The organism is Plantactinospora sp. BB1 (assembly GCF_003030385.1).
GTDB lineage: Bacteria > Actinomycetota > Actinomycetes > Mycobacteriales > Micromonosporaceae > Plantactinospora.
Genome location: NZ_CP028159.1, coordinates 6,651,985 through 6,708,611, shown reverse-complemented (window position 1 = coordinate 6,708,611; position 56,627 = coordinate 6,651,985). Strand labels below are relative to the sequence as shown.

The following is a 56,627-nucleotide window of genomic DNA, read 5'->3' as shown; positions in this document are numbered from 1 at the left end:
GGTGGGACGTCCACGGACCTTCCGCTGCGGGTACTGGCCAGGAAACACGGCCTGGGCATCGGTACCGCGATCGACATGAACGCGCTGGCCACCGACGCGCCGTACCGGGAGCGGGCGGCCCGGGAGTTCTCCGCCGTCACCGCCGAGAACGTCATGAAGTGGGCCGAGCTGGAGCCGACCCGGGGCCAGTACAACTGGGGCCCGGCCGACGAGCTGATCGAGTTCGCCCGGCGCAACGGACAGAAGGTGCACGGCCACACGCTGCTCTGGCACAGTCAGGCCCCCGCCTGGCTGACCGACGGCGTCGCCGACGGCTCGATCGACTCGGCCGAGCTGCGTGAGATCGTGCGCAACCACATCACCACCGTGGTGAAGCACTTCCGGGGCAAGGTCCGGGCCTGGGACGTGGTCAACGAGGCGTTCACCGACGGCGACGCCCCGGTGCTCCGGGACACCATCTTCCGCCAGCACCTCGGCCCGAACTACATCGCCGACGCGCTGCGCTGGGCGCACGCCGCCGACCCGAGGGCCAAGCTCTTCCTCAACGACTACGCGATCGACAACATCAACCCGAAGAGCACCGCCTACTACGAGCTGGCCAAGCAGCTCCGCAAGCAGCGGGTGCCGCTGCACGGCATGGGCTTCCAGGGCCACCTCGACCTCCAGTACCCGCTGCCGATCGACGCCCCGCAGAACCTGGCCCGCTTCGACAGGCTCGGCCTGGAGACCGCGTTCACCGAGGTCGACGTGCGGTTCTTCCTGCCGGTCGACACCTACAAGGAGGCCGGCCAGGTGGGTAGCTTCAACACCCTGCTCCAGGCCTGCCTGCTCACCCCGCGCTGCGTGATGTTCACGGTGTGGGGCTTCACCGACAAGTACTCCTGGGTTCCCGGCTTCTTCGAGGGCCAGGGCTCGGCCACCCCGCTGGACGAGAACCTCCAGCCCAAGGCCGCCTACCGGGGTCTCCAGCAGGTACTCGCCGTCGCCTCGGACCCGAACAGCAGGCGCGGCTTCTAGGAGGTCGGTCGGGAACGGGTCCGGCCCGTACCCGTTCCCGGCCACCTCACCCTCGACCATCCCACCACCACCCGGGCTCCGGCCGGTCCGGCCCCATCGCCGGGCCGGCCGGAGCCGAGCAGGGCCGCCGAGACGAGCTGACGGAGCGCGATGACGATCGCGGCACCGGCGAGATCGGTCCAGCTCTCCAGGGTGGCCAGCCGGATCAGGCCGGCCGCCACCAGCAGGTCGAGCAGCACCCGCAGCGCCGTACGCCAGGACCGGGTGGTCAGCAGGGTCACCACGGCCGCCAGCAGGGCGAGCGCGGTGAGCAGGGTGCCGAGATTTCTCACCGCCGTCCGTCTCCCTCGCCGGCCGGGTCGGCGGACGGGGCGCCGGCGGCCGGTCCGCTCCGGTCGGCCGGCGGGCCGTCCGAGGTGCCGAGCTGCCGCTGTTCCTGCCGGATCTCCCGGCCGAGGAAATAGTTCAGCGCCGTCCGGATGGTGGCGATCGCGGCCAGCCGGCCGAGCTGTCCGAAGGTCGGCGAGACGGCGGTACGCAGGATGTCGGCGGCGAGCTGGAACTCCAGCCCCAGGGTGAGGAACCGGCCCAGCGACAGCCGGATCGGGGTGAAGACCGCGGCCGACCGGTGACGGATCCCGGCCACCACGAACCGGCCGGCGGTCCAGACGGCGCCGACGAAGATCACTGCCGCCCCCACCGCCTCGACGATGGTGACCAGCACCTGGACGACGCGGGCCAGCAGCTCCTCGGGCAATCCGGTGGCCCTACCGCGACCAGCGGGTGTTCGGCCGGGGCACCGCCTCGCCGTTGACGAAGATGTCGGCCTTCTCGTTGAAGAACGCCACCATCCCGGCGATCGGCTGCATCAGGTGGCTGGGGAAGTCGTACGCCCAGGCCACGTCGTTGTGCGTGGTGTCGCCGATCCGGACCGACCAGTAGTTGCTGGTCCGGCCCTTGTAGGGGCAGGCGGTCACGGTCTCGGTGGGGATCAGCCGGCCGAGGTCCACCTCGGCCCGGTTCAGGTAGTAGCGGGTGGGCACGCCCGTCTCGAAGACCAGCACCGGCGAACCCGACTCGGCCAGCACCTCGCCGTCGATCTCGACCCGTACCCGCCGGGTCGACCGCAGCGCGTCCACCCGGGTGTACGGGTCGCGCGGGTGCAGGAAGATCTCCTCGTCCTCCTCGAACCAGGTGTCCAGGGCGTCCCACTGAAAGCGCACCATGTCGGCGAGCCCGTCGACGGACCTGTCGGTGTGCACCCGTATGCAGCCCGGGTGGTAGCGCTCGCCCACCCGGAGGCCGTACTGCCGGGCGGTACCCGCGGGGTACTGCTGGACGTCCTGCTCGTCGACCAGCAGCTCCTGGCGTACGTCGGCGAGCGGGATGTAGTAGTGCGGATAGTGCGGCTCCTCCCAGACGTACCGGGCGTTGCTCGTGTCGAACACCCACTCGCCGTTGAGCAGGGCGCGGATCCGCCGGCCACAGGGTTCGACGTGGTCGATCGGGACGATCGTGTGTGGATAGCGGGACACGGCTTCTCCTCCCGGCTTCGCTGTCTGGTCAGGCCCCCTGACCCTGGTTCTGCATCAGGCCGCCGTCCATGAAGTACGTCGACCCGGTGACGTAGTCGGCGTCGGAGCTGGCCAGGAAGACCGCGAGCCGACCGATCTCGACCGGCTCCGCGGCCCGCTTGAACGGGATGCTCTGCACCTGCTCCTCCAGGTACTTCGGGTCGTCGATCGCCCGCTGGTTGAACGGGGTGAGCACCATGCCCGGTCCGATGTTGTTGACGTTGATCCCCATCGGCGCGAGTTCCAGCGCCATACTCTTGGCGAGGTTGAGCAGCGCACCCTTGCTGGTGTCGTAGTCCGAGCCGCCGGCCCGGGCCACCTCCTGGTGGATCGAGGTGATGTTGATGATCTTGCCCTTGCCGCCCCGGTCCCGGCGGTGCCGGGCGAACCGTCGCGAGCAGAAGAACGCCCCGTAGACGTTGACCCGGATCGCCCGGTCCCAGGTCTCGGTGTCCAGGTCGATCACGGGGATGCCCGAGGCGTCCACCCCGGCGTCGTTGATCAGCACGTTCAGCTCGTCGAACTCGGCCAGCGCGGTGTCGAACATCGCCTCCACCTGGTCCTCCTCGCTGATGTCGCCGCGCACCACGACCGCCCGCCGGCCGGCCTGTTCCACCTGCTCCCGGGTGTGTTGCGCGCCGTCGTGGTCGTGCAGGTAGTGCACCACCACGTCGGCGCCCTCCCTGGCGAACTCGATCGCGGTGGCCTGACCGATCCCGGAATCCGACCCCGTGATCAGCGCAGTGGTTCCTTCGAGCCGTCCAGTCATCAGCTTCCTCCCCCTGCCGACATCGCCTCGGCTGAGGCGGTGGTGAGTTCCCAGGCCGCACCGATCAGCCCGATGTGCGAGAACGCCTGTGGAAAGTTCCCGAGCTGCTCGCCGGTGTGCGGGTCGACCTGCTCGGCCAGCAGCCCGAGGTCGTTGGCGACGCCCGCCACGTTCTCGAAGATCGCCGCCGCCCGGTCCCGCTCGCCGGCCAGCACCAGACACTGCACCAGCCAGAAGGAGCAGATCGTGAACGCCGCCGGGTCGCCGGCCCAGCGCCGGACCAGGCCCCCTCGGGAGAGCCGCTCCTCGACCAGCCGGATGGTGGCCCGCATCCGCGCGTCGGTGGCGGGCAGGAAGCCGGCGACCGGCATCAGCAGCACGCTGGCGTCGAGCTGGTCCGAGCCGAAGGCGCCGGTGTAGGCGCCGACCTCGGCGTTCCAGGCCTCCCGGAGTACCGTCTCCCGGATCTCGTCCCGGGCCGCCGCCCAGCGGGTCAGGTCGTCGGAGTCGCCCAGCCGGGCGCCGAACCGTACCGCCCGGTCCAGCGCCACCCAGCAGCCCACCTTGGACGACACGTAGTGCCGGGCGGCGTCCCGGGCCTCCCACATCCCGGCGTCCGGCTCCCGCCACCTCCGCACCGTCTGGTCGGCGAGGCTGCGCAGCAGGTCGCGTACCTCCGCACCCATCGGGTCGAGGTAGTCCCGCAGCCGCCAGGCCGCGTCCAGCAGTTCGCCCGGTACGTCGAGCTGACGCTGCCGCCACGCCTCGTTGCCGACCCAGACCGGCCTGCTGTCGGCGTACCCGCGCAGCGTCTCGATCCGGCGCTCGGTCAGGTCCCGCTCCCCCTCGACGCCGAACATGATCGGTACCGGCTGGCCGTCGATCCGGCCGACCGCCGAGGCGACCCAGCCGAAGAGCCGGTTCGCCTCCGTCGGGCAGGCCGCGACCCAGAGCGCCCGCAGGGTCAGGCTGAAGTCGCGCAGCCAGGCGTACCGGTAGTCGTAGTTGCGGTCGCCGCCGAGCTTCTCCGGCAGCGAGGTGGTCGCGGCGGCCACCACCGCACCGCTCGGCCCGTAGGTGAGGCCCTGCAACACCAGGGCGTTGCGCCGGACCAGCTCGGGATAGCGGCCCTGGTAGTCGTGGTGTGCGGCCCAGGACCGCCAGCCCTGCACCGTGTCGCCGAAGGCGTCCGCGTCGTCGACCGGGTGCGACGGCATCTCGTGGAAGGTGGGCCGGTAGGCGAGGACGTAGCTGTCCCGCTGGCCGGCACCGACGGTGAACCTGGCCGTCGCCTCGGACTCGTTCACGGTCAGCGGGATCGGGGCGGTCAGCGTCAGCGTCGTCGGCCCGGAGGTGGCGACGAGTTGGCCGTCCTGCCAGACCAGGTACGCGGTCCGCCGGCCGTACTCGAACCGGGGTGAGTAGGAGAGCACCATCGGTACCGTCCCGGAGAGCCCCTCCACCACCCGGACCAGGACTCCGGGCGACCGCCGCCCGATGTCGTGTCCCCGGGCGCCGTTCTCCAGCAGCAGCCCGTCGGTCAGCGACACCTCGCCCTGCTCGGTCCGGAACACGGTGCGCAGCACCAGGGTGTCGGGCAGATAGCTGCGGCGCACCTCGAAGCGCCCGGCCGGCCGGATCCACCAGTGCCCGCCGGCCACGTCGAGCAGCCGGCAGAAGACCGAGGGTGCGTCGAAGCGCTCCGGACACCACCAGTTGACCGAGCCGGAGCGGTCGACCAGCGCGGCGCTGCGCCCGTCGGCCAGCAGCCCGTGCTCCGAGATACCTCCGGCCCCCACGGCACGGGCTACCCCCGGCCGGCGGCTCTAATCCCGCCGGATCCCGTCGTGGCAGCGGCGTATCGGGGCCGCGCCGTGCCGTCCGTTCGGGCCGGTGCCGGGTCAACCGGCAGGTCAGCGGCGTCGACGTGGACCCCCCACGACTTGACAACTCCAAGTTAGGTCAGGCTAACCTCATGCCGGCGAACAGAGATCGCCCCCGGACCGAAGAGTTCCGCTGTGCGCAGCGGTCAGCCAAGGAGCACCACGCCATGCCGCACCCCCGTCAGTTCACCCGCCGCAACCTGCTCGGCGCGGCCGGCGCGCTCGGCCTCACCGCCCTGCTCGGCGCCTGCGGCCAGGACGACGATCCCGGCACGGAGAGCAGCGGATCCGACGGCGCGTGGAGCTTCACCGACGACCGGGGGCAGACCGCCACCGCGGCGAGCCGGCCCGACCGGGTCGTCGCGTTCGTCGGCACCGCCGCCGCGCTGTACGACTTCGGCGTCACCGACCAGCTCGTCGGCGTCTTCGGCCCGACGAAGCGCGCCGACGGCAGCGCCGACGTGCAGGCCGGCGAGATGCCGGTGGCCGGACTGACCGTCATCGGCAACACCTGGGGCGAGTTCAACATCGAGACGTACGCCTCGGTCAAGCCCGAACTGCTGGTCACGCACGAGTACGAGAAGAACTCGCTCTGGTACGTGCCGGACGAGAGCAAGGCCCAGATCGTCCCGCTGGCCCCGACCGTGGCGCTGGTCGCCTCCCGCGCCCCGCTGGACAAGGTGATCGGCCGGCACGCCGAACTCGCCGCCGCGCTCGGCGCCGACCTGAACGCGTCGAAGGTCACCGAGGCGAAGGCCCGGTTCGAGGCCGCCGCCGCGAGCATCAGGGAGGCGGTGGCGGCGAACCCCGGAATCCGGGTGCTCGCCTGCTCCGCCGCACAGGACCTCTTCTACGCCTCCAACCCGGGCGTCAACTCCGACATCCTCTACTACAAGTCCCTGGGCGTGGACGTCGTCGTGCCGGGCAAGCTCGACGACGGCGGCTACTTCGAGAGCCTGAGCTGGGAGAACGCCGACAAGTACCCGGCCGATCTGCTGCTGATGGACAACCGCAGCTCCACGCTCCAGCCGAAGGACCTGACCGGCAAGCCCACCTGGCAGCAGCTCCCGGCGGTCAAGGCCAACCAGATCGTCGGCTGGAACAGCGAGCCCCGGTTCTCGTACGCCGGCAGCGCCGCCGCCCTGGAGACGCTGGCCACCGCGCTGCGCTCCGCCCGCAAGGTGGCCTGACCGCCAGCCGGAACTCGCCGGGCTAGCCGCCGAACGCGGAGAGCCCGGTGAGCCGCTGCCCGATCACCAACTGGTGGATCTCGGACGTCCCCTCGTAGGTCAGCACGCTCTCCAGGTTGTTGGCGTGCCGGAGCACCGGATACTCCCCGCTGATGCCGTTCGCGCCGAGGATGGTCCGGCACTGCCGGGCGATCGCGATCGCCTCCCGGACGTTGTTCAGCTTGCCGACGCTGACCTGCTCCGGCCGCAGCCGGCCGGCGTCGGCGAGCCGGCCCAGGTGCAGCGCCAGCAGATAGCCCTTCTGCAACTCGACCGCCATGTCGGCCAGTTTGGCCTGGGTGAGCTGGAAGCCGGCGATCGGCCGGCCGAACTGCTCCCGGCTGGTCGCGTAGTCGAGCGCGGCGTGCAGGCAGTCCCGGGCGGCGCCGAGCGCACCCCAGACGATGCCGTACCGCGCCTCGGTCAGGCAGCTCAGCGGGGCCCGCAGCCCGGTCGCGGCCGGCAGCAGGGCGTCCGCCGGCAACCGGACCTCGTCGAGCACGATCTCCCCGGTCGAGGAGGCGCGCAGCGACATCTTGTGTCGGATCTCCCGCGCCGTCACCCCGGGCGTCGCCATGGGTACGACGAAACCGCGCACCCCCTCGTCGGTACGCGCCCAGACGACGGCGAGGTCGGCGACCGGCGCGTTGGTGATCCACATCTTGCCGCCGGTCAACACCCAGTCGGAGCCGTCCCGGCGGGCCCGGGTCGTCATCGAGGCGGGATCGGAGCCGTGGTCCGGCTCGGTCAACCCGAAGCAGCCGATCAGCTCGCCGGTCGCCATCCGGGGCAGCCAGTGCTGCTTCTGTTCCTCGGAGCCGTACCGCCAGATGGCGTACATGGCCAGCGATCCCTGCACCGAGACCAGCGAACGGACCCCCGAGTCGCCGGCCTCCAGCTCCAGGCAGGCCAACCCGTACGCGACGGCCGAGGCACCGGCGCAGCCGTACCCGGTCAGGTGCATGCCGAGCAGGCCGAGCCTGCCGAACTCCACGGCCAGGTCGCGCACCGGGGCCTGGCCGGTCTCGTACCAGCCGGCGACGTGCGGGCGTACCCGGGTCGTCACGAGCTGGCCCACGACGGACCGGATCTGGCGGTCCTCCTCGGTCAGCGAACCGTCCAGGTCGAGCAGGTCGAGCGGGGGTGTCCCGGCCGTTGCCTCGGTCATGACCGCCACCCTAGCCAGCGCGGCCCCGGCCGGCTCAGGAGGCCGGCAGCACCAGCACCCGGGCGTGGATCTGGTTGCGCTGCTGGAGCGCGGCGCGCAGCGCCCGGTGCAGCCCGTCCTCCAGATAGAGACCACCGCTCCACTGCACGACGTGCGGGAAGAGGTCGCCGTAGAAGGTGGAGTCCTCGGCGAGCAGCTTGTCCAGCGCGAGTTCCCGCTTGGTCGTGATGAGCTGGTCGAGGCGCAGCGGGCGTGGCGGGATCTCTGCCCACTGCTTCAACGTGAGCCCGTGGTCCGGGTAGGGACGCCCGTCCCGAACCGCTTTGAAGATCACGACGGCACGCTCCCCTCCCCATGGCCGTGCTGGCCCGACCCCTTGCCGCTACTCCGGCGGCCCGCCACCTGCCCGAGCCGCACCGTACCAATGACGTCCGTCAGCCTAGCGACCTCCGACGAGCTCTTGGTTTGTCCACGGATGTCAGTTTCGTTACTACCTTCCGTGACCTCGGCACCACCCGCGTCGCAGCGGATGTCAGCCCCACCGCCCCCGGTGCACCACCTGCGCCACCGGCCGGCGACCGCGGCGCAGCGACGGCGACCGGTGGTCCGGTGCCGGGTAACCGATGCTCAGCGCGCCGATCGGGGTGAACTCCTCCGGCACCCCGAACGCCTCCCGGAACGACCCGGTGCGCTCCGCCGGAATGCCGAAGAAGCACGCGCCGAGCCCTTCGTCCACCGCGGTCAACAGCATCAGCAGCGCGGCGAACCCGGTGTCGACGTACCAGTACGGCACCGGCCAGCGGGTCTCGTCGCGGTCCGTCCACCCCTTGTCCGGCTCGGCGTACCGGTCGAGATAGGCGGAGCGGTCCGCCAGCGGTACGACGATCAGCGGCGCCCGCCGCATCCCGGTCAGCCACCGGCTCTGCCCCTCGGCCGCCGGGTCGCGCCGGGCAGTGGCCGGGGTGGTCGCCGCCCAGAACAGCTCGCGGTCCGCCGGCTCGGTCAGCACCAGGAACGCCCAGCCCTGGGAGAACCCGGCCGACGGGGCCCGAACGGCGTGCTCCAGCAACCGGTCCACCAGCTCCGGCGGTACCGGCCGGTCCGGGTCGTAGTTGCGCACCATCCGCCGCCGCCGGACGACCGTCGAGAACTCCATCGCGTGCCCCTCCAGGCTCCCGCCGAGGCGTCAGGCCCCGGGCCGGATGCCCCAGCTCCCCTGCCAGGTCTGTCCCGGTTCGAGGACGATCACGTCCCGGCCGGAACGGAACGCGTCCGGCGGGCAGGTCATCGGCTCGACCGCCACCGACCGCCGGTAGCGGTCACCGGTCAGGGTGTCCCCGGTGAAGACCTGCCACCAGCCGAACGACGGGTCGGCCCAGATGCTCACCGCCGAGTCCGGGCCGGAGAGCGTGACGCTGGAGCCCCACTCGTGCACCAGCGCCGGGTCGAGGTCGCCGAAGGCCAGATCGAGTAAGGCCGGCCCGATCCGGCGCGGCTCGGTGAAGTCGTACTCCCCGCCGGTCACCTTCGCCGCCCCGATCGGCAGCAGCCGGCCGTCCAGCAGCAGCCGGCTGCGCCCCGGCACCCGCAGCCGCAGGTCGTCCACGGCGACTCCGGGCAGCCGCAGGTACGGGTGGACCGAGAAGCCGAACGGGCAGGGCGTCCTGCCGACGTTGGTCGCCTCGTGGCGTACCCGCAGCCCGTCCGCGTCGATCCGCCACTCGGCCCGCAGCGACAGCGGCCACGGGTAGCCGATCTGGGCCGGCATCTCGCAGCCCACCACCACCGCGTCCGGCCGCTGCTCGATCAGACGCCACGGCAGCCAGTTGACCAGACCGTGGATCGCGGTGTGCCGGGCCGGCTCGGTCAGCGGAAGCTGCAACTCCTGGCCGGCGAAGGTGTACTGGCCGTCGCGGATCCGGTTCGGCCACGGTGCGAGCACCTGACCCGCGCTGCCGGCCGGCAACTCGTCCTCCGCGTACCCGTCGAGGTAGTCGACGCCGTTCGCCCGGTACGCCCGCAGCCCTCCACCGACCTCGACCACCACGGCCTCCTGGCCGGCGGCAGAGATCGTCCACTGTGCACCGGAGAGCGGCCGGGTCGCCGTTGTGACGTTGTCCATGCCGGGACGATAGCCGTTACCCGGCGGCGGCGCCCGGCTGGCCGGCCGCCGCGCCCGGCCGCGGATCCCCGGCACCGGCCCCGGCGTCCTCGTCGTCGGGCTGCGGCGCCCGGTAGCGCGCCAGCGCCGGGAAGAGGAGCCCCAGCAGCAGCGCGAGTACGGCCGCGGCGATCCCGCCGCCCACCCAGGCGACGCCGACCCCGAAGGCGGCGGCGGTGCTCCCGGCGCGCAGGTCACCCAGACGGGGGCCACCGGCCACCACCGTGATGTTCACGCCCTGCAACCGGCCGCGCAGCCGGTCCGGGGCGTAGACCTGCAACATCGACTGCCGGAAGACCGCGCTGACCAAGTCGGCCGCCCCGGCCACCGCGAGCAGCAGGACCGCCAGCCAGAGCTGCCGGGCCAGCCCGGCGGCGGCGATCGCCAGCCCCCAGCCGACCACGGCGCAGACCAGGGCCAGGCCCTGCCGGCGGACCCGGCTGATCCAGCCCGAGGTGAGCCCGCCGAGTACCGAGCCGATCGCGATCGCGCTGAACAGCCAGCCGACCGCCGAACCGCCGCCGAAGCGCTCCTGCGCCACCTCGGGGAAGAGTGCCCGGGGCATCGCCAGCACCATCGCGATGATGTCGACGGCGAAGGAGAGCAGCAGCACCGGGGTGGTGGCCAGATAGCGGAACCCGTCGACCACGCTGGCCAGGCCGGCCCGCCGGGGCGAGCCGCCGTCGTCCAGCGGCGGCATCGACGGCAGCCGGTAGGTGGCCCAGAGCGAGACGGTGAAGAGCAGCGCGTCCACCCCGTACGCCACCGGGAGCACCACCTCGACCGGCCCGGCCGAGAAGACCAGGCCGGCGGCGAGCGGACCGAGTACGCCACCGGCGGTGGAGGTGGTGTAGCCGAGCGTGTTCGCCGACGGCACCAGCGCGGTGGGTACCAGCCGGGCGATGATCGCCTGCCGGGCCGGCGAGCTGACCGCGAAGGCGGTGGTCTGCACCGCGACCAGCCCCAGCAGCAGGACCGGGCTGCCGACCCGGAACAGCGCCTGGAGCAGCAGCCCTCCGGTGGAGAGCCACATCAGCACCGAACTGGCCAGCAGCAGCTTGCGGCGGTCCACCGCGTCCGCGACCGCACCGCCCCAGAGGCCGAAGATCAGCAGTGGGACGAATCCGGCGATACCCAGCAGGCCGACCCAGAACGACTCCCTGGTCAGCGCGAACATCTCCACCGGTACGGCGACGGCGGTGAGCTGGAAGCCGAACATCGAGACGCCGTTGCCGATCCAGAGCCGCCGGTACGCCGGCACCCGCAGCGGACGTACGTCCATCGCCCACCGGGAGAACCGGCCGGCGGACCGGGAACTGCCGGCGGCGGCCGGCTCGGCGGAGTCAGCGGCGGTCAAGGCGCCAGCCGCTCAATGATCCAGTCGTCCGCACCGGACCGACGGTAGCGCAGCCGATCGTGCAGCCGGCTCGCCCGTCCCTGCCAGAACTCCACCGTCGACGGGACCACCCGCAGACCGCCCCAGTGCGGCGGCGGTGGCACCGGTACGCCGTCGGGAAACCGCTGCGCGACGGCCCGGAAGCGGTCGTCCAGCGCGGCCCGGTCGGCGAGTACCTCCGACTGCGGGCTCGCCCACGCCCCGAGCTGCGACCCGCGCGGCCGGCCGGCGAAGTACGCCTCGGTCTCGGCCCGGTCGACCGGACCGATCGTGCCGCAGATCACCACCTGCCGCTGGATGGGAAACCACGGCAGCAGCAGGCTGGCGTACGGGTTGAGCCGCGCCTCGGTGCCCTTGCGCGACCCGTAGTTGGTGTAGAAGACCAGCCCGCGCTCGTCGTACCCCTTCAGCAGCACGGTACGGCTGCTCGGCCGGCCCTGCGCGTCAGCCGTGGCCACCACCATCGCGTTCGGCTCCGGCAGCCCGGCCGCGACCGCGTCGATGAACCAGCGGTGGAACTGCGTCCACCAGTCGGGCGCCAGGTCGTCCTCGGCGAGCCCGTCGACAGACCCGTACTCCCGGCGCAGTCCGGCCGGCGGTGTGTCCCGCATCACGTCACATCCTCGTCCGTCGATTGGCGGCGGGGCACCCGCGCCGACCCGGTCGGGCCGCCGGGCGCACCGGTACGAGCCCGTCGTTGCCGCCCCGTGTCGCGCGTAGCACAACCCTGACCTCTCGCAAAGTTAGTTACCCAGCAGGCAAGATGGCACGAATACATCGCTGAGTACGCCACGGGTTCACGCCGCGCACCGCCGGGTGGGCCCCGAATGCACGGACGACCGATCCAGGAGCGCGCATGTCCGACTTCAAACCGGGGCTGGAAGGCGTGATCGCCTTCGAGACCGCCATCGCCGAGCCTGACAAGGAAGGAGGGGCGCTGCGCTATCGCGGGGTCGACATCGAGGACCTGATCGGCCAGGTCTCCTTCGGCAACGTCTGGGCGCTGCTCGTGGACGGCCGCTTCGGTCCCGGTCTGCCCCCGGCCGAACCGTTCCCGGTGCCGGTGCACTCCGGCGACATCCGGGTCGACGTGCAGTCCGCGGTGGCGATGCTGGCGCCGTACTGGGGACTTTCCCAGTTCCTCGACATCTCCGACGAGCAGGCCCGGGAGGATCTGGCCCGGGTCTCGGTGACCGCGCTCTCCTTCGTCGCCCAGTCGGCGCGCGGGCTCGGCCTGCCGGCCGTGCCGCAGAAGGAGATCGACAAGGCGCAGACCATCGTCGAGCGGTTCATGAAGCGCTGGCGGGGCGAGCCCGACCCCCGGCACGTCAAGGCCGTCGACGCCTACTTCATCTCCGCCGCCGAGCACGGTCTGAACGCCTCCACCTTCACCGCCCGGATCGTCGCCTCCACCGGTGCCGACGCCGCCGCCTGCATCTCGTCGGGGATCGGCGCGCTCTCCGGCCCGCTGCACGGCGGCGCACCCTCCCGGGTACTGCACATGATCGAGGCGGTGGAGCGCAGCGGCGACGCCGAGGGGTACGTCAAGGGCGTACTCGACCGGGGTGAGCGGCTGATGGGCTTCGGGCACCGGATCTACCGGGCCGAGGACCCGCGCGCCCGGGTACTCCGGCGGACCGCCAAGGAGCTGGGCGCGCCGCGCTTCGAGATCGCCGAGGCGCTGGAGAAGGCCGCCCTGGAGGAGCTGCACAACCGCAAGCCGGATCGGGTACTCGCCACCAACGTCGAGTTCTGGTCGGCCGTGGTGCTCGACTTCGCCGAGGTACCGGCGCACATGTTCACCTCGATGTTCACCTGTGCCCGGATGGGCGGTTGGAGCGCGCACATCCTGGAGCAGAAGAAGCTGAAGCGGCTGGTCCGGCCGGCCGCCCGGTACACCGGTCCCGGGCCGCGCAAGCCCACCGAGGTGGAGGGCTGGGACGCCGTCCCGCACAACGCCTGAGGTGTGAGAAGGGGCCCCCGCTCGGCACTGTCGCGGGGGCCCCTTCCCTGCACCCGGCGGATTGTGGGGCAGAACTCAGCCGACGCCGTGGGATCGTCCCCCGGGGCGCGAGGTGCGGGTGCGAGGATGGGATGGCGGCAGCGTCGCCGGATCAACCGCTCGGCTCCCGGGCCCGCTCGGCCCACCGGAAGGATCTTCGTAACCGTGGCTGACGTATCGACCATTCGGATTCCCGACGAGATCAGACCCGCTGACGGCCGGTTCGGCTGCGGCCCCTCCAAGGTGCGTCCGGCGGCGGTCTCCGCGCTGGCCGACGTCGCCACGACGTACCTCGGCACCTCGCACCGGCAGAAGACCGTACGCGACCAGGTCGCCCGGCTGCGTCGCGGCATCGCCGAGTTCTTCTCCCTGCCCGAGGGTTACGAGGTGGTGCTCGGCAACGGCGGCACCACCGCCTTCTGGGAGGTGGCCACCTTCGGACTGGTCCGCGACCGGGCGCAGTTCGCCAGCTTCGGCGAGTTCGGCGCCAAGTTCGCCAAGTCGGTCGCCGACGCGCCGTTCCTCGGCGAGCCCACCGTGCGCAAGTCCGAGCCGGGCAGCGCGCCGTCGCTGGTCGCCGAGGCCGGCGTCGACGTCTACGCCACCCCGCACAACGAGACCTCGACCGGTGTCGCGGTGCCGATCCGCCGGGTGGCCGGCGCCGACGACGACGCGCTGCTGCTGGTCGACGCGACCTCCGGCGCGGGCGGCCTGGAGGTGGACGTCCGGGAGACCGACGTCTACTACTTCGCCCCGCAGAAGTGCTTCGGCTCCGACGGCGGGATCTTCCTCGCCCTGATGTCGCCGGCCGCGCTGGCCCGGGCCACCGAGATCAAGTCCTCGGGGCGGTACATTCCGGCCTTCCTCGACCTGGTCACCGCGATCGACAACTCGCGGCTGGAGCAGACGTACAACACCCCGGCGCTGGCCACGATCTTCCTGGCCGCCGAGCAGACCGACTGGATGAACGCGCAGGGCGGGCTGGCCTGGGCGGCCAAGCGCACCGCCGAGAGCGCCGCGATCGTGTACGGCTGGGCCGAGCGTTCCGCCGTGGCGACACCCTTCGTGACCGACCCGGCACTGCGCTCCAATGTGGTGGCCACGGTCGACTTCGCCGACGGTGTCGACGCGACCGCGATCGCCAAGGCGCTGCGGGCGAACGGGATCGTCGACACCGAGCCGTACCGCAAGCTGGGCCGCAACCAGCTCCGGATCGCGCTCTTCCCGGCCGTCGAGCCCAGCGACGTGGAGGCGCTGACCGCCTGCGTCGACTACGTGGTCGACCGGCTCTGAGTCGAATCGTCCCTCGGGTCGGGCCGGTCGGCCGGACCGCCCGACCCGAGTGATCGATTTCTCCAGCTCACCCGCGACATGCGGGCGCGCCTCTCCCCAACGGGTGACGGACCGGCGTACCGTGTGACGAGGACGCCCGGGTGGCTGACCTGTGGCGTGGGGCCAGCGAGGCGGGACGGAGGCAACGCGATGCGGCCAGTACGCTTCGTCGCCCTCTCCGAGGACGGCCAGGCCATGGTGCTCACCGACGAGGTGGGCCGCCTTCTCGCGCTGCCGATCGACGAACGGGTCGCGACCGTCCTGCACAACGAGCCCGGCAGCGCACCACTGACCGCGGTCGGTCCCGGCACCGAGCCGGCACCCTCGCTGTCGCCGCGGGACATCCAGGCCCGGATCCGTTCCGGCGAGTCCGCCGAGGACGTGGCCCGGATCGCCGGGGTGCCGGTCGACCGGGTGCTGCGCTACGCCGGCCCGGTGCTCCAGGAGCGGGCGATGCTCGCCCAGCACGCCCGGCGGACCCGGCTGAAGAACGCGGAAAACCAGGCACCGCTCGCCGAGATCGTCGACGGTCGGCTCTCCCAGCACGGCATCGACACGGAGAAGATCTCCTGGGACGCCTACCGGCGCGACGACGGCACCTGGCGGATCATCGCGACCTGGCCGTCGGGCAAGGCCACCGCCCAGGCGATCTGGGATCTCGACAAGGCCCGCCAGGCGGTGACGCCGCACGACGACATGGCGCAATACCTCTGCGCCGAGCGTCCCGCGCCGCTGCTCGGCCAGGAGCCCGCGCCGGAACGCGGCGGCCACGCGCTGCCCGGCCCGTCCCGGGTGGAGCCGAGCCGTGGTGGGCACGGCCTGCCGGCGGCGGCCGGCGACCACGCCCGGCCCGGCCGGGACCCGATCCGGGCCGGCCGGGACGCGCTGCTCGCCGGGCTCGACCGACCGCTCGGCTCGACCGCCGGTCGCGGCCTCGACCCGGCCGCGTCGATGGCCTCGCCGGACGCGCCCCGGCAGCGCCCGGTCGCCGGTGGTGCCGCCGCGCTGCTCGGCGGTGGCGCCGGCTCCGCCTTCGACGACGACGCCGACGCGCCGAAGGAGGTCCCGGCGGTGCCGTCGCTGGCGGTGCTCCGGCCGCGTCGCGCCGCCACCGGGCCGGGCGGCTCCGGCGAGTCCGGTGACGCCTCCGGCAAGCCGCGCAAGCGCCTGCCGAGCTGGGACGACGTCCTCTTCGGCAGCGGTCCCGCCGCCCGCGAGACCTCCTGACCCCATCGCACCTCCGCCGATCCGCCCGCCTCATGATCGACGTCGGGCGGATCGGCGTGGCAGGGTGAAACAATGGAATACACCAATCTCGGCCGGACCGGCCTGTCGGTGAGCAGGCTCTGCCTGGGCACCATGAACTTCGGGCCGGAGACCAGCGAGCCGGACAGCTTCGCCATCATGGACCGCGCGCTGGAACACGGGATCAACTTCTTCGACACCGCGAACGTCTACGGCCGGAAGATCGGCGAGGGCGTCACCGAGAACATCCTCGGACGCTGGTTCGCCCAGGGCGGCGAACGGCGCGAGAAGGTCGTACTGGCGACCAAGGTGTACGGCCGGATGGGCGGCTGGCCCAACGAGCAGGGCCTCTCCGCCCGGCACATCGTACGGGCCTGCGACGAGTCGCTGCGCCGGATGCGGACGGACTGGATCGACCTCTACCAGATGCACCACGTCTCCCGGAGCACGCCGTGGGAGGAGATCTGGCAGGCGATGGAGACCCTGGTCGCCCAGGGCAAGGTGCTCTACGTCGGATCGTCCAACTTCGCCGGCTGGCACCTGACCCGGGCGCAGGAGTCCGCGAACCGGCGACACTTCCTCGGGCTCGTCTCCGAGCAGTGCGTCTACAACCTGATGAACCGCTTCGTCGAGTTGGAGGTGCTGCCCGCCGCCGAGGAGTACGGCCTCGGCGTCATCCCGTGGTCGCCGTTGCAGGGCGGGCTGCTCGGCGGCGCGCTCCGCAAGCTGGCCGAGGGCGGGGCGGCGCGGACCACCAGCGAGCACGCCGGCAAGCTGCTCGCCGAGCGTCGGCCGGCGATCGAGGCGTACGAGAAGTTCTGCGCCGAACTCGGGCACGACCCGGCGGACGTCGCGCTCGGCTGGCTGCTGACCCGGCCCGCGGTGACCGCCCCGATCATCGGCCCCCGCACCCTGGCCCAGCTCGACGCGTCGCTCGGCGCGCTGACTGTCGAGTTCACCGACGACACCCTGGCCCGGCTCGACGAACTCTTCCCACCGCTCGGCAAGGGCGGCCCCGGCCCGGAGGCGTGGGCCTGGTAGTCACGCCCCGGCCGGCGCCGCTACAGCGGCCAGGTCGCCAGCCGGTCGTACGTCGGCCGGGGGCCGAGGTGGCTGCGTACCAGCACCAGCTCGGTCGCCGGCCAGGACGGCCCGAGATATCCGTCGAGGGTACGCAGGTCCTCGTCGAGGCTCTCCCGGTCCAGCCGGTCACCGGGGCGGGCCAGCGTGAGGTGTGGCCGCAGCGGTCGGTGGTCGGATGGCAACCGGGAGCGGCGCAGCTCCCGCCGGACCGTCGCGGCCAGTTGACGCAGGGCGTCCACCTCGCCGAGCAGCCCCACCCAGAGCACCGTGAACCGTCCCCGCCCGAACCGTCCACCGCCACCGAGCTGGAGCCGGGGCGCCCGCCGCGCCTGCGGCTCCCCGGCCGGCCCGACCGATCTCGACCCGGACGCTCCCGGCCCGGACGGTCCCGGATCGAGCGGTCCCGGATCGAGCGGTCCCGGATCGAGCGGTCCCGGATCGAGCGGTCCCGGATCGAGCGGTCCCGGATCGAGCGGTCCCGGATCGGGTGCGCGTCGGCGCCGGATTGACGGGTGCCGCCACGACTCGACGGCCCGGGAGAGCGCCTCTTGCACCGCGGGCAGCCGGTCGTCCGGTACCTCGCCGAGGAAGGCGACGGTGACGTGCAGGGTCGACCGGGCGGTCAGCCGTACGTTCGTCCCGGTGTCGGCCGCCGCGCCGATCCGGAGCCGACGTGTCTGCGCGACGATGTCGTCCAGCGCCTCCGGCGGCGGATAGAGGGCGACGAAGAGCCGCATCTCAGCGCCGCTCCGGACGATGCGGTGCCGGCGGGCGGCTCAACTGCCGCCCTGACGGGGGCCGGCGTGCGGGGAGGGCAGGATCAGGCCGGCGGCCTGCAACTCGCCCTCGACGCGTACCCGCTCGATCTCCAGGTCGATGCCGTCGAGATCGCCGAGGTGCTCGGCCACGCCCAGGCAGCGGCTGGCCAGGCGCAGCCGGTCGTCGTACGCCTCCAGCACCGCGTCCTGCCAGAGCCGGGACCGTCCGGCGATGTGCAGCCGCTGGTCGCCGAGCCGGCGCAGGTCGGCGGCGATCCGTTCGATCGCCGGATGGTCCACCCGGTCCAACTCGGTGAGGTCGACCTCGGAGCTGGGGGCGTCCACTTCGAACGCCCGGTCGAGTCGCTCGATCGCCCGCCGCGACCGGCGGCTGTCCCGCTGGCCGGTGAGCCAGCGGGCGAACCCTTCGATCAGCTCGTCGGCGCAGATCAGTGCGGCGATGGCGACCGGCAGGCAGGCGATGGCAAGAAGGGCCAGCGGCAGCGCGAAAGCATGCACGACGGCCACGTTCTCCGACGCTAACCGGCGGCAACCCGGCCCGCCACCCGTTTTGCAATCAACGAACATTCATCGGGTCGCCGGGGCGAGCGCCAGGCGCAGCCGGTCGACGGCCGCCCGGTCGCCGGTCCAGCCGACGGCGTCGGCGGCCGAGCGCCGCCAGAGCCAGAGCAGCAACCGCTCCGGACTGGCGCTGATGGTCGCCGCCGGCCCGGCCTCCGACGGCGGATCGGCCGCCGGCCCGGACGTCGCTGCCCCGCCGGTCGCCGACGCCCCACCGCCGGCCGCACCGGCACCGGCCGACCCCCGCTCGGATGCCGCGTCCGGCCGGTCGGTGCCCGGTGGCGCCGCCGTGGCGCGGGCGACCGCGGCCCGGTCGGCGGCGACCGTCGCACCCTCCGGACCGAGCCGGATCTGCCAGCTCGCCGGCCCGGCGGTGGCCAGGAGCCGGATCGCGGAATCGGGGAGTACGTCGGTGAAGCGCTCGGGCCACCGCCGGCTGCCGTAGCCCAGGAAGATCCGCAGCACCTCGTCGATGCCGTCGACGGCGAGGTCGGCGGGGATCTCCGTCACGGCCCCGGCGACCGCCAGCTCCGCGTCGACCCGGTGCACGACCGTCTCCTGTGCCATCCGCCGGAGCCAGAAGCCGACGGTCTGGTCCGGGTCGTACCAGGTGGGGGCGAGCGCGCCCGGATCCCGGCTGTCGAACTCGGCGCGCAGCGCGAGACATGCCCGGTCGAGCAGCGCCAACGGCTCCTCTCCGGAGAGGTCCGGCGGCCACGACGACGGGATCCGTCCGGTCCGCATGCACTCCACCTTGTGCAGGTAGACCGTGGCGACGTGCCGGACCAGGTCGGCGACGGTCCAGTCCGGACAGCTCGGCACGGCGGCGGCCAGATCGGCGGAGGCGACCTGGCGCAGCCGGGCCTGGTCGGCGGCCAGGCACTCCAGAAGTCGCACGCGCAGCATGAAACCAGCTAACCAGAGGGGTCCGACGCCCGCAGGGCGCCGCGCCATCGACCGGCGACGCTCGACGGCACCGTATCCGGGTGGCCGCTCAACGGCACGGCGTCCGGGTGACTCACGTGTCGGCCGGGTGCACCACGTAGAAGCGGGGCAGCGGGAGGATGCGCAGCCGCAGCCGGGTACCGGTGCGGTGCAGTTGCCAGATCAGCGCCGTACCGGCGGTGGCCAGCGAGATCAGCCCGCCGATCCAGATGCTCGCACCGGCGCCGTAGCGCTCGGCGATCCAGCCGATGATCGGCGCGCCGACCGGGTTGGTGCCGAGGAAGACCAGCACCCAGAGCGACATGACCCGCCCCCGGAACGCCGCGTCGACACCGAGCTGGACCCGCTGGTTGGACGCCTGGGCGAAGAAGACCATGAAGAACCCGGTCAGCGGCAGCAACGCCACCACCAGCCAGTACGTCGGGGCGAGCCCGACCAGGGTGCCGCAGGCGCCGGTCGCCACCGCGGCGCCCAGCACGGTCCAGACCGACGGTCGGCTGCGCCGGCCGCTGCCGGCCAGCGCCCCGGCGAGCGCGCCCACCGCGAGCGCGGTGGTGAAGAGGCCGAACGAGGCGGCACCGGTGTTGAAGGTGGTCTTCGCCAGCGCCGAGAGGGTGAGCTGGAAGTTGAACAGGGCCAGTCCCATCACCGACATCAGCACCATCGGCAGGACCAGGTCGGAGCGGCGGGCGACGTACCGGAGTCCGTCGATCACCCGGGCGGAGCCCCGCTCGGCGAGCGGGGGCAGCTCCTCGCGGTGCAGTTCGGTCGCGCGCATCAGCACCACGCAGATCACCGGGGCGATCGAGCTGACCGCGCTGACCAGGAAGACCGGACCGACGTCGAAGAGGGCGATCGCCACCCCGGCGACCGCCGGGCCGATGATCCGGGCCGAGTTGAAGGTGGCCGCGGAGAGCGCCAGCGCGTTGGGCAGCAGCGGGGTACCGACGAGTTCGGAGACGAAGGACTGGCGTACCGGGGTCTCGACCGCGTTCGCCACCCCGAGCAGGCCGGCGAAGACGAAGACGTGCCACAGCTGCACCACACCGGTGATGACCAGCACGCTCATGCCGAGCGCCAGGAGGCTCCAGGTGCAGTTGGCGATGAACAGGAGTACCCGCTTGTCGTACCGGTCGGCGAGGCGGCCGGAGAGCAGGGTCAGCAGGAGTACCGGGGTGAACTGGAGTGCGATCACCACGCCGAGTGCCGAGGCCGAGTTGTCCGAGAGATCCAGGACGAGCCAGTCCTGTGTGGTGAACATCATCCACACGCCGATCAGCTTGATGAACTGACCGGTGGCGAAGAGCCGGTAGTTGCGAACCGTAAGGGACTGGAAGGTGGTGCTCAGCTTTGCCCGCACTCGGGGTGCGCCTCCTCGGGTCGTACGCGTCATCCCGACCTCCGGCCTCGGCATTGCGGCCGGAAGGTCCTAACGGACGAAGCGGACCCGGTCTTCTGCGGCGGTCAGTCGCGCGCCACCTTCTGCAGGATCTCCGCGGCGCGCTGGAGCGCGTCGCGTTCCTCCGGGGTCAGCTCGGCGAGCCGGACGGCCAGCCAGCGGTTGCGGGCCCGGTCGAACTGGGCGAGCATCGCGCGGCCGGTGTCGGTGGTCGAGAGGATGACCTGCCGACCGTCGGTCGGATGGGGGGTGCGCTGCACGAGGCCGCGCTCCTCCAACCTGGCGACGATCTTGGTCATCGTCGGCGGCTGGACCCGTTCGGTGTCGGCCAGCTCGCGAGGTGTCAGCGCGCCGGCCAGCTCCAGGCTGGTCAACGCGGAGAGCTGGGTCCCCGTGAGGTCGCCGACCGGCCGGGTCTGCCGTACCCGTCGGTTGAGTCGGGTGATCGCGTCGCGCAACAACGTCGCGAGCTGCGCCGGTGGCATGTGCTTCGCCATCACCGTCCACTCCGTCACGGTCGTTAGCCTAACTAATAAGCTTGGCTAACGACCACCGATTATGACCACTGTCACCGGGAACCGGCGCCGTGCCGTTCCACAGGCTAGAACAGCACAGCCTCGATCGGACCGCGCAGGAAGTAGACCACGAAGAGCCCGGCCACCCCGTAGAGCAGCGGGTGCACCTCCCGGGCCTTGCCCCGGGCCACCTTGACCAGCACGAAGCTGATCACCCCGGCCCCGATGCCGTTCGAGATCGAGTAGGTGAACGGCATCAGCACGATGGTCAGGAACGCCGGGATGGCGATCTCGTAGTCGTTCCAGTCGATCGTCCGCACCGCGGTCATCATCAGGAACCCGACGATCACCAGCGCCACCGAGGCCGCCTCGAAGGGCACCACCACGACCAGCGGGGCCAGGAACATCGCCAGCAGGAACAACCCGCCGGTGACCAGGTTGGCCGCCCCGGTCCGGGCACCCTCCGCGACCCCGGCGGCACTCTCGATGTACGACGTGTTGCTCGACGTACTCGCCGCCCCGCCGGCCGCCGCGGCGATCGAGTCCACCAGCAGGATCTCCCGGGTACGCGGCGGCATCTTCTGCTCGTCGAGCAGCCCGCCCTCCTGGCCGACCGCCACCATCGTGCCCATGGTGTCGAAGAAGTCCGTGATCAGCAGCGTGAAGACGAACATCAGCGCGACCAGTACACCGGCCCGCTGCCAGGAGCCGAGCAGGTCGAAGTGACCGAGCAGGTGCAGGTCGGGGGTGTCCACCACCCGCTCCGGCAACGCCGGCACGTTGAGCGACCAGCCGGCCGGGTTCGGCTTCCCGTCCACCATCGACGGGCCGACCTTGGCGATCGCCTCCACCACGATCGCCAGTACGGTCGAGGCGAGGATGCCGATCAGGATCGCGCCCCGCACCCGGCGTACCACCAGCACCAGCGTGACCAGCAGCCCGAGTACGAAGACCAGCGCCGGCCAGGTGACCAGCTTGCCGCCGATGCCGAGCCCGACCGGCACGGTGGTGTTGGCGGCGTCCGGGATCCGCCGGACGAACCCGGCGTCGACCAGCCCGATGATCGTCAGGAACAGCCCGATGCCGACCCCGATCGCGGTCTTGAGCTGGGTCGGCACCGCCCGGAACACGGCGGTACGCAGCCCGGTCAGGACCAGCACGGCGATGATCACACCCTCGATCACCACCAGGCCCATCGCGTCGGCCCAGGTCATCTGCGGGGCGATCTCGAACGCCACCAGCGCGTTGACGCCGAGCCCGGCGGCCAGCGCCAGCGGGAACCGGCCGACCACACCCATCAGGATCGTCATCACCCCGGCCACCAGGGCGGTCGCCGCGGCCAGTGCCGGGATGGCCAGCCGGGCGCCGTCGCCGTCGACCGCGTTGCCCAGGATCAGCGGGTTGAGCACCACGATGTAGGCCATCGTGAAGAACGTGGCGAGCCCGCCACGCACCTCCCGGCCCACCGTCGAGCCGCGCGCCGTGATCTCGAAGTACCGGTCGAAGGCGTTACCGGCGCCGGATCGGCCGTCCGGCTTCGTCGGGGCGTTGTCCATCAGGTCCTCGCAGGGGGTGTACGAGTGTGCTCAGGTCATCGTTGATCGAGGCATCGTCCCAGATCACCGGTTACCAACAAAGACCTTCCCGGTTACCATCCCCCACCCGCAGGCCCGTACGCTGGAGCGATGTCGGAGGAGGAGCCGCGGATCGAGCCGCTCGACCCGCCGATGGTCCCGTTCGCCGTCGCCGGGATCGTGATCTGGGCGGTCGTCGGGCTGGTGCTGCTGGTCTTCTTCCGGGACTGGCTCGCCGACACCGGCCGTGAGCACTGGCTCTGGACCTGCCTGGCCGGTTTCCTCGCCGGCTTCGCCGGGCTGGCCGTGATGCTCCGGCACGACGCCAACCGCCGCCGCGCCCGCCGGTGAACCCCCTCAGCCGTGCCCGTACGGCTCCGGAGGCTCGGCGGCCTCGACCGAGCCGGGTGCCCGGCTGACCGCGATCGCCTCGACCTCGCTGTCGTCGTAGATCGTCGGCAGCTCGTCGACCGGCGTCTCCGGCGACTCGACAAGCGTCTCGGAGTGCGCCCCGCAGCCGTGGTCGGCGCTGACCGCCCGGCCGTCGTCGGGGGCGAAGAAGTTTCCGCAGACCCCGAAGGACTGGCGCAGCGCGCCGGCCAGCGGAAGATAGAAGCCACAGGTGCCACAGCGGGCCGCCCGCGGCGCGGCGACCGCGATCGGCGCGCTCGGTCCGTGATCACCGTCGTACCAGCGCTGGGCGGTCTCCATCCGGCCCTCCCGGGACATCACCCGGGGGCGCCCGAGGCCCAGCTCCCAGGACGTCTCCTCCACCGCCGGATCGTCGGAGAGCAGATAGCCGGGGACCAGCCGCTCGTCGTCCGGCGGGGTGGGGAGCAGGTCGCCGACGCCGAGGTCACCCGGCTGGAGCCGCTCCTGCCAGGGCAGCCAGCTCGGCGCGAGCAGCGCGTCCGGGCCGGGCAGCAGGAACGTCTCGCAGATGGTGACGTGCCGGCTGCGCGGCACCCGGGTCACCGTCACCGCCCACTGCCAGCCCTGGTAGCCGGCCATCCGACACTCGAAGAGATGCGTCACGAGCCGGTCGCCCTCGGCGATCGCCCCCTGGTGGTCGCCGACGTCGGCCGGGTCGACCTCGGTGATGCCCTCCCGCGCCACGTCGACGGCGCTGGCACAGACCTGGTCGAGACGGGCGGCTCTGGCCGTGGTGCTCCTGGTCACTCACCCATTCTTGCCTATCCTTGACAGCGGGTCGGCGGCACTCCCCGGCACTTTTCTCCGCAGAGATATCTCGGCACAGATCCGACGGTCGTCGACCGGATGGGCGAGGATGATGCTCATGCCGCTGTTCACCCGCTCTGGGCGGTCCGTCCCCGGGCGTGTCGTGGGTACGGGGATCCGCGCCGTCCGGCTGCTCTTCCGGGGTTCGCTCGGCAGCGCCCGCTGGACAGGGCGCCGGGTCGCCCGGGTACGCGCGAAGGGCGCCGGCGGCGAGACCGGGATGGTCCGCCTCTTCGACCTGCACGCCGCCTCGTGTGCCGGCGACACGCTGATCACGATCGGCCTGGCCGGGACGATCTTCTTCAACGCCCCGCTCGGCGAGGCGCGGAGCAAGGTCGCGCTCTACCTGTTGATCACCATGGTGCCGTTCGCGCTGCTCGCGCCGGTGGTCGGGCCGCTGCTCGACCACTTCCGGCACGGGCGCCGCTACGCCCTGGCCGCCACCATGCTGGGGCGGGCCTTCCTGGCCTGGCTGATCTCGGACTACATCCACGGCTTCGGCCTCTACCCGGCCGCCTTCGGCGTACTGGCGCTCTCCCGGGCGTACGGGGTGGCCCGGTCGGCGGCGGTGCCCCGACTGCTGCCGGCCGGGATCGGACTCTCCCAGGCCGGCGCCCGGGCCAGCGTGTACGGCTCGATCGCCGGTGGCGTGGTCGTACCGATCGGACTGGCCGCGTTCTGGTTCGGCCCGCAGTGGCCGCTCCGGGTCGCCTCGGTGATCTTCCTGGTCGGCATGGTGATCGCGTTGCGCCTGCCACCCCGGGCCGACTCCGACCCACCCGAGACGGTGCCGAGGGCCTTCCAGGCGCTCCGACCCGGCCGGAACGGGCGGGAACGGGCGCTCAGCCGCAGCGGTCCGGGCGGCCGGCTGGTGATCAGTGCCCTGGTCGGGAGCGCCGCCCTGCGCGGCATCTACGGCTTCCTGCTGCTCTTCCTCGCCTTCGCGATCAAGGCGGGCGACCTGGAGACCGAACTCTTCGGCCGCCAGTACGGCGCCGAGGTGGCGCTCGGGGTGGTCGGCGGTGGTCTCGGCGTCGGGACGTTCCTGGCCACCGCCCTCGGTACCCGGTTGCGGATCCACCGTCCGGTCGCGCTCCAGGCCGCCGGCCTGGTGGTGGTGACCGGGGTCGGGGTGCTGGCGACGCTCCGGTTCTCCCTGCTGCTGGTCGCCCTGCTCTGCCTGGTCACCGCCGTGACCAGCGGCATCGCGAAACTGGCCGTCGATGCCTCCATCCAGGAACGGGTCCCCGAGCGGCTCCGGGCGACCGGGTTCGCGCACTCCGAGACGGTGCTGATGCTGGCCTTCGTGGCCGGCGGCGGGCTCGGTCTCGTACCGCTGGACGGCCGGATCGGGGTCGGCCTGCTCACCGGGCTCGCCGCCGTCGGTACGGTCTGGGCGTTCGCCGTCGCCACCCGGCTGCGCGGCGAGCGGCTCTCCGGGCGGGCGATGGCCGAGGCCGACGCGGCACCGCCGGACGACCGGCGCTCCACCGACGACCCGGCACCCACCTCCCCGGCGCCCACCTCCCCGGCGCCCGTGCCCAACCGGCGTGGTGACGACGGCGAGCCGGCCGGCGGCGTGGCTCCGCAGGACGACGAGGAGACCGAACTCGCCCCGCCCGGCTACCACATCTACCGTCCCTCCTCCGCCGTGCCCGGCCCCGGGCCCGGCGACGAGGGCTCGCGTCGGGAGAGCCGGGGGAAGTAGTGCACGACGGCATACTCGTGGTCACGGCCGTCGCGGCCGAGGCCGAGGCGGTACGGGCCGGCCTGGTCGGCGACGCGGTCACCGTCGCACCGGTCGGGGTGGGTCCGGCGGCCGCCGCCGCCGGCACCGCCCGGCTGATCGCGCTCGCCGAGGCGGCCGGACGGCCGTACCGGGGAGTCGTCAGCGCCGGCATCGGCGGCGGCTTCCCCGGCCGGGCCCCGGTCGGCGGGGTGGTGATCGCGACCCGCAGCGTCGCGGCCGATCTCGGTGCCGAGTCGCCGGACGGTTTCCTCACCCTCGACGAGCTGGGTTTCGGCACCACCACCCTGCCCGCCGACCCGGCGCTGCTGGACGTGCTCCGGGCCGGGCTGCCGCAGGCGGTCACCGGCGCGGTCCTCACCCTCGGCACCGTGACCGGCACGGCCGCGACCACCGCCGCCCTGCTGGCCCGGCACCCGGACGCGGTGGCCGAGGCGATGGAGGGGTACGGGGTGGCCAGCGCCGCCGTCGCCGCCGGGCTCCCCTTCGCCGAACTGCGTACGATCTCCAACCCGATCGGGCCCCGGGACCGCTCCGCGTGGCGGATCGGTGACGCCTTCGCGGCCCTGACCGCCGCCTTCGGCACGGTCGGCCCGAAGCTCTGACCCGGCCCCGGCCCCCGCCCCCGCCCCGACGCCAGCGCCGGCCCGGGCCACGCCTCGTCAGTCGGGGCGATGCAGGGTCAGCCGTACCGGCCGGCTCGGCTCGGGCCGGAACCCGCAACGGACCAGGAACTCCACCCCGTCGAACTCGGTGATGGCCTGGGCGACCCGGATGCCGGCCCGGTCCATCTCGGCGAGCAGCTCGGCGAAGAGTCGACGCCCGATGCCCAGCCCTCGGCACTCCGCCACCACCACTATCCCGTCGAGGACCACCTCCCGGTCCGGTTCGGCGGGAGACCAGAGCTCGGTCGGATGCCGGCCGCGCAGGTGTGCCCGCAGCTCACCGACCAGCTCGCCGTCGGGCAGCTCGGCCACCCACTGCCAGCCGTCGGGCGGCAGAGCCTCTGTCACGGCCCGCACCCGCACCCGGCGGCGCACGTCTTCCCGCCAGCGTCGCCGGTCGCGGCGCACCCGGCAGAGGTCGAAGGTCGCCTCAGGCACCCTGAGCGGCCACCGCCGCGCAGTCCGCGACCGCACCGGCCGCCGCCACCCGACCGCCGCCACCGACGCAGAAAGCCATTGCCCCACCCACGCACCCAGCTCGACAGTCTCCGCGTCGACCACCCTCTGGCGCGGAGGCGCCACCAGGACGGAGGCGCCACCAGGACGCAGGCGCCACCAGAGCGGCGGTGACCCAGGCAACCGGGCGATGGGTGCCGGGCACGGCGGAGGCGGTCGGGACTAGCGTGAACCCGTGGCGCTCTCCCTGGCGATCTCGCCCTGCCCCAACGACACCTTCGTGTTCCACGCCCTGGTGCACGGGCTGGTGCCCGGCGCCCCGCCGGTCGAGGTGACGTACGCCGACGTGGACGTCACCAACACCGCCGCCGAACGCGGGGCGTACGACCTGGTGAAGGTGAGCTACGCGGCGCTGCCCTGGCTGCTCGACGACTACCACCTGCTGCCCTGCGGCGGTGCGTTGGGCCGGGGCTGCGGACCGCTGGTGCTGACCCGGGGCGACGGACCGGCCGGCAGCGCGGCCAGCGGCGACGGGACCGACCGCGCCGACCTGACCGGGGCGACCGTGGCGGTACCCGGCGACCGGACCACGGCGTACCTGCTGTTCCGGCTCTGGTCGGCGCGGCGGCCACCGGCGCGGATCGAGGTCGTCCCGTTCCACGAGATCATGCCGGGCGTGGCGGCCGGCCGGTACGACGCCGGACTCGTCATCCACGAGGCCCGGTTCACGTACCCCCGGCACGGGTTGACCGCCCTGGTCGACCTCGGGCAGTGGTGGGAGGCCGACACAGGGCTGCCGATCCCGCTCGGCGCGATCCTGGCCCGCAGGGGTGCCGTCGACCCGGCCGAGGCGACCGGCTGGATCCGCGACTCGGTACGCCGGGCCTGGGCCGACCCGGCCGGCACCGAGGAGTACGTGCTCGCGCACGCCCAGGAGATGGAGCGCGACGTGGTCGACCGGCACATCGCGCTCTACGTCAACGAGTTCACCGCCGAGCTGGGCGCCGAGGGTCAGGCTGCCGTCGACGCCCTGCTCGGCCGGGCGGCTGCCGCCGGGCTGACCCCTCAGATCTCCAGTTCGCGGGCGACCGCGTGGACGAGCTGAGCCACCGTCTGCGCCGTCTTGCGGTCGGGGAACCGGCCGCGACGCAGGTCCGGCTGGACCTTCGCCTCCAGCACCTTGATCATGTCTTCGACCAGGCCGTGCAGCTCCTCCGCCGGCCGGCGGCGAAGCTCCGCCATGGACGGTGGCGCGTCCAGCAGCTTCACCCCGAGCGCCTGCGCGCCCCGGCGGCTGTCCACGACGCCGAACTCGACCCGCTGGCCGCCCTTCAGGTCGGTGACACCAGCCGGCAGCGCGCCCTTCGGCAGGAACACGTCGCCACCCTCGTCACTGGTGACGAACCCGTATCCCTTGGCCGCGTCGTACCACTTCACTCGACCCGTCGGCACCTGAAAACCTCGACTCCCTGATCAGATTGCTGTCCTTCACAAGGCTAGCCGCATCAGCCGCCGAAGCGCCTGCGGGAATCCGGTAAGGTCCGCGACCACCAGATCGGCGCCGGCCGCCCGCAGCTCGTCGGCGTCGTGCGAGCCGGTGGTCACCCCGAGTCCCGGGATGCCGGCGGTCCGCGCCGCGACCATGTCGGCGACGTGGTCACCGACGTAGAGTTCCGCGCCGTGCGCGGTCAGCGCGGTCGCCTTCTCCGCCGCGAAGAGTTCGCCGACCAGCTCGTCGACCGCCATGCCGAGGTGTTCCAGGTGCATCCGGGCCAGCGGGCCGTACTTGCCGGTGACCACCACCACCCGCAGACCCGCCGCCCGCGTCTCGGCCAGCGCCTCGACCGCGCCGGGCAGCGGCGGGGACATCGTGATCGCGTACTCCGAATAGAGCGAACGGTAGGTCTCGACGGCCTCGTCCAGGCGCTCCGGCGGAAACCAGTTCGCCATCTCGGTCCGGAGCAGCGGGCCGAGCCGGGAGACCGCGGCGTCGGCGTCGACGTACACCCCGGTCGCGGCGGTGAGCGCCCGATAGGCGGCGGCGATCCCGGGCCGGGTGTCGATCAGGGTCAGGTCGAGGTCGAACCCGACGGCGGGGGTGGTCACCCCGCCATGATCGCATGATCCGCCGGAACGACCGGCGGTCCCGCTCGGCGACCGACGCGCACGACCGGCGCCTGGCCGGCTAGCGTGGAAAGACGATGACCACACTCGCCGACCACCTGCGGGCGCTGCCCGACGAGGCGCTGGCCGCCCTGTTCCGGCTGCGTCCGGACCTCGTCGTGCCGGTACCGACCGATCTGTCCGCCCTGGCGGTCCGCGCCCAGTCCCGGGTCTCGGTGGCCCGGGCCCTGGACGGGCTCGACGAGTTCACCCTGCGGATCCTGGACGCGGCCCGGCTCACCCGTGACGCGGATCATGGCGAGACGTCGACGGAGCAGATCCTCACCCTGGCCGCCGGGACCGGCCGCCGGCCGGACCGGGCCGCCGTCCGGTCGGCCGTCGACCGGCTCCGGGCGCTCTTCCTGCTGTACGGGCCGGAGGAGTCCCTGCTGGTCGTGCCGGGCGTGGACGAGGTCTGCTCGCCGTACCCGGCGGGGCTGGGCCGGCCGGCGGCGGAGCTGGACCCGGAGACGGCCGCGCTGGTCGCGGACCCGGCCCGGCTGCGTCGGACCCTGCTGGCCGCACCGCCACCGGCCCGGGCGATCCTGGACCGGCTCGCCGCCGGTCCCCCGGTCGGCACGCTGCCGGCCGCCGCGGCGTCCGGCGCCGCCTCCCCGGTCTCCTGGCTGGTCGAGAACCGCCTGCTGGTGCCGGTCACCGAGCCCAGCACGCTGGCCGGCAAGCCGACCGCCGTCGAACTCCCCCGGGAGATCGGCCTGCTGCTGCGCCGCGACACCGGCCCGCTCGGCCCGCTCCGCCCGGCCCCGCCGGCGGTGGCCGGCGCGGCCCGGGAACCGAAGGCCGCCGACTCCGCCGGGGCCGGCCAGGCGATGGAGGCGGTACGGCACACCGAGGCGCTGCTCGACCAGCTCGCCGCCGAGCCCGCCCCGGTACTCCGCTCCGGCGGGCTCGGGGTACGCGACCTGCGCCGGCTGGCCCGGGCCACCGGGCTGGACGAGCCGACCGCCGCGCTGCTGCTCGAGGTGGCGTACGCGGCGGGGCTGCTCGGCGAGCTGGACCTGCCCGGCGCCGTCACCGCCCGCAACGGTGCGGACCAGCAGATGCTGCCGTCCGCCGGTTACGAGGGCTGGCGGGACGCCTCGCTGGCGCACCGCTGGGAACACCTGGCCCGGGCCTGGCTCAGCATGACCCGACAGGTGGGACTCGTCGGCCAGCGCGACGACCGGGACCGGCCGATCACGGTGCTCTCCGCCGAGGCGGAACGGGCCGGGGTGCCGGCGGTACGTCGGGCCGTCCTCGACGTACTCGGTGATCTCGAACCGGGGGCCGCGCCGAGCGTCGACGAGGTGGTGGACCTGCTCGCCTGGCGCTCGCCCCGGCGCAGCCTGGGCCGGGAGGCCGGGCAGCGGGAGGTACTCGCCGAGGCGGCGCTGCTCGGCGTCACCGGGCTCGGCGCGCTCACCACGTACGGCCGGCTGCTGCTGGCGCAGTGGACCGCCGGGGAGACCCGGCCCGGCGAACCCGGCGACGACCCGCTCGGCGTACGGCCGGACGCGGGCGGGGCGGCCGGGGGCGGCTCCGCCGCGGTCCGGGCCCTGGACGCGCTGCTGCCGGCACCGGTGGACCACTTCCTGGTGCAGGCCGACCTGACCGTGGTGGTGCCGGGGCCGCCGGAGCCGACCGTCGCCGCCGAACTCGCCACGGTGGCCGAGCAGGAGTCGGCCGGCGGAGCCAGCGTGCACCGGGTGACCGGGGCCAGCGTGCGGCGGGCGCTGGACGCCGGGTACGCGGCCGACGACCTGCACGCGCTCTTCAAGCGCCGGTCCCGCACGCCGGTGCCGCAGGGGCTGACGTACCTGATCGACGACGTGGCCCGCAAGCACGGCGGGCTGCGGGTCGGCTCCGCCGGGGCGTACCTGCGCAGCGACGACGAGGCGCTGCTGACCGAGGTACTCGCCGACCGCCGGCTCGCCCCGATGTCACTGCGCCGGCTGGCGCCGACCGTGCTCACCACCCCGCACCTGGTGGGGCGGCTGCTCGCCGCGCTGCGCGAGGCCGGGTACGCCCCGGTCTCCGAGGACGCGTCCGGGGCGACGGTGCTGACCCGGCCGAAGGTACGCCGGGCACCCGCCCGGGGTTCGGTCGCGAGCCGGGTCGCCGATCCGCTGGCCACGCCGAGGCTGACCACGCCCCGGCTGCTCGGCATCGTGGAGCAGATCCGCCGGGGTGACGCCGCCGCCCGGGCGGCCCGCCGGGCGCCGAGCACGGTCCGGGGCGCCGGACGGCCGGGCGGGACCGGTCCGGGGATGCCGACCGCGCACGCGCACACCCAGGCGCTGGCCGTACTCCAGCAGGCGGTCCGGGACAAGGCGCTGGTCTGGGTCGGCTACGTCGACGCGCACGGCGCGACCGCGTCCCGGCTGGTCCGGCCGGTCTCGATCGGCGCCGGCTATCTGCGGGCCGAGGACGAGCGCACCGAGATGCTGCACACCTTCGCGCTGCACCGGATCACGGCGGCGGTACTGGACGAGTGACGGCGGCTCAGTCCCGGGGGTGCTGCCGGAGCGAGCCGACCACGGAGACGATGAGCAGCAGGGTGAAGGCGGCGCCGAGCCCCTCGCCGAGCGAGTCGACGAAGCCCTGCTGCTGCACCAGCCAGCCGAAGAGGACCCAACAGGCCAGCAGCACCGCCACGGTCGCGTACGCCGCGACGGTGGCCCGGGAGACGGGCGCCGGGACGGGCCCGGGGGCGGTCGGGGGGTCTGTCTCGGACCTCACCTCGCCGTCGACCGTCATCTGCGAACCTCCCGCCACGGGCGTCTGCTCGACAAGAGTCCAGACTCGCACCTGGAGGGCCGATATGACAGGTTCACCGACCGAAGTCGCGTCAGGTCCCCGGCCGGCGGCCCATCACGTGCACCCGGGTCCCCACCTTGCCGAGTTGCCACATCCGTCGCGCGTCGACCGGCAGCAGGTTGACGCAGCCGTGTGAGCCGATCGCCTTGTTGTGCAGATAGGTGGTCGTCTCGTGGAAGCCGATCCCGCCGACGAAGCGCTGCCAGTACGGCAGCCACACCTCGTACGGGTCGGACCACTCCCTGGTGTTGCGGAAGTTGACGCGGTAGGTGCCGGCCGGCGTGGCGTACCCCGACATGCCGGTGCGGGTGACGGTGGGCGCCATCACCACCTTGCCGCCGCGGATCGCCCAGACGGTCTGCTGGGTCAGGTCGACGCAGAAGGTGGTCCCGCTGCCGGCCTTGCACCTGCCGGTGTCGGTCCGGGCCAGTCGGCGGGCCACGTCGGCGGTGGTCGGGCCGGCCCGGCCCTCGGCCGGGCGGATGTCGTAGCGGCGCTGGAACTTCTTGATGGCGGCGCAGTCGGCGGCCGACTGCCGGCCGTCGACGGTGACGGTGCCGAATCCGCCCAGCCGGGCCAGGTAGCCCTCGACCTCGCGCTGCCGCTCCCCCTGCGGGCAGCCGGCCGGCGGCTTCGGCGAACCGGTCCGGGCCGGTTTCTTCGCCGGCTTCTTCACCGGCGGTGCCTTCGTCGTCGGCGCGGGCCGGCGCGGGGTGGTACGCGGGCTGGGGGTGGCTGCTGCTCCCTGATCCGGCGCGGGCGGCGCGCTCGCCCCCGTTGCGTTCTCCGCGCCGACCGGCGTGAGCCCTCCGGCGGCTCCCGACTGGTCCGACTGCGGATCAAACGCGCACGCACCGGCGCCGAACAGGGCGACCGCCACTAGAGTGATCAGACCGGTGCCGAGACGCGTCAGTACCATCTGCCCTCCCCAGAAGCCGTCGACAGCTAGACGCATGGGAGTACCGCTTCGGTTGCGCCAGGTGAAGAATTTTTCCGGTTCGTTATCCATCGTGCAAGACTGGAGGGTCGGCGCGTGAGACGCCCGACCTGGGACGGGAGGGCGTGAGCGTGAGCGGCGGACCACTGATCGTGCAGTCGGACAAGACCCTGCTGCTGGAGGTCGACCATCCCGACGCGCTCGCCTGTCGGATGGCGATCGCGCCCTTCGCCGAGCTGGAGCGCTCGCCGGAGCACGTGCACACCTACCGGCTGACCCCGCTGGGCCTCTGGAACGCCCGGGCGGCCGGGCACGACGCCGAGGGTGTGGTCGACGCGCTGCTGCGGTTCTCCCGCTATCCGGTGCCGCACGCGCTGCTGGTCGACGTCGCCGAGACCATGGACCGGTACGGCCGGCTGCAACTGGCCGCGCACCCGACGCACGGCCTGGTGCTGCGGGCGGTGGACCGGATGGTCCTGATCGAGGTCGCCAAGAGCAAGAAGCTCGCCGGCATGCTCGGCGCGAAGGTCGACGACGACACCATGGTCGTGCACCCGTCCGAGCGGGGCCGGCTCAAGCAGGCGCTGCTCAAGCTCGGCTGGCCGGCCGAGGACCTGGCCGGCTACGTCGACGGCGAGGCGCACCCGATCGAGCTGGCCACCGGCGGTACGGACGGCAAGCCGGCCTGGGAGCTGCGGTCGTACCAGCGGGAGGCGGTGCAGACCTTCTGGGCCGGCGGGTCGGGTGTGGTGGTGCTGCCCTGTGGTGCCGGCAAGACCCTGGTCGGGGCCGCCGCGATGGCCGAGGCGAAGGCGACCACGCTGATCCTGGTCACCAACACCGTCGCCGGCCGGCAGTGGAAGCGGGAGCTGGTCGCCCGTACCTCGCTGACCGAGGAGGAGATCGGGGAATACTCCGGCGAGCGCAAGGAGATCCGTCCGGTCACCATCGCGACGTACCAGGTGCTGACGGCGCGGCGTGGCGGCGCCTTCACCCACCTGGACCTCTTCGGCGCCCGGGACTGGGGCCTGGTGATCTACGACGAGGTGCACCTGCTGCCGGCGCCGATCTTCCGGTTCACCGCCGACCTCCAGGCCCGCCGCCGGCTCGGCCTGACCGCCACCCTGGTCCGGGAGGACGGCCGGGAGGGCGACGTCTTCTCGCTGATCGGCCCGAAGCGGTACGACGCGCCGTGGAAGGACATCGAGGCGCAGGGGTGGATCGCCCCGGCGGACTGCACCGAGGTACGCGTCACGCTGACCGACGCCGAGCGGATGGCGTACGCGGTCGCCGAGCCGGAGGAGCGCTACCGGGTGGCGGCGACCGCCCGGACGAAGCTGCCGGTGGTCAAGGCGCTGGTCGAGCGGCACTCGGCCGACCAGGTGCTGGTGATCGGCGGCTACATCGACCAGCTGCACGAGTTGGGCGAGACGCTGGGCGCGCCGATCGTGCAGGGTTCGACCACCAACAGGGAGCGGGAGCGCCTCTTCGACGCGTTCCGGGCCGGCGAGATCTCCACCCTGGTCATCTCCAAGGTCGGCAACTTCTCGATCGACCTGCCGGAGGCGGCGGTGGCGATCCAGGTCTCCGGCACCTTCGGATCGCGCCAGGAGGAGGCGCAGCGGCTCGGCCGGGTGCTCCGGCCGAAGGCGGACCGCCGGCAGGCCCACTTCTACACGGTGGTCTCCCGGGACACCATCGACACGGAATACGCGGCACACCGGCAGCGCTTCCTCGCCGAGCAGGGGTACGCGTACACGATCGTCGACGCCGACGACGTGCTCGGCCCGCCGCTGCCCAGCGTGGACTGAGCAGCGTCAGGCGGCCTCGCGGGTCAGCCGGACGCAGGCCCGCCAGGCGGCCGGTTCGAAGGTGAGCGCCGGCCCCTGCCGGTCCTTGCTGTCCCGGACCAGCACCCGAGCGGGAAGGTTGTCGGCGACCTCCACGCAGGTCCGGTGCCGGTGCTGCGGGTGCAGGTCCGGCAGCGTGCGGTCATCGCGTCGAATACGTTCCGGCCTTCGCTGCGGCGACGGCGGCCGCTGCGGCCTGTTCGGCGACGGTTTCGTCGATCGGTTCATGGGTGACGAGCATCCGGTAATAGAAGGGTGCGCCGAGAGCTCGGATCACCTCTACCGGGTCGGTGTCGGTGGGTAGATCCCCGCGCTTGATGGCGTGTCGCACGGGCTCGGCTGCCAGGTCGTTGCGGGCCTGGAAGAAATCGTGCAGCGCCTGCGCGGCTCGCGGGTCGTGTACGCCCGCGGCGATCAGGCCGAGCATTATCGGACGCCAGGCCGGGTGGGTGTAGAAGCGGTAGATGCCCAACGCCAAACCGTGCAGGTCCAGCTCTAGCGAACCGGTGTTCGGCAGGGGCACCTCGGCCATGGATAGGTCGTGGAGGAGTTCGGCGAGTAGGCCAACTGGGTCGCGCCATCGACGGTACACGGTGCTCTTGGCGACTCCGGCGATCTCCGCGACGCGTTCCATGTTCAGGGCGGGGTACCCGTGGGCCTCCAGTTCGGCGCGGGTGGCGGCCAAGACGGCGGCGCGGACACGTTCGGTGCGCCCGCGGGGTCGCACTGTTCCAGGGGCCGGGCGGTCGTCGGACAAGAGCGGCTCCTCTCTCGGGTGATCGGCGTCCTATCCAGCCAGCTTAACGCAACCGCGTTCTCTTTTATCCACCCCATCGAGGCATTAAGAAAACGGCGGTTGCGTTAGTGGCGCCACGGTGTTACCTTGTACGCGCTTAACGCTACGGCGGTGTCGTTAGCATCGCCGTGCAGGTACATCACGGCAGGCCGCTGCCGCAAGACCGACGTTGCGGCCCAGCTCAACCGGGCCGTCAGCGCCACGCGGGTCGGGTCTCGCAGATCGAACACTGGACGCAGGGAGATACACGATGGACACAGGCAACAGGGGCTTCTCCGAGTCAGGGCTGCGCAGACTGCGCGACGTGCTGGCACGGCACGTCGAGTCCAAGAGGATTCCCGGGCTCGTCGCCCTGGTCAGCCGGGGCGGTCAGACGCACGTCGAGGCGCTCGGGACGATGCGCCACGATGGTGGCCCGCCGATGGGCCGGGACACGATCTTCCGGTTGGCGTCCACGTCCAAGCCGGTCACGATGGCGGCGACGATGGTGCTCCTCGACGAGTGCAGGCTGCGGCTGGACGATCTGGTCGAGCAGTGGCTGCCGGAACTGGCCGACCGGCAGGTGCTGACCCGCATCGACGCCCCGCTGGACGACACCGTGCCGGCGCGGCGCCCGATCACCGTACGGGACCTGCTGACCTCTACGTTCGGGCTCGGCATGGACATGACGGCGCTGGGCACTCCCATCATGGGCGCGATCTTCGAGCAGGCGATATTCCCCCAGAAGATGACGGAATACCCTGAGCCCGACGAGTGGATGCGCCGCCTTGGCCAGCTCCCGCTGATGCACCAGCCCGGAGAACGGTGGCAGTACCACATCAGCCACGACGTACTCGGCGTCCTCGTCGCCAGGATCACGGGTCAGTCGTTCGAGACGTTCCTGCACGAACGCATCTTCGATCCACTGGACATGAAGGACACCGGTTTCCACGTGCCCGCACGTGACATCGACCGGCTGCCGCCCAGCTACGCTCCCGACGCGCAGACCGGAGAGTTCATCCTGTGGGACGAGGCCGCCGACGGGCAGTACAGCCAGCCTCTGACATTCCAGTCAGGCGGTAGCGGGCTGGTCAGCACCGTTGACGACTACCACACGTACTTCCGGATGCTGCTGAACGGCGGAACGCACGGCACCGAACGGATCCTCTCCCGCCCCGCCGTCACGCTGATGACCACCAACCGCCTCACACCCGAGCAGCAGGCTGCCCGAGACGCCATGGCCAGAAACAACGTCCATGTGTCGTTCGGCCAGGGGCAGCACGGCGGCTGGGGCATCGGCATGGCGGTACGCACCTACCGCGGCGACTACGCGCCCATCGGCCAGTTCGGCTGGGACGGTGGAACCGGCACCTCGGCCTACGCCGACCCGGAGAACCAACTCACAGGCATCCTGCTCACCCAGGTCGGAATGTCCGTCCCGGATCCCGCACGGGCTATCCACGACTTCTGGACCACGGTCTACCAGGCAATCGGCGACTGACGAGCCAGCTCCCGGTAGGCCCGTCACGCTGCTGGCCGCCGCTGACGCCGCCGGCTCACCCCACAAGGTCGCCACCAACGGCTCCATCGCCCTGGCCTCTGCCACCGGCCCGGTCGGGCATGTACTCGCCACGTATCCGAAGGGCAAGGACCTGGACGGCAAGTCCGTCGCCGCTATCGCCGAGCATGTGCTGCCGGCCCTGACAGCAGCCATTAGCCTGCTCAGGCAACAGGACCCAGCAGAGGCCGACAACTTCCGCAGCACCGTCATCGTCGCCATCGAAGCAGCCACCCGAGCCCGCAAAGGCGGGGCCAGCCCCACCATGGCGGAGATGACCCGCAAGATCACCGAAGCCCTCGACGCCGCTTGATGGGAGGTCCCGGGGTCCTGGCAGGGCCCCGGGACGCGACGACAGGCGAGTCACTGCATCAGGGTCAGCGGCGACCACGATCGACGCGAGGACTGCCCAACTCCGGGATCGGGTCAGCAGGCCCGACCGGTCACGGTGACGACGAGCCAGACAGTGGTCAGCGGGCGGGCCACGCCGGAGCGGGGTAGCCGCTTGCAACCGCCGGGGTCACGGCAGCTCCGGGCCGCCGTCGAGCAACTCGATCAGCAGGTCGCCGTACTCCTCGATCCGGTCCAGCACCTCGGCGGCGGGGAACTGCCGGACGGCGCCGGCCTCCCCGTCGGCGGCGGCCTCCACCTCGGCCCAGGTCAGGGGGGTGGAGACCGACGGCGTCGGCTGGGCCCGCAGCGAGTACGGCGCCACCGTCGTCTTCGCCGCGTTGTTCTGGCTCCAGTCGATGAAGATCTTCCCGGGACGGAGCCGCTTCGCCATCTGGGCGGTGATCGACTTCGGTGCCTCGCGGGCGAGTTCCTCGGCGATCCGGCGGGCGTAGCCGGAGACGACGTCGGCGGACTGCCCGCCGGAGACCGGGCAGCAGAGCTGCATGCCCTTCTTGCCGGAGGTCTTCGGATAGCTGGCGATGCCGTCGGCGGCAAGGCGTTCCCGGATCAGCAGCGCCACCCCGCAGCACTCGACCAGGCCGGCCGGGGCGCCCGGGTCGAGGTCCATCACCATCAGGTCGGGGTGGGCGCCGACCTGCCACTGCGGGGTGTGCAGTTCCAGCGCGGCGAGGTTGGCCAGCCAGACCAGCGTCGCCAGGTCGTCGCAGACGACGTAGTCGAGCATCTCCCGGCCCTTGGTGGAGCCGGGGGCGGGCAGCCGCTCCAGGCGTACCCAGTCCGGGGTGCTGGCCGGGGCGTTCTTCTCGAAGAAGAAGTTCCCGTCGACGCCGTTGGGGTAGCGGATCCGGGTCAGCGCCCGGTCCCGCAGGTGCGGCAGCAGCGCCTCGGAGACCCGGGTGTAGTAGTCGATCACCTCGCCCTTGGTGAACCCGGACGCCGGATAGAGCACCTTGTCCAGATTGGACAGTTCGAGGCTGCGACCCTCGACCTCGACCCGTATCCGCTGTTCACGCGCCATCGACGTCCGCCACCGTCTTGTCGGTGCGCAGCCGGCGGATCCGCGGGAACCGCAGCCGACCGTCCGGCGTGCGCTGGCCGTACTTCACCTCCACCACGATCTGGGGAGTTACCCAGATCGCGCCCCGGGCATCCTCCCGGGGCACCGGGGTCACGAAGGGCGAGGTTCCGTTGCGCAGCGGCTCCAGTACGGCCAGCAGTTCCCGCTCGATCGCCGCGCCGATGCCGCCGCCGACCCGACCCCGGTAGACCAGGCCGCCGTCCGGCGCCGGCACTCCGACCAGCAGCCCACCGATCCGGCGTACGCCGGGCCGCCAGCCTCCGACCACGAAGTCGTCGGTGACCTCCAGTTTCACCTTCACCCAGTCCGGCGACCGGACCCCGGCCCGGTAGACGGCGTCGACCCGTTTCGACACCACGCCCTCCAGCCCGTGCTCGCCGGCCGCCTGGTAGGTGGCCCGGCCGTCCGGGAAGACCGGCGGTACCGCCCAGCGCGGCCCGGCCAGGCCGAGCGACTCCAGCGCCTCCCGGCGGCGCTGGTACGGCCACCCGGTCAGGTCCGTCCCGTCCCGCCGCAGCAGGTCGAAGATCATGTACGTCACCGGGAGGCTCACCGCCAGCCGGGCGGCCCGGGCCGGCTCCCGCACGTGCATCCGCTCGGCGAGCGCGGTGAACGACGGCTGCCCCTGCTCGGTCAGCACCACCACCTCGCCGTCCAGCACCGCGTCGGCCAGCCCGCGCTGCGCGAGCTGGGCGCCCAGCGGGGCGAGTTCCGGATAGGCGGCGGTGATCTGCACCCCGGAGCGCGCGTAGAGCCGCAGCTCGTCACCGGCGAAGTCGGAGACCGCCCGCACCCCGTCCCACTTGAACTCATGCACCCAGCCGGGGCCTGCGGGCAGCTCCCCGGTGACCGCGAGCATCGGCTTGACCGGGGTGCCGGGCACGACCCTCACTCTAGGTCCACGCCGAAACACTCGCGTCCGGTTCGATCCGGTGCGATCCTGGATCGAACGGGTCGTCGCCCACCGGCAAACGGCGGGATACCCGCTGCTCGGGGGCACTTTCACTCGACGGGGTGAATATCCGCCCGGAGAGGGGAAAGGTCGAGATCATGCGGGCTATCTGGCGCGGAGCGGTCTCGTTCGGACTGGTCTCCATCGGGGTACGGGTCTACTCGGCGACCGAGGAGAAGGACATCCGGTTCCACCAGGTGCACCGGACCGACGGCGGGCGGATCAAGTACAAGCGGGTCTGCTCGATCGACGGCGAGGAGGTCAGCTACGACGACATCGCCAAGGGGTACGACATCGGCGGCGGCGAGATGGTCATCCTCACCGACGAGGATTTCGCCGAGCTGCCGTTGAGCACCTCGCACGCGATCGACGTGCTGGAGTTCGTCCCGGCCGAGCAGGTCGACCCGATCCTCTACAACAAGGCGTACTTCCTGGAGCCGGACGGTGCGGCCGCCAAGCCGTACGTGCTGCTCCGGGACGCGCTGACCGACTCGGAGCGGGTGGCGATCGTCAAGGTGGCGCTGCGGCAGCGGGAACAGCTCGCCACCCTGCGGGTCCGGGAGGGCGTGCTGCTGCTCAACACCATGCTCTGGCCGGACGAGATCCGCCGCCCCGACTTCGGCTTCCTGGACGAGGACATCAAGGTGCGCCCGCCGGAGCTGGCGATGGCGAGTTCGCTGATCGACTCGATGGCCGGCGAGTTCGAGCCGGACGTCTTCACCGACGACTACCGGACCGCCCTCCAGGAGGTCATCGACGCCAAGGTCGAGGGCCGGGAGGTGGTGCAGCCGGAGGAGGTCGAGGAGGCACCGGCGGCGGCGGTCGACCTGATGGCGGCGCTGCGGGCGTCGGTGGACCGGGCCCGGGCGGCCCGCGGCGAGGAGCCGGCCGGGGCCGGCGCCGGCCAGCCCACCCCGATCTCGTCGGCCAAGTCCGCGAAGGCGGCGGCGGCGAAGAAGGCGACCGGCGCGAAGAAGGCGGCCGGGAAGTCGGCGGAGAAGTCCACCGGGGCGAAGAAGACCGGCGGGACCAAGAAGGCGGCCAAGTCGGGTACGGCCAAGAAGGCCCCGGCCAAGAAGGCCGCCCCGAAGAAGGCCCCCCGCAAGTCCGCCTGAAACCACCCGCCGCGTTCACGGTCGGGTCTGTCGGTGCCCACCGCTCAGTAGGCCGGCGGCACGCCGAACGGGTACGCCACCGGCGGGGCGTCGGCGTGGTGCGCGGCGCAGTACGCGGCCCGGGGCCCGGGGCCGGACAGCGGCGGGACGTAGCTGGTCAGCGTGGCGATCCCGGCGGCGATCGCCACCGCGCTGGACTCGATGTCGAGTTCGACGAGGGTCCGGGCGAACGGGGTACGGGCACCGGCCAGCCGGACGGCGTTGCGCCACGCCTGTTCCCGCCAACTGACCAGCAGCCCGAGGGCGGCGCTGGTCGGGATGCCGGTGTCGAAGCCGTCCCGGTCGAGCCGGGTGAGGAGTTCGGCGAGCAGCGGGTCCATCACGGCGGCGAGGATCTCGTTGACCCTGTCGTGGTCGGGTTTCCGGCTGCTGCCGTCCGGTGCGGTCAGCCCGACCCGTTCGAGCACGTACGGCAGGTCCCGGTTGATGTGCGCGTTCATTCCGAGCATCAGGTCACCGGCTCCGGTGAGCCGGCGGGACCGGGCCGCGTCCAGGGCGGCCAGCCAGGCGCCGGGTACTTCGGAGCGCCGCCCGGCGGCCCAGTCGTCGTACGCCCGGTAGTAGTACTCGGCGAAGAGCGCGCCCTCGCGGTTGACCCAGGCGTTGTCGGCGAAGTATCCGGCCTGGTCCCGTCCCCACTTGAAGCCCTGGGTGGTGCGCAGGTAGGCGAGCGTGAAGGTGGCGTGGTGGTCGCAGGACCGCCCGAGCGCGGCGTACCGCTCCCGCAGTCGGGCGATGGTGTCGTCGACGCAGCCGGCCCCGCCGTCCGGGCAGGTGTCGGGGACGGCGGCCCGGGCCTCAGCTCCGCCAGGTCGGGCCGGCGACGGTGCGGCGGCGACCTGTGGGGCGGGCGGCAGCGCCCCCGTCACGCCCAGCGTGGCCACCAGCAGAGCCCGGATCGCCGCCTGCCGTCCCATGTCCGCCTCCTCAGATGATGATCGGCGTCAATGCCAGACATCATGGCGAATCTGAGTGACCAGTCAGGAACATCGGTCCGATACCCGACTCGACCAGCAAAAAGCGCCGGATCGGCCGCTATCCTGGCGGCCGATCCGGCGCTGTTTCGTCGACGGACCTCTCTCAGCGGTTGCCGAGCACCGCCACCTCCGCCAGCCCGGCCCGGGCGTACGGCACCTCGGGCAGGTCGGTGACGGTGACCCGGACGTACCTGCCGAGCCCGGTGAAGAGGCCCCGCTGGGTCGAGCTGGTCAGCGTGTTGTCGGTGCGGTCCAGCACCGGCACCCAGTTCTGCCCGTCGGTGGAGGTCTCCACCAGGTAGCCGTACCGGAACTCGGTGCCGTGCGGGTCACCGGCCGGCACGTCGGCGCACTGCCCGGCCGCCCGCCCGGCGACGGTGTTCGGCCCGCCGTCGCGTACCGGAGCCGGCAGGTTGCCGGCGCAGGCCAGCGTGCCGCGCACGGTGTTCGCGGAGAGCACCACCGGGGTCTCGCCGGTCCGGTTGCCGACCAGGCTGACCGGCCCGGTCACCTGGTTTCCGGTGACCACCAGCCGGCCGGTGGTGCCGACCACCGAGAGCGCGCCGGTGATCCGCGTCCCGCGCAACTGCACGGACCGGGCGCCGAGCGTGGAGACCGGGCCGGTCACGGTGGCGTCGGTGGCGGCGAGCGAGGCGCCGGGCAGCACGGTGACCGGGCCGGTCACCGTCGCGCCGGGGGCCAGGCAGGTCACCCCGGCGGGTACGGTCAGCGGCCCGGTGTGCCGGCCGGCGACGGTACGGGTGCAGGCGTCCCGCAGGTCGGTGCCGGGGAAGGTCAGCTCGATCCCGGTCAGCGTGTACCAGCGGCCCAGGTCGACCTGCCAGCTCTGCCCGGTACCGGTGGAGGCGGCCCGCCAGGCGGTGCCCGGGTCACCGTCCACGGCATGCCCGCCCGGCTGACCGGGCAGCGCCCCGCTGGTGCCGGTGGGGCGGCCGGCGGAGAGCGTCACCGGGCTGTCCCCGGCGGTGTACCGGGTGTAGTTGTGCAGCCGCTTGGCCTGCGGCAGCGGGTGCCCGGTCACCTTGGCGGCCAGGTCGCACGGACCGTTGCTCTTGATCGTCACGGAGCGGCCCTGTACGTACTCGATGACCTCTTCCTTGTCGTCGCCGCAGAAGTCGGCGTGCCAGAGCCGGGCGCCGGAGTCGAGGGTGCTGATCACGTCACCGGCGCCGTTCATGATGGTGGTCGGCTCGCCGCAGCCCCGGTTCCAGACCATGATCAGGTCGCTGTAGTCGCCGGTCCAGTTGTGGATCGGCTCCGGGATCGAGCCCCAGCAGCCCCGGGTCTCGCGGGTCTCCCGCCAGACGTGCCGGCCCTGCACGTCGAGCAGGAAGAGCCCGTCGTAGCCCTGCGCGGTCCGGTCGATCCGGTCCAGCCCGAGCGACTCCAGGCCGGGCAGCTCCGGCAGGTAGTCGCCGGTCATGATGTTCTGGGTCTCGACGATGTCGGCGTTGCGCCAGATCTCCGCGCCGGTACGCCCGTCGTGCGCCACCGCCGCGTCCCCGCCGAGCATCAGTTCCAGCTCGTCGTTGCCGGTGATGTCGGCCATCCACATGGTGTCGGCGTGCCCGTCGCCCTGGTGCTGCCAGAGCAGCTCGCCGTCCGGGCTCAGCATGTCGTAGCCGACCATGATCTCCTGGCGCCCGTCGCCGGTGAAGTCGTACGGCCACGGGTAGTGGCCGGTGTTGCCGCGGTGGGTCCAGAGCAGCTTGCCCTGGCTGTCCAGCGCCCAGGCCGTGTCGTAGCGGTCCTTCAGCACGATCTCCCGGGCGGTGTTCCCGCCGCTGAGGTTGGCGAAGATGATCGCGTCGTGCGCCAGCCGGTCCGGCAGGGCGAAGTCCCGGACGAGCTGGCCGGTCCGGCCGTCGAAGATCATGAACCGGCCCTCGGCCGTGGTGTCGCCGCCGGGGTGCATGATCGCGACGACCTCGTTGTCCCCGTCGCCGTCCACGTCGTGCACCTGTGCCGGGATGTCGCTGCCGTTGTTGCGCCCGCGCGGGTCGACCGTGCCGGCCTGCCAGAGCAGCCGCCCGTCCAGGTCGTACGCGGTCAGGGCGGCGACCAGCGCGCCCTCGTAGCGGTCGTCGGCGGTGTAGTGCGGCTGCATCATCACCACGTCCAGCCGGCCGTCCCCGGTCACGTCGCCGAGCAGCGGCCGGGCGCCACCCCCGGCGGCACTGGTGTCGAAGCTGGTGACCACGGTCGGTTCGACCTGCGCGGCCCGCCCGGCCGGTGAGCCGGCGGCCGGTGCCGGGCCGGCGGCGGTCGCCGTGGGTTCCGCGGCGGCGGGGCTGGCCGCCGCGCCGAGCGCCACCAGCAGGGCGAGCGCGGTGCCGGCGCCCAGCAGGCGGTCGTGCCTGGTCGACGACTTCCGGGACATGGGGCGACCTCCGGTTCGACTCGGCAGTCTGTGAATCGTTTCAAGACATGCCCGCCGAAAATAGCGGCACCCATGAGCACCTGTCAATACCTCACCGACGTGCGCCACCGGTCGAAGCCGACCCGATGGGCGGCGATCCGCAACCGAGCCGACCACACCGAATCACCACGATCGTTTCAATGCCGGCCCCGAAGGCGATTCGCCCGTTATCCGAAGATCATCCGCCTAGGCTGATTCGGGGGACGGCAGCACCGCCCCGCGCCCGGCGGAGGGAGCGAGCATGAAGGCAGTGGTCTACCACGGGCCGCGCGAGGTCGCGGTGGAGAACGTCGAGGACCCCCGGATCCAGGACCCCAACGACGTGGTCGTGCAGGTGACCAGCAGCGCGATCTGCGGCTCCGACCTGCACATGTACGAGGGGCGTACCGGCGCGGAGCCGGGCATCGTCTTCGGACACGAGAACATGGGCATCGTGGTCGACGTCGGCCCCGGCGTGGTGCACGTCAAGCGGGGCGACCGGGTGTCGATGCCGTTCAACGTCGCCTGCGGGTTCTGCCCGAACTGCCTGGCCGGTAACACCGGCTACTGCCTCACCGCCAACCCCGGCTTCGCCGGCGCCGCCTACGGGTACGTCAACATGGGTCCGTACCGGGGCGGCCAGGCCGAGTACCTCCGGGTGCCGTTCGCCGACTTCAACTGCCTGAAACTGCCGCCCGGCAACGAGCACGAGAACGACTTCGCGATGCTCGCCGACATCTTCCCCACCGGCTACCACGGGGTGGCGATGACCGAGCTGCGTCCCGGCGAGACCATCACGGTGATGGGTGGCGGCCCGGTCGGGCTGATGGCGGCGTACTCGGCGATGCTGATCGGTGCGGCCAAGGTCTTCCTGGTCGACCGGGTGCCATCCCGGCTCCGCCTCGCGGAGTCGATCGGCGCGATCCCGGTCGACTTCGGCCAGGGTGACCCGGTCGAGCAGATCCGGGACCAGACCGACGGCGACGGCACCGACAAGGGCGTCGACGCGGTCGGCTACCAGGGCACCGGGGCAGGCGGCGAGGAGCAGCCGGCGTCGGTGCTGAACAGCCTGGTCGAGATCGTCCGGGCCACCGGCCGGATCGGGGTGGTGGGACTCTACGTACCGCACGACCCCGGGGCACCCGACGAACACTCCCGCAACGGCGAGCTGCTGTTCCGGGTCGGCAAGTTCTTCGAGAAGGGGCTCCGGATCGGCAGCGGGCAGACCAACGTCAAGGCGTACAACCGGTACCTGCGGGACCTGATCGTCGCCGGACGGGCCCGGCCGAGCTTCGTGGTCAGCAAGGAGTTGCCGCTCGACGCGGCGCCGGAGGGCTACGACCGGTTCGACCGGCGCGACGAGGGCTACTCCAAGGTGGTGCTCAAGCCCGCCGCGTGATTTCCGCCCCGGCTGGGGCAGGATGGAGCCGTGGTGGATGCGGTGGTCTTCGACCTCGACGGCGTACTCGTGGACTCCGAACCGGTCTGGGAGCGGGTCCGCCGACGCTACGTCGACACCTCGGGCGGCCGGTGGCAGCCCGACACCCAGCGCCGGCTGATGGGGATGAGCACCGGCGAATGGGCGCGCTACCTCGGCGAACTCGGCGTACCCGGCAGCGCCGAGCAGATCGCCACCGACGTGGTCGACGCGATGGCCCGGGAGTACCAGCAGAGCCTGCCGGTCATCGACGGCGCGCCCGAGGTGGTCCGCCGGATCGCCGGGCACTGGCCGCTCGGGCTGGCCAGTTCCTCCCCGCGCCGGCTGATCGACGTCGCGCTGGCCACCATGGGGCTGACCGAGCTGTTCCGGGTGACGCTCTCCACCGAGGAGGTGCCCCGGGGCAAGCCGGCACCGGACGCCTACCTGGCGGTCGCGCAGCGCCTCGGCGTGCCGGCCGACCGCTGCGTCGCGGTCGAGGACTCCAGCAACGGGGTACGCTCGGCCGCCGCCGCCGGCATGCGGGTGGTGGCGATCCCGCACGGGTCGTACCCGCTCGACCCGGACGCCGAACAGCTCGCCGCGGTGGTCCTGCCGCACGTTACCGACCTGACCGAGGCGACGGTGCCGGCGGCCCGGTCGCCGCGGATCCAGGAGATCTCCTGGGGCCGGATGACGGTGGACGGCCTCGGCGAGGGCAAGGACTTCAAGCTCTATCCCGGCGGCGGCCGGCCCTGGGACTGGGCCGAGACCGGCACCCGGCACGAGCCCGGGATCCAGCCGGCCGACGTCGAGGAACTGCTCGCCAACGGGGCCACCCGGGTGGTGCTCTCCGAGGGCTTCGACGGGCGGCTCCGGGTCGACCCGGCGACGCTGCGATTCCTTCAGGAACGGGCGGTCGAGGTGCAGGTGGCCCGGACCGACGAGGCCGTCGAGCTGTACAACAGCCTCGCCGCCCGGGAGCCGGTGGGCGGGCTCTTCCACTCCACCTGCTGAGAAGGAACTCCGGCACCCCGAGCCCGGCGCGGTCCGCCGGGCAGTGCCGATGTCTGTTCGCGAGACTGTCGAGCTGCCCCGCTTGTGCGCCCGGCCCCGCGACGCGAACCCACCGCCGACGGCGCCAGCCGGCCACGCGTCGCCCATCCGGAATCAGCCGGGCAGCAGCAGCGACTTGCCGCTGGTACGCCGGCCCTCCAGGTCGGCGTGCGCCCGGGCCGCGTCGGCGAGCGGGTACGTGGCGCCGACGCGGATCGACAACCGTCCCCCGTCGATCCAGCCGAAGATGTCGGCGGCCCGCCCGAGCAGCTCCGCGCGGTCGGCGATGTGCTGCGGCAGGGTCGGCCGGGTCAGATAGAGCGAGCCTCCGGCGGCCAGCCGCTCGGTCTGCAACGGCGGCACCGGCCCACTGCTGGCGCCGTACGCGACCAGCAGGCCACGGCGACGCAGCGCCGCCAGGCTGTCGTCGAAGGTGGCCCGGCCGACGCCGTCGTAGACCACCGCCGCACCGGCACCGCCGGTCACCTCGCGGACCGTGTCGAGGAAGGTGTCGTACCGGGCGACGTGGTCGGCACCGGCCTGGCGGGCCAGCTCGCCCTTCTCGTCCGTGGAGGTGGTGCCGACGACGACACCGCCGCGCAGCTTGACGAGCTGGGTGAGGAGCAGGCCGACCCCACCGGCGGCGGCGTGCACCACGACCGGTTCGCCGGCCGCCACGGGATGGGTGGTGTGCGACAGGTAGTGCGCGGTCAACCCCTGCATCATCGCCGCCGCCGCGACCGGGAGGTCGACGTGCCCGGGCACCGGCACCGCCCGCTCGGCCGGGATCGCGACCTGCTCGGCGTACCCGCCGGGCACACTCACCCAGGCCACCCGGTCGCCCACGGCGAACCCCTCGACCCCCGGCCCGAGCGCCGCGACCGTGCCGGCACCCTCCTGCCCCGGCACCGCCGGCAGCTCGCCCGCGTACGGCGGGACGCCTTGCCGCTGGTAGACGTCGGTGAAGTTGACCCCGACGGCGGCGACGTCCACCAGGAGTTGACCGGCGCCCGCCTCCGGCGCCGGGACCTCCACGGTCTCCAGGACCTCCGGTCCGCCGTGTCGCCGCATCAGCACCGCCCGCATGCGGCCATCGTCCCCCGTACGCCGGCCCGGCACGCCGCGATCACGGCAATCGGTGCTGGCTGCCTCGCGCCCGCAGGGTGGTGCCCGTCGACGGCTCTCCGTTCGTCCGGGCGTCGTCCCGGGCCCGTGCCCGGGTGATGGCGGGCTGGTTGGCCACCGCCCACTCGCCGAGCGCGACCACCAGCGGCAGCAGCGAGCGCCCCAGGCCGGTGAGGGCGTACTCGACCCGGCCGGCGACCGCCACCGGACCGGTACGGCTGACCAGCCCGTCGCGGACCAGTCCGCGCAGCGTACGGGTCAACATCCGACGGCTGAGCCCGACGACGGCCCGGTCCAGCTCGTTGAAGCCGTAGCTGCGCCGGCTGAGCAGCGACAGCACCAGCATGCTCCACCTGTCGCCGACCCGGTGCAGTACGTCCTGTGCCGAGCAGGCTGCCCGGTCCGCCTCGGTGACCGGCACCCGGATGGCGACCGTCGGGTTCGGCGGTGGATTCGGGGCCGGCGCCCCGGCCGGGGCCTCGTCAGGGGACATCGATGTGCCTTCTTTCGCCCGTCCGTCAGCAAGCCGAGGATCAGGTTATCCGCGACGGGGGACGGGAGACGACGGGTGAGGACAGTGCTGATCACCGGGGGTACCCGGGGCATCGGGGCCGGGCTGGCCCGGCAGCTCCTCGACGGTGGGGTCCGGGTGGTGGCGATCGGCAGCGCCGAAGGGCCCGGCGCGGCGCTGCGGGCCGAGGCGGCCCGCCGGGGGTACGCCGACCGGCTCGCCGTGCACCGGGTCGACCTGGGCTCGGTGGCCGGGACGACCGCGCTCGCCGCGAAACTGCGGGCCCGGTACGAGGTGCTCGACGCCGTGGTGCTCTGCGTCGGCCGCTACCACACCGGCCGCGCCGAGACCGTGGAAGGCTTCGAACGAACCTTCGCGCTGTATGTACTCAGCCGGTTCCTGCTGCCGGAACTGCTGCGCGAGCCGCTGGGCCGGGCGGACCGGCCAGTGATCCTGAACCTCTGCGGCACCGGCGGCATCCCGGCCGGCCGGATCCACTGGGACGACCTGCAACTGCGACGGCGGTACAGCGGCTTCCGGGCCACCATGCAGGGTGCCCGCGCCAACGACCTGCTCGGGGTCTCCTTCGCGGCCCGGCACGCCGGCAGCGGAATCCGGTACGTGCTCTACAACCCGCTCTTCGTCGACACCGGGCTGGCCGACCCGTTCCGGCAACCGACCCGGGCCCTGGTCCGGGTGTTGGCCCGGCTCTTCGCCAGGCGGGTGGAGCAGGTCACCCCGGCACTGGTCGACCTGCTGGCCGACCCGCCCGACCGCCCGCTCTCGGCCTTCCGGCGGGACACGCCGGTCGACCTGAGCCGCCCCGAGTTCGATCCGGAGAGCGCGGCGCGCCTGCACCGGGTCCTCGCCGGCCTGGCCTCGGCACCGGCCGGCTGACGGTCGAACGCACCGCTGTCGGCTTTCCGACCACGCCGGCCCGGCCGGCGGGGGTGGCGCGCGCCTCCGCCGGAGGTGCCCGGGGCGGATCTCCGGGCCGGGCGGAACAGCGCCTGACATCGGGGTTCGTGCGGCGTACGCCCGGGTGCGCCGGGACTGTCCGGCACCCGGGGCGTCAGCAGGGAAAATGCGAGAGAATCCCGCGTATCACTCCGTTGCGTATCGGGTCTGTTGCTCTAGGTGATTGTCTGTGTAACCTGCCCGAGGAGCAGGCCCTACTGGAGGAGGTCGCTGGAGGGCGAGGTGTGGCGCGGCTGAACCGGTACGGCCGGCACCGCCCGTACCGCAACGAAACTGGCCGGCACTGCCGCCGGACCGTCCGGGGAGCGCCGGCGGCCCCACCGGACGTGTGACAACCCCCAACGATCAGCGAGAACGGTCAACGGTATGCCAACTTTTCGATCGACGCTGCGCCGTGCCTACCACCAGTCCGGTGCGCACCACGTCCGCAGGGCCGCCCACCGGATCGCCCTGCGGACCCGCGCCGGGGCGTTCCGCAACGAGATCGGCGTGGTACTGCACGCCGACCACACCGACATCCGGGGCACCGAACTCGCCGTCTACAAGGGAAACCTCGACCGGAAGGCGGTGGCCGCCTGGCGGCGCCTGGTCTCCGAGATCCGGCCCACGGTGGCGGTCGACGTCGGCGCGAACTATGGCGAGGTGGCCTTCTCGACCTGCTACTACGGCCTCCGCGAACTGCATCTGGTCGAGCCGAACCCGGCCGTCCTGCCCTGGCTGCGCAAGACGGTCGCGGCGGCCACCGGCGACTATCCGGGCACCGTACTGCACGCGGGTGCCGCCAGCGACCGGCCCGGCACCGCCCGACTCTATCTGCACGAGCACACCGGCGTCGCCTCGCTGCGGGTGCAGAACGACCGGGGTGTCGAGGTGGAGTGCTTCCGGCTGGACGAGCGGATCCGGCTCGGCGACGACGACTCGCTGCTGTTCAAGATCGACGTCGAGGGTCACGAGCAGGCCGCCCTGGCGGGGATGGCCGGGCTCTTCCACCGCCGCCGCGTCGCCGGCATCTGCGAGATCCTGCACGCCGACGACGACCTGCTGACATACCTCTGCGCCAACTTCGCGGTCGCGCTCCAGCAGGCCGGCCGGGAGCAGCCGGTGGACGAGTCGCAGCTGCGCGACACCGTCGCCCGGGCCCGGGAGACCGGCTGGGGCGACCTCAGCAAGGACGTGGTGCTCCGCTCGCGCTGACCGCCGGCCGACCGGCCCGGACACCCGTCCGGGGGCGGCTGCGGCGGCGCTCGGCCAACGGTTACGGGGCGCAGACGAACTGGGGGTCGGCCCAGACGCCGACCGCGCCACCGGACGGGCTGCTGGTGACCAGGTCGACGAAGCTGGCGCGGGCGATCGCCACGTCGATCCGCTCGGCGCTGTCCGCCCGGCTGCGTACCCCCGACTCGAAGACGGTCACGTCGTCCGCGCGTACCGCGAAGGCGACCTCGACGTCGTCGGCGCCGACGTCGATCACGGCCCGGAGCCGTTCGCAGCCGGCGGGCGGCTGCACCCGGACCCGGCTCGGCGCGGCGGTCAGCACCGCACGCGGATAGACCTGGCCGTGCACGGTGACCGAGCCGGGGCTCGTTCCGGTCGCCGGGGTCGGCGACGGCCGCTCCGAACTGCCGTCCAGCAGCATGGGCAGGTCGGAGAGGTGGTAGGTGACCTCGGCCGGGGACGGCTGGGCCTGGCTGCGGGTGGTCACCCCGGGCCAGAGGTTGAGCGCCATGACCCCGAGCCCGACGGCCAGCACCGCCACGGTGGAGGCCATCGCCCGGTGCCAGCGCCGCGCCCCCGAGGCGGCCGGCACCGCCGCGGTCACGGCCGGCGCGGTCACGGCCGGCGGCGGAGGCGCGGCCGGAGCGATCCCCGGCGTGGCCCCGGGTACCCCGGCTCCGGCGACCCGTCCGGACGGCGCGCTGCGGGCGGTCCCCCGCCGCCCCGGGCTGACCCGGGCCGGCACCAGCGCCGGCCGGCGACGGGCGGCCAGATCCTCGATCCAGCCGAACAGCGCCACCGCGACGGCCACCAGCAGCCAGACGGCGGCCAGCCGGACGGTGACGGTCTGCACCCAGCCGGAGACCGCCAGCGGGGCGATCAGCGCCCCGGCCAGCACGCCCAGCGGCAGGTGCCACAGATAGATGGTGACCGCCCGGGCGTTCAACAGCTCCACGAGGCGGTCCAGCAGGCGGATCCGGCCCAGCCAGTCGAGCCGGGGCCGGAACCGGAGCACCGTCGCGACGAACGCCATCGACCAGAGGGTGTTGCCGCCCGCGATCCGGTTCAGGTCGTAGTTGCCGGTCGACCAGCCGACCGCCAGCACCCAACCGGCCCCGGTCAGCGCGAGCAGCCCGACGGCGAGCGCGTACCGCCGGGCGGGGATCCGGCGCAGCAGCCCGTCGTGGTGCGCGAAACCGAGCAACCAGCAGGCCAGGTAGGTGCTGACGTTGAGCGCCTGCTCGTTGAAGTACCCGCCGACGTTGACGATGTTGAACCGGAAGGCGATCGGCAGCGCCACGGCCAGCGCCAGGCTCTGCCACGGCCAGCGGCGGAACGCGGCGAGCAGCACCGGCGAGAGGAGTACCAGCCAGAGATAGGTGACGATGTACCAGAGCACCACGTTGTAGGCCCAGGCCCACGACTGGTCGCCGACCGGCGGGGTACGGGCGGGAAAGACCCACCAGACCAGTTCGCCCCAGCCGAGTGCCGCCGCCGGCGCCGTACGCCAGCCGGTGACCAGCAGCAGCGTGAGGGTGACCGCCCCGAAGCCCCACAGCGGGGGGAGCAACCGGCGCAGCCGCCGCCCGACGGCCCCCGGGCCGGTACGGTCCAGCGAGCCGGCCATCAGCGAGCCGGCGAGCGCGAACATCAGCCCCATCGCCGGGAAGAGCACGGTCAGCCAGATCCAGCCGAGTACGTGATAGGTCACCACCCGGACCAGCGCGGCCGCCCGCCACAGGTCCAGGTACCGGTCCCGACCCCCGGACGAGCCCCCCGCCCGCCCCGCCGACGGGGCCCCGGCCTGGCCGGCCGACGGGACGACGGCAGCCGTCACCGCAGGCTCGGCTGAGGTTCCCATCGGCGTCTCCACGTCTCCGGTCGGCCGCGCCCGACGGTCCGGGCGACTCGTACGTCGCTGGCACGGGCGCCCCGGAACGCCTCCGTCGACTCCGCGCCAACGCCGCCCGCCCGGCTGCCGCCTCCGGCGCAACCGCCCGGCAGGTCGGCGCCCTCGACAGACGGACCCTTGCCCAACAGTCCTACCCGACAAACCTGAACGATCCCTGACCGGGCTTTCACGGCGTGTTCCTCGTCGCTGCGCACCCGCCCAGGGCCGACGGGGCGGGTCTGTGATCTCGCCCACCCGCCTCCGGGGACGGAAACTCCGGCGATCCACGCGTACGGGCAGCAAGATGGTGATCGGTCGTACCGCGTGCGGGTGCGCTGCCCGCCGTGCACCCGTACGCGGGGCGGGCGGGCCGGCCGGCGGATCGAGACGAGGGGTGATCGGCGTGACAGCACCGGGGAAGTCGACGATGAGGGCGGCCGTCTACCAGCGCACCGGCGATCCGTCCGTGCTAGAGGTGGTGGAGCGGCCGGTGCCGGAGCCGGGTCCGGGCGAGGTCCTGGTCCGGGTCGCCGTCTCCGGGGTGAATCCCACCGACTGGAAGTCGCGGCAGGGTGACGGCTCCGGCACGCCGCCCCGGCACGGCTGGCAGATTCCTAACCAGGACGGTGCGGGGATCATCGAGTCGGTCGGTACCGGTGTCGACGCGAAGCTGACCGGCGAGCGGGTCTGGATCTGGGAGGCGGCCTGGCAGCGGCCGTGGGGCACCGCGGCGGAGTACACGGTGGTGCCGGCCCGGCAGGTGGTGCGGCTCGGCTCGGCCTCCTTCGACCTCGGCGGGGCCCTCGGCATCCCGTTCATGACCGCGCACCGCTGCCTGACGGCCGGCGAGACGATGCCGGACCGCCTCGACGTCGGCGCGCTCACCGGACGTACCGTGCTGGTCCAGGGCGGGGCGGGGGCGGTCGGCAACGCCGCCATCCAGCTCGCCCGGTGGGCCGACGCCACCGTCATCGCCACGGTCAGCAGTGCCGAGAAGGCCCAGCTCGCGGTCGCGGCCGGTGCCTCGTACGTGATCAACTATCGCGAAGAGGACGTGGTCCGCGAGATCCGGAAGATCACGCCGGACGGGGTGGACGCGATCGTCGAGGTCGCCGCCGCCCGCAACGCCGAGATCGACTGCCAGGTGATCGGCGCCAACGGCGCGGTCGCGGTCTACGCCGACGACGGTGGCGCCACGCTCACCCTGCCGGTCCGCCCGCTGATGGTGCCGAACGTCCGCTGGCAGTTCGTGCTGGTCTACACCCTGCCGGCGGTGGCCAAGGCGCAGGCCGTGACGGACGTCGCCGCCGCCGCGTCGTCCGGGGTGCTCCGGATCGGCGCGGAGGCGGGTCTGCCGCTGCACTACTACCCGCTGGACGAGGTGGCCGAGGCGCACGCCGCGGTGCAGAACTCGGCGGTCGGCAAGGTACTCGTGGTGACCAGCGAGTCCTGAGCCGCGGGCGGGGTCAGCGGCGGATCGTGGGCGGGCCGACGTACCGCCACCGGACGCCGTCTTCGGAGAGCCACCCGCCGGAGGAGTCCTGGTTGCCCGGCTGGGCGTACCCGTCGGGAAGGGCGACCGCCGACGCGCCCGGCCCGACCGGGACCTCCCGGAGCCGCTCACCCCGGTCCAGACCCTCGAACATCACCGGGTTCTCGCCGGCCAGGATGCCGACCTGGATCAGCAGCGTGCCGTCGGGCCGGAGTCCGGCCTGAATCATCCGGTCGCCCACCTCGGCCCGGGCGGCCGTACGCCGCCAGTTCCGCCCCTGGTCCTCGCTGCGGTACACCCGCAGCTCGCCGTCGAGCTGGCCGACCGCGTAGGCGACCCGGTCGCCGATGGCCAGGGCAGCCGCGCCGAAGTTGCCGCCGGCCAGGATGTCCTCGGGCAGTACCGACTGCCGCCAGGTGCGCCCGCCGTCCCGGCTGACCCGGATCGCGCTGCCGCTGTAGATCACCTTGTTCTCCGAGACGGTGCCGTTCGGCTCCCGTACCGAGCCGACCCGTCGGTCCGTCCAGCCGGTCACCCACAGTCCCGCCCCGGCCGGCATGTCCTCGATCACCCGGGCGCTGTGCAGCGGCACCTTCCGGGCGAGCCGGACGACGTCCCCGGTCGTCGGGTCCGCCGCGAGCACGGTCAACCCGTCGAGGTTGGGGACCCACGCCAGCGGCCGGAAGGTCTCCGGCACGGCGGCGACCTCGGTGAGTTCGGTCCTCCGCCAGTTGACCCCGCCGTCGTTGCTGGCGAGCCAGAACTCCTCGCTCCGCCGGATGTCGATCCGCCCCTCGGCGTCCCGTGGCCGGGTTTCCACCTCGGCGACCAGGGTCCGGGGTGCCACCACCCGCAGGTGGACCCCGCTGTTGTCCGGCACCGGCAGCGGGTACGACTCCCAGGTCGCGCCGCCGTCCACGCTGGCCGCGAGCCGGATCGCGCAGTTGTCGCCCTGGCAGTCGCGGTACCGCAGGTAGAGGTGGCGCAGGTCGCCGGCGAGCATCCGGCCGGTGACGGTGGAGGGGGCCGGGGTGCCGCCACGCGCCGAGGCGCTCGGGTCCGGCGTCGGTACGAAGTCGGGGGTGCGGTCGAGCCGGCCCGGCGGGGCGAGCGTGCCGATCCGGTCGGCGGCGCCGTCGTCCGAGGGCAGGCCGCGCCAGACCAGTCCGGCACCGACGGCGACCACGGCGACCAGGCCGGCGACCCCGGCCGCCCGGGTACGCCGCCGTCGGCGCCGCGACCGGCGTTCCACCTCGGCGAAGTGCGGCCTGAACGCGGCCTGGGCCGCCTGGCCGAGACCGGCGAAGTCGGGTTCAGGCATGGAGATCCTCCGGTAAGAGTCGCGCGGCGGTATTCGGGAAGATCGGACGGCTCAGCGGTGCTCTGTCCGGCCGGCGGCGGTGGCGGTCGCCGCTCCGGCACGCTCGCTCAGGTGCCCGGCGAGGGCCTGCCGACCGCGTACCAGTCGGGTCTTGACGGCCTCCACCGAGCAGCCCAGCGTCGTGGCGACCTCGGTCACCGGCAGGTCGCCGATGTGGTGCAGCACCACGGTCTCCCGGGTGGCCCTGGGCAACCGTTGCAGGGCGGCGACCAGCGCCACGTGGTCCGGCGACAGTTCCGGGCTGGCCCGCTCGGCCCCGCCCAGCCGGCCGGAGCGGATCAGCCGGTCGAGTCGTAGCCGACGCCGGAACCGGCTCCGGGCCACGTTCAGCGCGACAGTGCGCAGCCACGCCTCCGGGTTCTCGACCTGGCGGAACCGGCCCGCCCGGGCCAGCGCCCGGACGAACGCCTCCTGTACGGCGTCCTGCGCCTCGGCGTAGTCGGCGGTCACCGCGAAGAGCTGCGCCACCAGCCGCGCCGCCGAAGCCGCGTACACCTCTCGAATTGCCTGATGTCCGTCCACACCGTCCCCTGCCCACCGGTCCGTTCACCAGATACGACCTCCCGGCCGGTCGTCCGGTGACATCCGAATCGGTGGCTCGCCCGGTATCGGGCTTCCGGGGCGCGGTGGCAGGGTGGGCCGCCTCAGCCGACGGGTGCGCCTCCGGTCGACAGGATGGCGGTGAGCCGGGGGCCGAACCGGGCGAGCGAGTCCCGGTCCTCGCCCGGCCGTACGCCGGAGACCGTCGACCGGGCGACCAGCACCGCGCAGAGCCGGCCGGCGGCCACCGCCCAGCCGGCGGTCCCGCGCTCCTGGTGCCGCAGCGCCGCTTCGACGATCGTCGCCGCGTCCGGTTCGCTCTCCGTCTCGGCCAGGAAGAGCAGAAGGTACTGCTGGTCGGCGCCGGCGTCTCCCGGTGTGGCGTGCAGGTAGGCGCAGCCGGTGAGCCGGTCCGTGGCGGTGGACACCGCCGGCTGCCCGGTGACGCCCAGCCGGGTGGCCGGCAGGGTGGCCGCCACCGACACCTGGCCGACCTGGTAGCGGTCGCCCTCCAGCATCTCGGCGGCCTCGAAGGCGAGCCCGGCCAGGTCGGCGGCGGGCGTGTACGCCCCGCCCTCGTCGTCGACGAGTACCCGGCCGGTCGGCGTCGCCAGCACCCGGTAGCCGCACTCCCCGGTGAGGTCGACACTGTCCCGGGTCACCTCGGCGAGCAGCGCCGCGAGTTCCGGATCCGCCCGGTCGGCCGCCCCGCGTACCGCCTCGGCGGGCGCCAGCCCGAGCCGCTCCGCCGCGTACGACACCAGCGCGGTACTGACCCAGACGTCCCGCCAGTCGATCCGGTGCAGTTCGATCGCGGAGAACGCGTCGAACGCGACCAGCACCTCGGCCGGATCCTCGGTACGGATCGCGGCGAGCGCGCGGCGGCGGGCGAAGGTGAGCAGTGTGTACAGCTCGTCGGGGCCGAGTTCGGCACGGAGCCTCCGGCGGTCGGCTGCGGGGAGCCGGGCGTACCCGGTCAGGAAGGCCGTCACCACCGCGTCGGCCGGCGCCGTCACCCACCGCCAGAGGCACTCGGCGGCGGCGGCGTAGTCCACCCCGCGCAGTCCCGACTGGGGTTCCCCGGTCGCGGCGACCGGACCGGGCCCGGGAATGCTGCGATCGGCGCCGCCGTCGACCGGCGCCGCGCGGCCCGCCGGCCACGGCTCG

Annotated in this window: 55 protein-coding genes and 1 pseudogene (2 of these 56 only partly in view); 21 read left to right on the top strand and 35 right to left on the bottom strand. The window is 72.8% G+C overall.

The genetic code is table 11. From position 1 onward, the window contains the following. Window positions 1–1,017, top strand: partial view of an endo-1,4-beta-xylanase gene (locus C6W10_RS29275; protein WP_107262362.1) — the 3' portion only. The gene continues 147 nt to the left of window position 1, outside the view; 1,017 of the gene's 1,164 nt are visible here — the last part of the coding sequence; the start codon falls outside the window, past its left edge; its stop codon occupies window positions 1,015–1,017. Here C6W10_RS29275 and C6W10_RS29270 read toward each other — a convergent pair. From C6W10_RS29270 to C6W10_RS29250, 5 genes are read right to left on the bottom strand one after another with little or no spacing between them, the layout of a single operon-like run. Beyond that, entirely contained in the window at window positions 1,014–1,349 is a 336-nt protein-coding gene (locus tag C6W10_RS29270) for a hypothetical protein (protein ID WP_107262360.1), read from the bottom strand. The two genes, C6W10_RS29275 and C6W10_RS29270, sit on opposite strands and share 4 nt — an antisense overlap. Further along, window positions 1,346–1,774, bottom strand: coding sequence for a DUF1622 domain-containing protein (locus C6W10_RS29265; protein WP_107262358.1), 429 nt, complete (start codon window positions 1,772–1,774; stop codon window positions 1,346–1,348). Before C6W10_RS29265 ends, C6W10_RS29270 begins: the two co-directional genes overlap by 4 nt. 10 nt (window positions 1,775–1,784) lie before the next feature. Beyond that, complete coding sequence (locus C6W10_RS29260; RefSeq protein WP_107262356.1) at window positions 1,785–2,552, bottom strand: DUF427 domain-containing protein; 768 nt, start codon at window positions 2,550–2,552, stop codon at window positions 1,785–1,787. A 28-nt stretch (window positions 2,553–2,580) separates the two neighbouring features. Continuing rightward, complete coding sequence (locus C6W10_RS29255) at window positions 2,581–3,360, bottom strand: glucose 1-dehydrogenase (RefSeq protein ID WP_107262354.1); 780 nt, start codon at window positions 3,358–3,360, stop codon at window positions 2,581–2,583. Next, window positions 3,360–5,159 carry a glycoside hydrolase family 15 protein gene (locus tag C6W10_RS29250; protein ID WP_107262352.1) on the bottom strand — a complete coding sequence of 600 codons (1,800 nt, stop codon included), beginning with the start codon at window positions 5,157–5,159 and terminating at the stop codon, window positions 3,360–3,362. Before C6W10_RS29250 ends, C6W10_RS29255 begins: the two co-directional genes overlap by 1 nt. A 251-nt stretch (window positions 5,160–5,410) precedes the next feature. Here C6W10_RS29250 and C6W10_RS29245 point away from each other — a divergent pair, with 251 nt between their 5' ends. Then, complete coding sequence (locus tag C6W10_RS29245; protein WP_107262350.1) at window positions 5,411–6,433, top strand: ABC transporter substrate-binding protein; 1,023 nt, start codon at window positions 5,411–5,413, stop codon at window positions 6,431–6,433. Window positions 6,434–6,455: 22 nt separating this feature from the next. Here the strand turns inward: C6W10_RS29245 and C6W10_RS29240 are convergent, their stop codons facing one another. The 6 genes from C6W10_RS29240 to pdxH all read right to left on the bottom strand — a co-directional run bounded on the left by C6W10_RS29240 (window position 6,456) and on the right by pdxH (window position 11,808). Further along, entirely contained in the window at window positions 6,456–7,640 is a 1,185-nt protein-coding gene (locus C6W10_RS29240; RefSeq protein WP_107262348.1) for an acyl-CoA dehydrogenase family protein, read from the bottom strand. A 34-nt stretch (window positions 7,641–7,674) separates the two neighbouring features. Beyond that, window positions 7,675–7,974, bottom strand: coding sequence for a type II toxin-antitoxin system VapB family antitoxin (locus C6W10_RS29235; protein WP_107262346.1), 300 nt, complete (start codon window positions 7,972–7,974; stop codon window positions 7,675–7,677). 198 nt (window positions 7,975–8,172) lie between these two features. Next, on the bottom strand, window positions 8,173–8,796 hold the full coding sequence (locus C6W10_RS29230) for a nitroreductase family protein (RefSeq protein ID WP_107262344.1): 624 nt from the start codon (window positions 8,794–8,796) through the stop codon (window positions 8,173–8,175). A 30-nt stretch (window positions 8,797–8,826) separates the two neighbouring features. Further along, complete coding sequence (locus C6W10_RS29225; protein ID WP_107264369.1) at window positions 8,827–9,762, bottom strand: aldose 1-epimerase family protein; 936 nt, start codon at window positions 9,760–9,762, stop codon at window positions 8,827–8,829. 16 nt (window positions 9,763–9,778) lie between these two features. Further along, complete coding sequence (locus C6W10_RS29220; protein WP_107264368.1) at window positions 9,779–11,083, bottom strand: MFS transporter; 1,305 nt, start codon at window positions 11,081–11,083, stop codon at window positions 9,779–9,781. A 71-nt stretch (window positions 11,084–11,154) separates the two neighbouring features. Next, entirely contained in the window at window positions 11,155–11,808 is a 654-nt protein-coding gene (gene pdxH / locus C6W10_RS29215) for a pyridoxamine 5'-phosphate oxidase (protein ID WP_107262342.1), read from the bottom strand. A 245-nt stretch (window positions 11,809–12,053) separates the two neighbouring features. Here pdxH and C6W10_RS29210 point away from each other — a divergent pair, with 245 nt between their 5' ends. From C6W10_RS29210 to C6W10_RS29195, 4 genes are all read left to right on the top strand, one after another. Next, window positions 12,054–13,160, top strand: coding sequence for a citrate synthase 2 (locus C6W10_RS29210; protein WP_107262341.1), 1,107 nt, complete (start codon window positions 12,054–12,056; stop codon window positions 13,158–13,160). A 204-nt stretch (window positions 13,161–13,364) separates the two neighbouring features. Next, the gene (gene serC, locus C6W10_RS29205; RefSeq protein ID WP_107262339.1) at window positions 13,365–14,492 is read left to right on the top strand and encodes a phosphoserine transaminase; all 1,128 of its coding nucleotides are present in this window, start codon (window positions 13,365–13,367) and stop codon (window positions 14,490–14,492) included. Between the two features lie 189 nt (window positions 14,493–14,681). Then, the gene (gene sepH / locus C6W10_RS29200) at window positions 14,682–15,758 is read left to right on the top strand and encodes a septation protein SepH (RefSeq protein ID WP_107262338.1); all 1,077 of its coding nucleotides are present in this window, start codon (window positions 14,682–14,684) and stop codon (window positions 15,756–15,758) included. Between the two features lie 72 nt (window positions 15,759–15,830). Beyond that, entirely contained in the window at window positions 15,831–16,817 is a 987-nt protein-coding gene (locus tag C6W10_RS29195) for an aldo/keto reductase (protein ID WP_107262336.1), read from the top strand. A 20-nt stretch (window positions 16,818–16,837) separates the two neighbouring features. Here the strand turns inward: C6W10_RS29195 and C6W10_RS29190 are convergent, their stop codons facing one another. From C6W10_RS29190 to C6W10_RS29165, 6 genes are all read right to left on the bottom strand, one after another. Then, on the bottom strand, window positions 16,838–17,596 hold the full coding sequence (locus C6W10_RS29190; protein ID WP_107262334.1) for a 2'-5' RNA ligase family protein: 759 nt from the start codon (window positions 17,594–17,596) through the stop codon (window positions 16,838–16,840). A gap of 39 nt (window positions 17,597–17,635) precedes the next feature. Continuing rightward, window positions 17,636–18,145, bottom strand: coding sequence for a hypothetical protein (locus C6W10_RS29185; protein ID WP_107262332.1), 510 nt, complete (start codon window positions 18,143–18,145; stop codon window positions 17,636–17,638). 60 nt (window positions 18,146–18,205) lie between these two features. Beyond that, the gene (locus C6W10_RS37595; RefSeq protein ID WP_199853764.1) at window positions 18,206–19,096 is read right to left on the bottom strand and encodes a maleylpyruvate isomerase N-terminal domain-containing protein; all 891 of its coding nucleotides are present in this window, start codon (window positions 19,094–19,096) and stop codon (window positions 18,206–18,208) included. A gap of 121 nt (window positions 19,097–19,217) precedes the next feature. After that, a complete protein-coding gene (locus C6W10_RS29175; RefSeq protein ID WP_107262331.1) occupies window positions 19,218–20,504 on the bottom strand; it encodes an MFS transporter in 1,287 nt (428 codons plus the stop codon). Between the two features lie 104 nt (window positions 20,505–20,608). Beyond that, window positions 20,609–21,058, bottom strand: a complete 450-nt coding sequence (locus C6W10_RS29170; protein WP_199853022.1) for a MarR family winged helix-turn-helix transcriptional regulator — start codon at window positions 21,056–21,058, stop codon at window positions 20,609–20,611. An 86-nt stretch (window positions 21,059–21,144) separates the two neighbouring features. Next, window positions 21,145–22,614, bottom strand: coding sequence for an NCS2 family permease (locus C6W10_RS29165; protein ID WP_107262329.1), 1,470 nt, complete (start codon window positions 22,612–22,614; stop codon window positions 21,145–21,147). A 129-nt stretch (window positions 22,615–22,743) separates the two neighbouring features. Between C6W10_RS29165 and C6W10_RS29160 the strand changes: the two genes are divergently transcribed. Then, a complete protein-coding gene (locus tag C6W10_RS29160) occupies window positions 22,744–22,983 on the top strand; it encodes a DUF2530 domain-containing protein (protein WP_107262327.1) in 240 nt (79 codons plus the stop codon). 6 nt (window positions 22,984–22,989) lie between these two features. Here C6W10_RS29160 and C6W10_RS29155 read toward each other — a convergent pair whose 3' ends face one another. Next, the gene (locus C6W10_RS29155; RefSeq protein ID WP_107262325.1) at window positions 22,990–23,811 is read right to left on the bottom strand and encodes a DUF3027 domain-containing protein; all 822 of its coding nucleotides are present in this window, start codon (window positions 23,809–23,811) and stop codon (window positions 22,990–22,992) included. Window positions 23,812–23,929: 118 nt separating this feature from the next. On the opposite strand from C6W10_RS29155, the gene C6W10_RS29150 reads away from it, so the two are divergent. After that, window positions 23,930–25,579 (top strand): MFS transporter, encoded by a 1,650-nt coding sequence (locus C6W10_RS29150; protein WP_107264366.1) that lies wholly within the window; start codon window positions 23,930–23,932, stop codon window positions 25,577–25,579. Further along, the gene (locus tag C6W10_RS29145) at window positions 25,579–26,223 is read left to right on the top strand and encodes a futalosine hydrolase (RefSeq protein ID WP_107262323.1); all 645 of its coding nucleotides are present in this window, start codon (window positions 25,579–25,581) and stop codon (window positions 26,221–26,223) included. Before C6W10_RS29150 ends, C6W10_RS29145 begins: the two co-directional genes overlap by 1 nt. Before the next feature lie 57 nt (window positions 26,224–26,280). Here the strand turns inward: C6W10_RS29145 and C6W10_RS37590 are convergent, their stop codons facing one another. After that, entirely contained in the window at window positions 26,281–26,631 is a 351-nt protein-coding gene (locus C6W10_RS37590) for a GNAT family N-acetyltransferase (protein WP_159104799.1), read from the bottom strand. A gap of 343 nt (window positions 26,632–26,974) precedes the next feature. On the opposite strand from C6W10_RS37590, the gene C6W10_RS29135 reads away from it, so the two are divergent. After that, entirely contained in the window at window positions 26,975–27,844 is an 870-nt protein-coding gene (locus C6W10_RS29135; protein WP_107262319.1) for a 1,4-dihydroxy-6-naphthoate synthase, read from the top strand. On the opposite strand, the gene C6W10_RS29130 is transcribed toward C6W10_RS29135, so the two are convergent. Both C6W10_RS29130 and C6W10_RS29125 read right to left on the bottom strand, forming a co-directional pair. Next, entirely contained in the window at window positions 27,805–28,191 is a 387-nt protein-coding gene (locus C6W10_RS29130) for a cold-shock protein (RefSeq protein ID WP_101368382.1), read from the bottom strand. The two genes, C6W10_RS29135 and C6W10_RS29130, sit on opposite strands and share 40 nt — an antisense overlap. A gap of 36 nt (window positions 28,192–28,227) precedes the next feature. Further along, on the bottom strand, window positions 28,228–28,845 hold the full coding sequence (locus C6W10_RS29125; protein WP_107262317.1) for an HAD family hydrolase: 618 nt from the start codon (window positions 28,843–28,845) through the stop codon (window positions 28,228–28,230). Between the two features lie 95 nt (window positions 28,846–28,940). Here C6W10_RS29125 and C6W10_RS29120 point away from each other — a divergent pair, with 95 nt between their 5' ends. Beyond that, window positions 28,941–31,397: a helicase-associated domain-containing protein gene (locus C6W10_RS29120; protein ID WP_107262315.1), complete on the top strand. Its 2,457-nt coding sequence runs from the start codon at window positions 28,941–28,943 to the stop codon at window positions 31,395–31,397. A gap of 7 nt (window positions 31,398–31,404) precedes the next feature. Here the strand turns inward: C6W10_RS29120 and C6W10_RS29115 are convergent, their stop codons facing one another. Together C6W10_RS29115 and C6W10_RS29110 are read right to left on the bottom strand one after the other, a co-directional pair. Next, entirely contained in the window at window positions 31,405–31,659 is a 255-nt protein-coding gene (locus tag C6W10_RS29115) for a hypothetical protein (RefSeq protein ID WP_107262313.1), read from the bottom strand. A gap of 91 nt (window positions 31,660–31,750) precedes the next feature. Then, window positions 31,751–32,638: a L,D-transpeptidase family protein gene (locus tag C6W10_RS29110; RefSeq protein WP_107262311.1), complete on the bottom strand. Its 888-nt coding sequence runs from the start codon at window positions 32,636–32,638 to the stop codon at window positions 31,751–31,753. A gap of 149 nt (window positions 32,639–32,787) precedes the next feature. On the opposite strand from C6W10_RS29110, the gene C6W10_RS29105 reads away from it, so the two are divergent. After that, window positions 32,788–34,467: a DNA repair helicase XPB gene (locus C6W10_RS29105; protein ID WP_107264365.1), complete on the top strand. Its 1,680-nt coding sequence runs from the start codon at window positions 32,788–32,790 to the stop codon at window positions 34,465–34,467. 6 nt (window positions 34,468–34,473) lie between these two features. Here C6W10_RS29105 and C6W10_RS29100 read toward each other — a convergent pair whose 3' ends face one another. Then, a complete protein-coding gene (locus C6W10_RS29100) occupies window positions 34,474–34,641 on the bottom strand; it encodes a DUF397 domain-containing protein (protein WP_369938720.1) in 168 nt (55 codons plus the stop codon). Window positions 34,642–34,648: 7 nt separating this feature from the next. After that, complete coding sequence (locus C6W10_RS29095; protein ID WP_107262309.1) at window positions 34,649–35,263, bottom strand: TetR/AcrR family transcriptional regulator; 615 nt, start codon at window positions 35,261–35,263, stop codon at window positions 34,649–34,651. Window positions 35,264–35,552: 289 nt separating this feature from the next. Between C6W10_RS29095 and C6W10_RS29090 the strand changes: the two genes are divergently transcribed. Next, window positions 35,553–36,782, top strand: coding sequence for a serine hydrolase (locus C6W10_RS29090; protein WP_107262307.1), 1,230 nt, complete (start codon window positions 35,553–35,555; stop codon window positions 36,780–36,782). A 187-nt stretch (window positions 36,783–36,969) separates the two neighbouring features. Further along, entirely contained in the window at window positions 36,970–37,152 is a 183-nt protein-coding gene (locus tag C6W10_RS38115; RefSeq protein ID WP_199853763.1) for a hypothetical protein, read from the top strand. Between the two features lie 207 nt (window positions 37,153–37,359). Here C6W10_RS38115 and ligD (C6W10_RS29080) read toward each other — a convergent pair whose 3' ends face one another. Beyond that, window positions 37,360–38,271, bottom strand: a complete 912-nt coding sequence (ligD, locus tag C6W10_RS29080) for a non-homologous end-joining DNA ligase (protein ID WP_107262305.1) — start codon at window positions 38,269–38,271, stop codon at window positions 37,360–37,362. After that, complete coding sequence (ligD, locus tag C6W10_RS29075) at window positions 38,261–39,214, bottom strand: non-homologous end-joining DNA ligase (protein WP_107264363.1); 954 nt, start codon at window positions 39,212–39,214, stop codon at window positions 38,261–38,263. Before ligD (C6W10_RS29075) ends, ligD (C6W10_RS29080) begins: the two co-directional genes overlap by 11 nt. Before the next feature lie 167 nt (window positions 39,215–39,381). Between ligD (C6W10_RS29075) and C6W10_RS29070 the strand changes: the two genes are divergently transcribed. Next, a complete protein-coding gene (locus C6W10_RS29070; RefSeq protein ID WP_107262303.1) occupies window positions 39,382–40,398 on the top strand; it encodes a Ku protein in 1,017 nt (338 codons plus the stop codon). 44 nt (window positions 40,399–40,442) lie between these two features. On the opposite strand, the gene C6W10_RS29065 is transcribed toward C6W10_RS29070, so the two are convergent. Continuing rightward, the gene (locus C6W10_RS29065; protein WP_107262301.1) at window positions 40,443–41,375 is read right to left on the bottom strand and encodes a DUF5995 family protein; all 933 of its coding nucleotides are present in this window, start codon (window positions 41,373–41,375) and stop codon (window positions 40,443–40,445) included. 163 nt (window positions 41,376–41,538) lie between these two features. After that, complete coding sequence (locus tag C6W10_RS29060) at window positions 41,539–43,836, bottom strand: discoidin domain-containing protein (protein ID WP_107262299.1); 2,298 nt, start codon at window positions 43,834–43,836, stop codon at window positions 41,539–41,541. Between the two features lie 280 nt (window positions 43,837–44,116). On the opposite strand from C6W10_RS29060, the gene C6W10_RS29055 reads away from it, so the two are divergent. The 3 genes and pseudogenes from C6W10_RS29055 (at window position 44,117) to C6W10_RS38885 (ending at window position 46,288) form a co-directional block, all read left to right on the top strand. After that, window positions 44,117–45,253 (top strand): glutathione-independent formaldehyde dehydrogenase, encoded by a 1,137-nt coding sequence (locus C6W10_RS29055; protein ID WP_107262297.1) that lies wholly within the window; start codon window positions 44,117–44,119, stop codon window positions 45,251–45,253. 30 nt (window positions 45,254–45,283) lie between these two features. Then, window positions 45,284–45,919, top strand: a pseudogene (locus tag C6W10_RS38110) (HAD family hydrolase); the annotation flags it as partial. Continuing rightward, on the top strand, window positions 45,917–46,288 hold the full coding sequence (locus C6W10_RS38885; protein WP_304598550.1) for an Mth938-like domain-containing protein: 372 nt from the start codon (window positions 45,917–45,919) through the stop codon (window positions 46,286–46,288). The pseudogene C6W10_RS38110 and the gene C6W10_RS38885, both read left to right, overlap by 3 nt. Window positions 46,289–46,441: 153 nt before the next feature. Here C6W10_RS38885 and C6W10_RS29045 read toward each other — a convergent pair whose 3' ends face one another. Both C6W10_RS29045 and C6W10_RS29040 read right to left on the bottom strand, forming a co-directional pair. Then, complete coding sequence (locus tag C6W10_RS29045) at window positions 46,442–47,413, bottom strand: quinone oxidoreductase (RefSeq protein WP_107262293.1); 972 nt, start codon at window positions 47,411–47,413, stop codon at window positions 46,442–46,444. A 40-nt stretch (window positions 47,414–47,453) separates the two neighbouring features. Continuing rightward, window positions 47,454–47,945, bottom strand: a complete 492-nt coding sequence (locus tag C6W10_RS29040) for a helix-turn-helix domain-containing protein (protein WP_107264362.1) — start codon at window positions 47,943–47,945, stop codon at window positions 47,454–47,456. Window positions 47,946–48,020: 75 nt separating this feature from the next. Between C6W10_RS29040 and C6W10_RS29035 the strand changes: the two genes are divergently transcribed. Both C6W10_RS29035 and C6W10_RS29030 read left to right on the top strand, forming a co-directional pair. Continuing rightward, window positions 48,021–48,860, top strand: coding sequence for an SDR family NAD(P)-dependent oxidoreductase (locus C6W10_RS29035; protein WP_159104798.1), 840 nt, complete (start codon window positions 48,021–48,023; stop codon window positions 48,858–48,860). Between the two features lie 447 nt (window positions 48,861–49,307). After that, window positions 49,308–50,135, top strand: a complete 828-nt coding sequence (locus C6W10_RS29030; protein WP_107262290.1) for an FkbM family methyltransferase — start codon at window positions 49,308–49,310, stop codon at window positions 50,133–50,135. 61 nt (window positions 50,136–50,196) lie between these two features. Here C6W10_RS29030 and C6W10_RS29025 read toward each other — a convergent pair whose 3' ends face one another. Next, complete coding sequence (locus C6W10_RS29025; RefSeq protein WP_107262288.1) at window positions 50,197–52,017, bottom strand: acyltransferase family protein; 1,821 nt, start codon at window positions 52,015–52,017, stop codon at window positions 50,197–50,199. Window positions 52,018–52,474: 457 nt separating this feature from the next. Between C6W10_RS29025 and C6W10_RS29020 the strand changes: the two genes are divergently transcribed. Further along, on the top strand, window positions 52,475–53,500 hold the full coding sequence (locus C6W10_RS29020) for an NADPH:quinone reductase (RefSeq protein WP_107262286.1): 1,026 nt from the start codon (window positions 52,475–52,477) through the stop codon (window positions 53,498–53,500). A 13-nt stretch (window positions 53,501–53,513) separates the two neighbouring features. Here the strand turns inward: C6W10_RS29020 and C6W10_RS29015 are convergent, their stop codons facing one another. The 3 genes from C6W10_RS29015 to C6W10_RS29005 form a co-directional block, all read right to left on the bottom strand. Further along, on the bottom strand, window positions 53,514–54,860 hold the full coding sequence (locus C6W10_RS29015) for a sialidase family protein (RefSeq protein ID WP_107262284.1): 1,347 nt from the start codon (window positions 54,858–54,860) through the stop codon (window positions 53,514–53,516). A 51-nt stretch (window positions 54,861–54,911) separates the two neighbouring features. Beyond that, complete coding sequence (locus C6W10_RS29010; protein ID WP_234358892.1) at window positions 54,912–55,415, bottom strand: RNA polymerase sigma factor; 504 nt, start codon at window positions 55,413–55,415, stop codon at window positions 54,912–54,914. Between the two features lie 149 nt (window positions 55,416–55,564). Then, window positions 55,565–56,627, bottom strand: partial view of a hypothetical protein gene (locus tag C6W10_RS29005; protein WP_107262280.1) — the 3' portion only. 5 nt of this gene lie beyond the right edge of the window; the window shows 1,063 of its 1,068 coding nt (coding positions 6–1,068); its start codon lies beyond the right edge, outside the window — the gene reads right to left on this strand; it ends in the stop codon at window positions 55,565–55,567.

Excerpts from the sequence above, each read along its gene's own strand:
- C6W10_RS29255 (WP_107262354.1), bottom strand. The coding sequence starts at position 3,360 with ATGACTGGACGGCTCGAAGGAACCACTGCGCTGATCACGGGGTCGGAT.
- C6W10_RS29245 (WP_107262350.1), top strand. The coding sequence starts at position 5,411 with ATGCCGCACCCCCGTCAGTTCACCCGCCGCAACCTGCTCGGCGCGGCC.
- C6W10_RS29240 (WP_107262348.1), bottom strand. The coding sequence starts at position 7,640 with ATGACCGAGGCAACGGCCGGGACACCCCCGCTCGACCTGCTCGACCTG.
- C6W10_RS29230 (WP_107262344.1), bottom strand. The coding sequence starts at position 8,796 with ATGGAGTTCTCGACGGTCGTCCGGCGGCGGCGGATGGTGCGCAACTAC.
- C6W10_RS29225 (WP_107264369.1), bottom strand. The coding sequence starts at position 9,762 with ATGGACAACGTCACAACGGCGACCCGGCCGCTCTCCGGTGCACAGTGG.
- C6W10_RS29220 (WP_107264368.1), bottom strand. The coding sequence starts at position 11,083 with ATGGACGTACGTCCGCTGCGGGTGCCGGCGTACCGGCGGCTCTGGATC.
- pdxH (WP_107262342.1), bottom strand. The coding sequence starts at position 11,808 with ATGCGGGACACACCGCCGGCCGGACTGCGCCGGGAGTACGGGTCTGTC.
- C6W10_RS29210 (WP_107262341.1), top strand. The coding sequence starts at position 12,054 with ATGTCCGACTTCAAACCGGGGCTGGAAGGCGTGATCGCCTTCGAGACC.
- sepH (WP_107262338.1), top strand. The coding sequence starts at position 14,682 with ATGCGGCCAGTACGCTTCGTCGCCCTCTCCGAGGACGGCCAGGCCATG.
- C6W10_RS29195 (WP_107262336.1), top strand. The coding sequence starts at position 15,831 with ATGGAATACACCAATCTCGGCCGGACCGGCCTGTCGGTGAGCAGGCTC.
- C6W10_RS29190 (WP_107262334.1), bottom strand. The coding sequence starts at position 17,596 with ATGCGGCTCTTCGTCGCCCTCTATCCGCCGCCGGAGGCGCTGGACGAC.
- C6W10_RS29165 (WP_107262329.1), bottom strand. The coding sequence starts at position 22,614 with ATGGACAACGCCCCGACGAAGCCGGACGGCCGATCCGGCGCCGGTAAC.
- C6W10_RS29160 (WP_107262327.1), top strand. The coding sequence starts at position 22,744 with ATGTCGGAGGAGGAGCCGCGGATCGAGCCGCTCGACCCGCCGATGGTC.
- C6W10_RS29150 (WP_107264366.1), top strand. The coding sequence starts at position 23,930 with ATGCCGCTGTTCACCCGCTCTGGGCGGTCCGTCCCCGGGCGTGTCGTG.
- C6W10_RS29120 (WP_107262315.1), top strand. The coding sequence starts at position 28,941 with ATGACCACACTCGCCGACCACCTGCGGGCGCTGCCCGACGAGGCGCTG.
- C6W10_RS29115 (WP_107262313.1), bottom strand. The coding sequence starts at position 31,659 with ATGACGGTCGACGGCGAGGTGAGGTCCGAGACAGACCCCCCGACCGCC.
- C6W10_RS29110 (WP_107262311.1), bottom strand. The coding sequence starts at position 32,638 with ATGGTACTGACGCGTCTCGGCACCGGTCTGATCACTCTAGTGGCGGTC.
- C6W10_RS29090 (WP_107262307.1), top strand. The coding sequence starts at position 35,553 with ATGGACACAGGCAACAGGGGCTTCTCCGAGTCAGGGCTGCGCAGACTG.
- ligD (WP_107262305.1), bottom strand. The coding sequence starts at position 38,271 with ATGGCGCGTGAACAGCGGATACGGGTCGAGGTCGAGGGTCGCAGCCTC.
- C6W10_RS29070 (WP_107262303.1), top strand. The coding sequence starts at position 39,382 with ATGCGGGCTATCTGGCGCGGAGCGGTCTCGTTCGGACTGGTCTCCATC.
- C6W10_RS29065 (WP_107262301.1), bottom strand. The coding sequence starts at position 41,375 with ATGGGACGGCAGGCGGCGATCCGGGCTCTGCTGGTGGCCACGCTGGGC.
- C6W10_RS29060 (WP_107262299.1), bottom strand. The coding sequence starts at position 43,836 with ATGTCCCGGAAGTCGTCGACCAGGCACGACCGCCTGCTGGGCGCCGGC.
- C6W10_RS29055 (WP_107262297.1), top strand. The coding sequence starts at position 44,117 with ATGAAGGCAGTGGTCTACCACGGGCCGCGCGAGGTCGCGGTGGAGAAC.
- C6W10_RS29045 (WP_107262293.1), bottom strand. The coding sequence starts at position 47,413 with ATGCGGGCGGTGCTGATGCGGCGACACGGCGGACCGGAGGTCCTGGAG.
- C6W10_RS29040 (WP_107264362.1), bottom strand. The coding sequence starts at position 47,945 with ATGTCCCCTGACGAGGCCCCGGCCGGGGCGCCGGCCCCGAATCCACCG.
- C6W10_RS29030 (WP_107262290.1), top strand. The coding sequence starts at position 49,308 with ATGCCAACTTTTCGATCGACGCTGCGCCGTGCCTACCACCAGTCCGGT.
- C6W10_RS29025 (WP_107262288.1), bottom strand. The coding sequence starts at position 52,017 with ATGGGAACCTCAGCCGAGCCTGCGGTGACGGCTGCCGTCGTCCCGTCG.
- C6W10_RS29020 (WP_107262286.1), top strand. The coding sequence starts at position 52,475 with ATGAGGGCGGCCGTCTACCAGCGCACCGGCGATCCGTCCGTGCTAGAG.
- C6W10_RS29015 (WP_107262284.1), bottom strand. The coding sequence starts at position 54,860 with ATGCCTGAACCCGACTTCGCCGGTCTCGGCCAGGCGGCCCAGGCCGCG.